General features: G+C 40.5%; 66 protein-coding genes (2 of these 66 only partly in view). 43 read left to right on the top strand and 23 right to left on the bottom strand.

What is annotated here, in order from left to right:
- The 4 genes in view from yaaA to F993_RS11125 are tightly spaced (at most 21 nt apart) and all read left to right on the top strand, a layout consistent with a single transcriptional unit that may run on beyond the window.
- Positions 1-514, top strand: partial view of a peroxide stress protein YaaA gene (yaaA, locus tag F993_RS11110; RefSeq protein ID WP_004653904.1) — the 3' portion only. Its footprint begins 269 nt before the window's first position; the window shows 514 of its 783 coding nt (coding positions 270-783); its start codon lies beyond the left edge, outside the window; its stop codon occupies positions 512-514.
- A gap of 21 nt (positions 515-535) precedes the next feature.
- Positions 536-799: a hypothetical protein gene (locus F993_RS11115; RefSeq protein WP_004653902.1), complete on the top strand. Its 264-nt coding sequence runs from the start codon at positions 536-538 to the stop codon at positions 797-799.
- Between the two features lie 9 nt (positions 800-808).
- Complete coding sequence (locus F993_RS11120; protein WP_004653901.1) at positions 809-1,429, top strand: HD domain-containing protein; 621 nt, start codon at positions 809-811, stop codon at positions 1,427-1,429.
- Positions 1,430-1,442: 13 nt separating this feature from the next.
- Positions 1,443-2,135 carry a hypothetical protein gene (locus F993_RS11125; RefSeq protein WP_004653900.1) on the top strand — a complete coding sequence of 231 codons (693 nt, stop codon included), beginning with the start codon at positions 1,443-1,445 and terminating at the stop codon, positions 2,133-2,135.
- A 63-nt stretch (positions 2,136-2,198) separates the two neighbouring features.
- Here the strand turns inward: F993_RS11125 and F993_RS11130 are convergent, their stop codons facing one another.
- The 5 genes from F993_RS11130 to F993_RS11150 all read right to left on the bottom strand — a co-directional run bounded on the left by F993_RS11130 (position 2,199) and on the right by F993_RS11150 (position 4,928).
- Entirely contained in the window at positions 2,199-2,984 is a 786-nt protein-coding gene (locus tag F993_RS11130; protein WP_004653899.1) for a thiazole synthase, read from the bottom strand.
- A gap of 23 nt (positions 2,985-3,007) precedes the next feature.
- Complete coding sequence (thiS, locus tag F993_RS11135) at positions 3,008-3,205, bottom strand: sulfur carrier protein ThiS (RefSeq protein ID WP_004653898.1); 198 nt, start codon at positions 3,203-3,205, stop codon at positions 3,008-3,010.
- 9 nt (positions 3,206-3,214) lie between these two features.
- Positions 3,215-3,580: a DUF423 domain-containing protein gene (locus F993_RS11140; protein ID WP_004653897.1), complete on the bottom strand. Its 366-nt coding sequence runs from the start codon at positions 3,578-3,580 to the stop codon at positions 3,215-3,217.
- Between the two features lie 107 nt (positions 3,581-3,687).
- The gene (gene rpoH, locus F993_RS11145; RefSeq protein WP_004653896.1) at positions 3,688-4,557 is read right to left on the bottom strand and encodes an RNA polymerase sigma factor RpoH; all 870 of its coding nucleotides are present in this window, start codon (positions 4,555-4,557) and stop codon (positions 3,688-3,690) included.
- A 131-nt stretch (positions 4,558-4,688) separates the two neighbouring features.
- Complete coding sequence (locus tag F993_RS11150) at positions 4,689-4,928, bottom strand: sulfurtransferase TusA family protein (RefSeq protein ID WP_004653895.1); 240 nt, start codon at positions 4,926-4,928, stop codon at positions 4,689-4,691.
- 357 nt (positions 4,929-5,285) lie between these two features.
- On the opposite strand from F993_RS11150, the gene F993_RS11155 reads away from it, so the two are divergent.
- From F993_RS11155 to fba, 3 genes are all read left to right on the top strand, one after another.
- Entirely contained in the window at positions 5,286-5,498 is a 213-nt protein-coding gene (locus tag F993_RS11155; protein ID WP_004653893.1) for a cold-shock protein, read from the top strand.
- A gap of 111 nt (positions 5,499-5,609) precedes the next feature.
- A complete protein-coding gene (gene rhlB, locus F993_RS11160; protein WP_004653892.1) occupies positions 5,610-6,761 on the top strand; it encodes an ATP-dependent RNA helicase RhlB in 1,152 nt (383 codons plus the stop codon).
- A gap of 210 nt (positions 6,762-6,971) precedes the next feature.
- Positions 6,972-8,009 (top strand): class II fructose-bisphosphate aldolase, encoded by a 1,038-nt coding sequence (gene fba, locus F993_RS11165; protein ID WP_004653891.1) that lies wholly within the window; start codon positions 6,972-6,974, stop codon positions 8,007-8,009.
- 105 nt (positions 8,010-8,114) lie between these two features.
- Here the strand turns inward: fba and F993_RS11170 are convergent, their stop codons facing one another.
- Positions 8,115-9,428, bottom strand: a complete 1,314-nt coding sequence (locus tag F993_RS11170) for a peptidylprolyl isomerase (protein WP_004653890.1) — start codon at positions 9,426-9,428, stop codon at positions 8,115-8,117.
- Complete coding sequence (locus tag F993_RS11175) at positions 9,428-11,902, bottom strand: LPS-assembly protein LptD (RefSeq protein WP_004653889.1); 2,475 nt, start codon at positions 11,900-11,902, stop codon at positions 9,428-9,430. The genes F993_RS11170 and F993_RS11175 overlap by 1 nt, the downstream gene beginning before the upstream one ends.
- 118 nt (positions 11,903-12,020) lie before the next feature.
- Between F993_RS11175 and F993_RS11180 the strand changes: the two genes are divergently transcribed.
- From F993_RS11180 to F993_RS11240, 13 genes are all read left to right on the top strand, one after another.
- Complete coding sequence (locus tag F993_RS11180) at positions 12,021-13,034, top strand: aminoglycoside phosphotransferase family protein (protein WP_004653887.1); 1,014 nt, start codon at positions 12,021-12,023, stop codon at positions 13,032-13,034.
- Entirely contained in the window at positions 13,034-13,723 is a 690-nt protein-coding gene (murU, locus tag F993_RS11185) for an N-acetylmuramate alpha-1-phosphate uridylyltransferase MurU (protein WP_004653886.1), read from the top strand. The genes F993_RS11180 and murU overlap by 1 nt, the downstream gene beginning before the upstream one ends.
- Before the next feature lie 174 nt (positions 13,724-13,897).
- A complete protein-coding gene (gene rsmG, locus F993_RS11190) occupies positions 13,898-14,533 on the top strand; it encodes a 16S rRNA (guanine(527)-N(7))-methyltransferase RsmG (protein WP_004653885.1) in 636 nt (211 codons plus the stop codon).
- Positions 14,534-14,551: 18 nt separating this feature from the next.
- Positions 14,552-15,334, top strand: coding sequence for a ParA family protein (locus tag F993_RS11195; protein ID WP_004653884.1), 783 nt, complete (start codon positions 14,552-14,554; stop codon positions 15,332-15,334).
- Positions 15,331-16,218 carry a ParB/RepB/Spo0J family partition protein gene (locus F993_RS11200; protein WP_004653883.1) on the top strand — a complete coding sequence of 296 codons (888 nt, stop codon included), beginning with the start codon at positions 15,331-15,333 and terminating at the stop codon, positions 16,216-16,218. The genes F993_RS11195 and F993_RS11200 overlap by 4 nt, the downstream gene beginning before the upstream one ends.
- A 99-nt stretch (positions 16,219-16,317) precedes the next feature.
- On the top strand, positions 16,318-16,947 hold the full coding sequence (locus F993_RS11205) for a MotA/TolQ/ExbB proton channel family protein (RefSeq protein WP_004653882.1): 630 nt from the start codon (positions 16,318-16,320) through the stop codon (positions 16,945-16,947).
- A gap of 14 nt (positions 16,948-16,961) precedes the next feature.
- The gene (locus tag F993_RS11210) at positions 16,962-17,390 is read left to right on the top strand and encodes an ExbD/TolR family protein (RefSeq protein WP_004653881.1); all 429 of its coding nucleotides are present in this window, start codon (positions 16,962-16,964) and stop codon (positions 17,388-17,390) included.
- Positions 17,387-19,114, top strand: coding sequence for a lipid A export permease/ATP-binding protein MsbA (gene msbA, locus F993_RS11215; protein ID WP_004653880.1), 1,728 nt, complete (start codon positions 17,387-17,389; stop codon positions 19,112-19,114). The genes F993_RS11210 and msbA overlap by 4 nt, the downstream gene beginning before the upstream one ends.
- Positions 19,115-19,116: 2 nt before the next feature.
- Complete coding sequence (gene lpxK / locus F993_RS11220; RefSeq protein ID WP_004653879.1) at positions 19,117-20,124, top strand: tetraacyldisaccharide 4'-kinase; 1,008 nt, start codon at positions 19,117-19,119, stop codon at positions 20,122-20,124.
- 9 nt (positions 20,125-20,133) lie between these two features.
- Positions 20,134-20,895: a 3-deoxy-manno-octulosonate cytidylyltransferase gene (gene kdsB / locus F993_RS11225; protein WP_004653878.1), complete on the top strand. Its 762-nt coding sequence runs from the start codon at positions 20,134-20,136 to the stop codon at positions 20,893-20,895.
- A gap of 2 nt (positions 20,896-20,897) precedes the next feature.
- Entirely contained in the window at positions 20,898-21,881 is a 984-nt protein-coding gene (locus F993_RS11230; protein ID WP_004653877.1) for a DNA polymerase III, delta' subunit, read from the top strand.
- A 184-nt stretch (positions 21,882-22,065) separates the two neighbouring features.
- Positions 22,066-22,371, top strand: coding sequence for a hypothetical protein (locus F993_RS11235; RefSeq protein WP_004653875.1), 306 nt, complete (start codon positions 22,066-22,068; stop codon positions 22,369-22,371).
- A 157-nt stretch (positions 22,372-22,528) separates the two neighbouring features.
- Positions 22,529-23,038: a lipoprotein gene (locus F993_RS11240; protein WP_032812706.1), complete on the top strand. Its 510-nt coding sequence runs from the start codon at positions 22,529-22,531 to the stop codon at positions 23,036-23,038.
- A 53-nt stretch (positions 23,039-23,091) separates the two neighbouring features.
- Here F993_RS11240 and F993_RS11245 read toward each other — a convergent pair whose 3' ends face one another.
- Positions 23,092-23,454, bottom strand: coding sequence for a hypothetical protein (locus F993_RS11245; RefSeq protein WP_228254114.1), 363 nt, complete (start codon positions 23,452-23,454; stop codon positions 23,092-23,094).
- A 478-nt stretch (positions 23,455-23,932) separates the two neighbouring features.
- On the opposite strand from F993_RS11245, the gene F993_RS11250 reads away from it, so the two are divergent.
- The 16 genes from F993_RS11250 (at position 23,933) to F993_RS11320 (ending at position 35,437) form a co-directional block, all read left to right on the top strand.
- Positions 23,933-24,277, top strand: a complete 345-nt coding sequence (locus F993_RS11250; protein WP_004653872.1) for a PilZ domain-containing protein — start codon at positions 23,933-23,935, stop codon at positions 24,275-24,277.
- 24 nt (positions 24,278-24,301) lie between these two features.
- Complete coding sequence (locus F993_RS11255) at positions 24,302-25,075, top strand: TatD family hydrolase (RefSeq protein WP_004653871.1); 774 nt, start codon at positions 24,302-24,304, stop codon at positions 25,073-25,075.
- Between the two features lie 41 nt (positions 25,076-25,116).
- Positions 25,117-25,725, top strand: a complete 609-nt coding sequence (locus F993_RS11260; RefSeq protein ID WP_004653870.1) for a TetR/AcrR family transcriptional regulator — start codon at positions 25,117-25,119, stop codon at positions 25,723-25,725.
- 11 nt (positions 25,726-25,736) lie between these two features.
- Positions 25,737-26,285 carry a pilus assembly FimT family protein gene (locus F993_RS11265; protein WP_004653869.1) on the top strand — a complete coding sequence of 183 codons (549 nt, stop codon included), beginning with the start codon at positions 25,737-25,739 and terminating at the stop codon, positions 26,283-26,285.
- 58 nt (positions 26,286-26,343) lie between these two features.
- Positions 26,344-26,772 (top strand): type II secretion system minor pseudopilin GspI, encoded by a 429-nt coding sequence (gspI, locus tag F993_RS0119695; RefSeq protein WP_228254125.1) that lies wholly within the window; start codon positions 26,344-26,346, stop codon positions 26,770-26,772.
- A complete protein-coding gene (gene gspJ, locus F993_RS11270; RefSeq protein WP_004653866.1) occupies positions 26,769-27,503 on the top strand; it encodes a type II secretion system minor pseudopilin GspJ in 735 nt (244 codons plus the stop codon). The genes gspI and gspJ overlap by 4 nt, the downstream gene beginning before the upstream one ends.
- A complete protein-coding gene (gspK, locus tag F993_RS11275; RefSeq protein ID WP_004653865.1) occupies positions 27,460-28,494 on the top strand; it encodes a type II secretion system minor pseudopilin GspK in 1,035 nt (344 codons plus the stop codon). Before gspJ ends, gspK begins: the two co-directional genes overlap by 44 nt.
- 108 nt (positions 28,495-28,602) lie before the next feature.
- A complete protein-coding gene (locus F993_RS11280; protein WP_004653863.1) occupies positions 28,603-29,199 on the top strand; it encodes a 6-pyruvoyl trahydropterin synthase family protein in 597 nt (198 codons plus the stop codon).
- 44 nt (positions 29,200-29,243) lie between these two features.
- Positions 29,244-29,957, top strand: a complete 714-nt coding sequence (gene ung / locus F993_RS11285) for a uracil-DNA glycosylase (protein WP_004653862.1) — start codon at positions 29,244-29,246, stop codon at positions 29,955-29,957.
- Entirely contained in the window at positions 29,954-31,078 is a 1,125-nt protein-coding gene (locus tag F993_RS11290) for an enoyl-CoA hydratase/isomerase family protein (RefSeq protein ID WP_171066041.1), read from the top strand. The genes ung and F993_RS11290 overlap by 4 nt, the downstream gene beginning before the upstream one ends.
- 5 nt (positions 31,079-31,083) lie before the next feature.
- A complete protein-coding gene (gene tadA, locus F993_RS11295; protein ID WP_004653859.1) occupies positions 31,084-31,593 on the top strand; it encodes a tRNA adenosine(34) deaminase TadA in 510 nt (169 codons plus the stop codon).
- Positions 31,594-31,659: 66 nt separating this feature from the next.
- Complete coding sequence (locus F993_RS11300) at positions 31,660-32,100, top strand: SRPBCC family protein (RefSeq protein WP_004653858.1); 441 nt, start codon at positions 31,660-31,662, stop codon at positions 32,098-32,100.
- A gap of 9 nt (positions 32,101-32,109) precedes the next feature.
- Positions 32,110-32,790 carry a (d)CMP kinase gene (gene cmk, locus F993_RS11305; RefSeq protein ID WP_004653856.1) on the top strand — a complete coding sequence of 227 codons (681 nt, stop codon included), beginning with the start codon at positions 32,110-32,112 and terminating at the stop codon, positions 32,788-32,790.
- Between the two features lie 115 nt (positions 32,791-32,905).
- Positions 32,906-34,597, top strand: a complete 1,692-nt coding sequence (gene rpsA, locus F993_RS11310; RefSeq protein ID WP_004653855.1) for a 30S ribosomal protein S1 — start codon at positions 32,906-32,908, stop codon at positions 34,595-34,597.
- A gap of 157 nt (positions 34,598-34,754) precedes the next feature.
- The gene (locus tag F993_RS11315; RefSeq protein WP_004653854.1) at positions 34,755-35,057 is read left to right on the top strand and encodes an integration host factor subunit beta; all 303 of its coding nucleotides are present in this window, start codon (positions 34,755-34,757) and stop codon (positions 35,055-35,057) included.
- 14 nt (positions 35,058-35,071) lie between these two features.
- Entirely contained in the window at positions 35,072-35,437 is a 366-nt protein-coding gene (locus F993_RS11320) for a lipopolysaccharide assembly protein LapA domain-containing protein (RefSeq protein WP_004653853.1), read from the top strand.
- An 87-nt stretch (positions 35,438-35,524) separates the two neighbouring features.
- Here the strand turns inward: F993_RS11320 and F993_RS11325 are convergent, their stop codons facing one another.
- Both F993_RS11325 and F993_RS11330 read right to left on the bottom strand, forming a co-directional pair.
- A complete protein-coding gene (locus F993_RS11325; protein WP_004653852.1) occupies positions 35,525-35,851 on the bottom strand; it encodes an AzlD domain-containing protein in 327 nt (108 codons plus the stop codon).
- Entirely contained in the window at positions 35,848-36,504 is a 657-nt protein-coding gene (locus F993_RS11330) for an AzlC family ABC transporter permease (protein WP_004653851.1), read from the bottom strand. Before F993_RS11330 ends, F993_RS11325 begins: the two co-directional genes overlap by 4 nt.
- 89 nt (positions 36,505-36,593) lie before the next feature.
- Here F993_RS11330 and F993_RS11335 point away from each other — a divergent pair, with 89 nt between their 5' ends.
- Together F993_RS11335 and pyrF are read left to right on the top strand one after the other, a co-directional pair.
- Positions 36,594-37,142, top strand: coding sequence for a helix-turn-helix domain-containing protein (locus F993_RS11335; RefSeq protein ID WP_004653850.1), 549 nt, complete (start codon positions 36,594-36,596; stop codon positions 37,140-37,142).
- Positions 37,143-37,254: 112 nt separating this feature from the next.
- Positions 37,255-37,935, top strand: coding sequence for an orotidine-5'-phosphate decarboxylase (gene pyrF / locus F993_RS11340; protein ID WP_004653849.1), 681 nt, complete (start codon positions 37,255-37,257; stop codon positions 37,933-37,935).
- A 13-nt stretch (positions 37,936-37,948) separates the two neighbouring features.
- Here the strand turns inward: pyrF and F993_RS11345 are convergent, their stop codons facing one another.
- The gene (locus F993_RS11345) at positions 37,949-38,866 is read right to left on the bottom strand and encodes a LysO family transporter (RefSeq protein ID WP_004653848.1); all 918 of its coding nucleotides are present in this window, start codon (positions 38,864-38,866) and stop codon (positions 37,949-37,951) included.
- Between the two features lie 214 nt (positions 38,867-39,080).
- On the opposite strand from F993_RS11345, the gene F993_RS11350 reads away from it, so the two are divergent.
- Positions 39,081-39,650 carry a TetR/AcrR family transcriptional regulator gene (locus F993_RS11350; RefSeq protein WP_004653847.1) on the top strand — a complete coding sequence of 190 codons (570 nt, stop codon included), beginning with the start codon at positions 39,081-39,083 and terminating at the stop codon, positions 39,648-39,650.
- A gap of 34 nt (positions 39,651-39,684) precedes the next feature.
- Here the strand turns inward: F993_RS11350 and F993_RS11355 are convergent, their stop codons facing one another.
- Positions 39,685-40,911, bottom strand: coding sequence for a multidrug effflux MFS transporter (locus F993_RS11355; protein ID WP_004653846.1), 1,227 nt, complete (start codon positions 40,909-40,911; stop codon positions 39,685-39,687).
- A 209-nt stretch (positions 40,912-41,120) separates the two neighbouring features.
- Positions 41,121-42,635 carry a flavin-containing monooxygenase gene (locus F993_RS11360; protein ID WP_004653845.1) on the bottom strand — a complete coding sequence of 505 codons (1,515 nt, stop codon included), beginning with the start codon at positions 42,633-42,635 and terminating at the stop codon, positions 41,121-41,123.
- Positions 42,636-42,790: 155 nt separating this feature from the next.
- Here F993_RS11360 and F993_RS11365 point away from each other — a divergent pair, with 155 nt between their 5' ends.
- The 4 genes from F993_RS11365 (at position 42,791) to F993_RS11380 (ending at position 48,653) form a co-directional block, all read left to right on the top strand.
- Positions 42,791-43,810, top strand: a complete 1,020-nt coding sequence (locus tag F993_RS11365) for an AraC family transcriptional regulator (RefSeq protein ID WP_004653844.1) — start codon at positions 42,791-42,793, stop codon at positions 43,808-43,810.
- Between the two features lie 118 nt (positions 43,811-43,928).
- Positions 43,929-45,074 (top strand): cell division protein ZapE, encoded by a 1,146-nt coding sequence (gene zapE, locus F993_RS11370; RefSeq protein ID WP_004653843.1) that lies wholly within the window; start codon positions 43,929-43,931, stop codon positions 45,072-45,074.
- 289 nt (positions 45,075-45,363) lie between these two features.
- On the top strand, positions 45,364-47,526 hold the full coding sequence (locus F993_RS11375) for a malate synthase G (protein ID WP_004653842.1): 2,163 nt from the start codon (positions 45,364-45,366) through the stop codon (positions 47,524-47,526).
- A 173-nt stretch (positions 47,527-47,699) separates the two neighbouring features.
- Complete coding sequence (locus tag F993_RS11380; protein ID WP_004653841.1) at positions 47,700-48,653, top strand: tyrosine-type recombinase/integrase; 954 nt, start codon at positions 47,700-47,702, stop codon at positions 48,651-48,653.
- Here the strand turns inward: F993_RS11380 and F993_RS11385 are convergent.
- The 10 genes from F993_RS11385 to F993_RS11425 form a co-directional block, all read right to left on the bottom strand.
- The gene (locus F993_RS11385; protein WP_004653840.1) at positions 48,628-48,879 is read right to left on the bottom strand and encodes a hypothetical protein; all 252 of its coding nucleotides are present in this window, start codon (positions 48,877-48,879) and stop codon (positions 48,628-48,630) included. The two genes, F993_RS11380 and F993_RS11385, sit on opposite strands and share 26 nt — an antisense overlap.
- Positions 48,880-48,883: 4 nt before the next feature.
- Positions 48,884-50,275, bottom strand: a complete 1,392-nt coding sequence (locus F993_RS11390) for a DEAD/DEAH box helicase (protein WP_004653839.1) — start codon at positions 50,273-50,275, stop codon at positions 48,884-48,886.
- Positions 50,272-50,550, bottom strand: a complete 279-nt coding sequence (locus F993_RS11395) for a hypothetical protein (protein WP_004653838.1) — start codon at positions 50,548-50,550, stop codon at positions 50,272-50,274. Before F993_RS11395 ends, F993_RS11390 begins: the two co-directional genes overlap by 4 nt.
- Positions 50,550-50,894 (bottom strand): hypothetical protein, encoded by a 345-nt coding sequence (locus F993_RS11400; protein ID WP_004653837.1) that lies wholly within the window; start codon positions 50,892-50,894, stop codon positions 50,550-50,552. The genes F993_RS11395 and F993_RS11400 overlap by 1 nt, the downstream gene beginning before the upstream one ends.
- The gene (locus F993_RS11405; RefSeq protein ID WP_004653836.1) at positions 50,891-51,154 is read right to left on the bottom strand and encodes a PDDEXK family nuclease; all 264 of its coding nucleotides are present in this window, start codon (positions 51,152-51,154) and stop codon (positions 50,891-50,893) included. Before F993_RS11405 ends, F993_RS11400 begins: the two co-directional genes overlap by 4 nt.
- 5 nt (positions 51,155-51,159) lie before the next feature.
- Positions 51,160-51,798, bottom strand: coding sequence for a SprT-like domain-containing protein (locus F993_RS0119690; protein ID WP_004653834.1), 639 nt, complete (start codon positions 51,796-51,798; stop codon positions 51,160-51,162).
- 11 nt (positions 51,799-51,809) lie between these two features.
- A complete protein-coding gene (locus tag F993_RS11410; protein ID WP_004653833.1) occupies positions 51,810-53,900 on the bottom strand; it encodes a DNA polymerase in 2,091 nt (696 codons plus the stop codon).
- Complete coding sequence (locus F993_RS11415; RefSeq protein WP_004653831.1) at positions 53,897-54,763, bottom strand: phosphoadenosine phosphosulfate reductase domain-containing protein; 867 nt, start codon at positions 54,761-54,763, stop codon at positions 53,897-53,899. The genes F993_RS11410 and F993_RS11415 overlap by 4 nt, the downstream gene beginning before the upstream one ends.
- 230 nt (positions 54,764-54,993) lie before the next feature.
- Complete coding sequence (locus F993_RS11420; RefSeq protein ID WP_004653830.1) at positions 54,994-55,548, bottom strand: DUF2815 family protein; 555 nt, start codon at positions 55,546-55,548, stop codon at positions 54,994-54,996.
- Between the two features lie 13 nt (positions 55,549-55,561).
- Positions 55,562-56,234 carry the 3' portion of a DUF2800 domain-containing protein gene (locus F993_RS11425; protein ID WP_004653829.1) on the bottom strand. The gene runs 620 nt beyond the window's last position, so only the last 673 of its 1,293 coding nucleotides appear in the window; its start codon lies off the right edge, out of view; the stop codon is at positions 55,562-55,564.

Raw genomic sequence — 56,234 nt, 5'->3', positions numbered from 1 at the left:
TTTAGATGCTTATCACTTAAAAGAACAAGATGTTGATTTTGCCCAGCAGCATTTGCGTATGCTGTCTGGTCTTTATGGTTTATTGCGTCCGTTGGATTTGATGATGCCGTACCGCTTAGAAATGGGCACTAAATTGAAAAATACACGTGGTCATAATCTATATGAATTCTGGGGCAGTATTATCACCGATCAAATTAACCAAGATTTAGCTGAAATTGATGCGAAAGTATTGGTAAATTTGGCTTCTGACGAATATTATAAATCTGTGAATGAAAAGAAAATTCAGGCAGAAATTATCAAGCCTGTATTCTTGGATCAGAAGAATGGAAAATATAAAGTCATCAGTTTCTATGCGAAAAAAGCGCGTGGATTGATGGCGAGATACTTGATTGAAAATAAATTAAGCCAAGTAGAACAATTAAAAGCATTTGATAGTGAAGGGTATTACTTTGATGCTGAAAGTTCATCGGATAAAGAATTGGTCTTTAAGCGAGATGAACAGCACGCAGCTTAGATTTGCCTTGGGCAGGGTGGGATGTTAACCAAAGAACTTTTATTAAAACACGCAATATCGTCTGATCAAGTTCGAATCAAAGGGCATTTGACAGAACCTCGTAGTTATGGGGTATATGCATTGCCTTTAGATCGAGATGGTACTCGACGATTCAGATTTGGTAATCATCCTATGCGCCAACAGGAACTAAAACATGAGTTTGGTTCCTGTACCTTGTATCAGCTCTTTCTTGAGCGTAAAGATGCTGAATCCTTGGCAAAATGGCTGAATAAAGAAATCCAATGAGGATGAGCAATGCAGCAGTATTTATCCACATTAGAAAAATCATGGTCTGAGCTGCATCAGCATTATCATTTTTCTGAGCCACAGAAAGTTTTTAATAAGTTGATTGCTGCCTACAGTGAAAAGCAGCGGGCTTATCATACGCTGCAACATTTGTATGAATGTCTAGTTCTAGTTGACTCGATTCGATCTGATTTAAATGATGTGTATGCGGTTGCTTTGGCACTCTGGTTTCATGATGCGGTTTATGACCCCCAAGCAAAAGATAATGAACTGAAAAGTGCTGAGCTGTTTGAACAGTATTTGGCTCAAGATTTATCAATCGATATCGTTCAAAAGATAAAACGTTGGATTATTGCGACGCAAAAGCATGAAGCAACGGATGAGCTAGACTTACAGTTTTTACTGGATATTGACTTAGCGATTCTAGCAGCTTCGCCAGAGCGTTTTGAAGAATATGAACAGCAGATTAAGCAGGAATATGCTTGGGTAGATCCAGATATTTATTTGGTTAAAAGAAAACAAGTTCTCGCACATTTTTATCAAGTGGAACCGTTGTATCAAACGGAATATTTTCAACAGAATTTTGAGCAAAGGGCGAAGCAAAATTTAAATCGAATATTAAACATTTAGAATTGAGAGAATCATGGACCAGCTAATTCAAACATTGAAAGAGCTAGCGAAACAGCATCCGTTAGAAAAATATTTTATATGGAAGTTGCCAGAAAGTAATCCATTACCAATCCCTGTGCATCTTGCCTCCATATTTGAGCAAAATATTTATTTAAAACATAATTTCAATTCTTTATTGAATTCAGGTGATTTAGCTGGTCGGTATTGGTTGATTCAAGAGTGGGGAGGTATACGTTCTTTTAAGCAAAATCCTAAAAATGACCTATTATTGCTTAAATTTGAAAGTGAACTTACAAAAGGTGCTTTAACAAGAACTACTTTTTCAGTGATCTCTTCTTTATCAAAAGTAGCATCATTTATGGATCATCAGGCTTATGCAGTTTATGATTCCAGAGTCATTTATTCTTTAAACTGGTTGTTGTTTAAATATTCAACATTAAAGGAATTTTATCCTCAGCCGATCGGAAGGAATGCTGATATAACTCAATATGAACTTAATACGATTTTTAATTTGTTTGATGGTCCTGTGAACTATAAAACTCATCGCATTGCTTATCATGATTATTGCCAATTAATGAAAAAATTATCGATGGAAGTGTATGCTAAGAGTGAGCCGTATTGGGCTGAAATGCTTTTGTTTATCCTTGCACCAAAATATATTGTGAATGATATAAAAATCTCATTACAGATAGCATTAAAATGCTAGAAAGAAATGAGTGTTTTGGCGATTAAAAAAGGGAGCAAAACGCTCCCTCTAATCTTTGTTTTCTTACTTAAAGAAATACCCTGTCTCTGGTGAGCTTGCATTCGCCATACGCTTACGCGGCATACGACCTGCTAAGAATGCTTCACGACCTGCTTCAACCGCTTTTTTCATGGCAGAAGCCATCAAAATTGGATTTTGTGCCGCTGCAATCGCCGTGTTCATAAGAACACCGTCACAGCCCAACTCCATTGCAATGGCAGCATCACTGGCTGTACCCACACCAGCATCCACCAACACAGGGACTTTGGCATTTTCTTTGATGATGGAAATGGTATGTGGATTTAAAATACCAAGGCCAGAACCAATCAAACTACCCAAAGGCATGATCGCAACACAACCCATGCTTTCAAGTTCTTGCGCAACGATTGGGTCATCCGAGGTATAGACCATGATTTCAAAGCCATCATCAATCAAGGTCTGTGCTGCTTTCAGTGTTGCAGTCACATTTGGGTATAAGGTTTTTTCATCACCGAGCACTTCTAACTTCACCAGATTGTGACCATCAAGTAGCTCACGTGCCAGCATACAGGTACGAATCGCGCTATCTGCATCGAAGCAACCTGCGGTATTCGGCAGAATCGTGTATTTCTCTGGTGGAATCACTGAAAGCAGATTCGGCTGATCAGCATGCTGTCCGATATTTACACGACGAATTGCCACGGTCACAATTTCGGCGCCACTGGCTTGAATGGCTAAATCAGTTTCATTGAGATCTTTATATTTACCAGTTCCGACCAATAAACGAGATTGGAAAGTACGTGAACCAACAATTAAAGGGGAATCTTGCATGGGCTTACTCCATTTTTAGCCGATTAGCCGCCACCAACAGCTTGAATAATTTCAATACGATCTTCAGGAGCAATTGTCGTTTGCTCAAGTTTGCTTTTCGGAATAATCTGTTGGTTCTTCTCTACAGCAAAGCGTTTGCCTTCTAAGGCTAAATTCTGAATCAATTGCTGTAGGTTTTCACAAGACGTGTCTGTTGACTCGCCATTTAAATAGATGTGCATGATCAATCCTTATTTCGCATGCTTGATTGCTTGCCATGCGAGTAACAGCCAACCCGCTATCATAAACGCACCGCCAATCGGTGTAATCGCACCTAAAATGCGAGGTAGGCCGAGCGCCATAATGTACAACGAACCGCAGAAAAAGATGATACCAATTTGGATCAAAATAAAAGGAATTTTTATTGGAAATGTTGCGGTGATTTTATGCAGGACACCTAGAATAAGTAAACCAATCGCATGATAAAAGAAGTATTGGGTTGCTGTACCCCACCAAGTCAGTTGTTCTGGGGTTGCAAATGATTTGAGTCCATGAGCACCGAAAGCACCCAACATAACTGCAAGCGCAAGGTTAAGCGCCGAGATAGCTATCCACATAATGGCAATGGAACTGGAAATTTGATGAACAAAGTTAACATATTCTAGGGCTTAAACAAAGCCAGATAAAACAAAAGGGCATTAAAGCCCTTGTGTTTGGTTTGATTTTAACTTGCAGACATCGCAGTTTTGATCTTTTCCATTGCATTTTTTTCAAGCTGGCGAATACGTTCTGCGGAAACATTATATTCTGCAGCCAGTTCATGCAAGGTTGATTTGTCATCATCTAACCAGCGACGTTGTAAAATATTCCGTGAACGATCATCAAGCTGATCCATTGCCTCATGTAAAGCAGTGGTACTTTGTTCTTCGTAGTCTTCTTCTTCAACTAATCGAGCAGGATCGTAACGATTGTCCTCAAGATACAGTGCAGGTGCGGTATGTGGTGTATCGTCGTCATCATCGCCTTGAGCTTCAAAAGCAGCATCATAAGCGGTTAAGCGACCTTCCATCTCGAGCACTTGCTCTGGTGTTACATTCAAATCATTGGCAATTGATTTCGCTTCTTCCAAAGTGAGTCGCTTGCTTGATTTTTTAAGACTGCGTAAGTTGAAGAATAATTTACGTTGTGCCTTGGTCGTTGCGATTTTAACAATACGCCAGTTACGAATCACATATTCATGTATTTCGGCTTTAATCCAGTGCACTGCGAAAGAAACTAAGCGAACACCCATATTTGGATCAAAGCGTTTGACAGCTTTCATTAATCCAAGGTTACCTTCTTGAATGAGATCACCTTGTGGCAATCCGTAACCTGCATAGCTACGTGCAATATGTACAACAAAGCGTAGGTGTGACATTACCAATAGTTTGGCAGCATCAAGATCTTGGTCATAATAATAACGCTCAGCAAGTTCTTTTTCTTGCTCGGCCGTTAGAATTGGAATTTGATTGACAGTACTGATATATGCACCAAGGTTTACGCCTGGCGCAGACAATGACAGGGGCATCAATTGATTGCTGCTGTCAGTAGTCATGGAGTCTCCTTATAGGATGGTATTTAAGTCAACAATTTCATCTTAATGCGAATGTTCTTCATCACTAAGGAAATTTGAGTATAGAAATGTAAAGTTAACTATTTTATCTTTACCAAGAGTTTAGCAAAGAATCACATAGATTCAATTAAATAGTGAAATTCATTGTCTGAAATTTTTTGTGTCTGGCATTGAAGTTGCTGAATTTGGCAATATCGTGTTACATCAATTTCACTATGTGGATCAGAGGACTTTAATAAATATTGCTGTGTACCATCAGCTTTCTTTAGTGCGCGCTTTAGCATGAGCAAAGGCATTGGGCAGGGTTGCCCTAAGGCATCAATAATGATGAGAGTATCGGGTGTGTCGGTCATATTCAGTTAAATCACTTTATTCAGAATTATCTTAACAAATTTTTGCGTAATTTTTGAGAGGAAAATTTCATTAAAAAATTAGCTAAATTATTGAAAAAAACAGATAGAAATATCCTTAATAACTAAAAAAACTTCTATTAATTGTGATAAACCCATGATAAGCTCGATGCGTTTTAGAAAGTTGTTTAATGCAATTTAATTGTTTTAAACTCTATAACAAATGGATGTAACCGGAAATTGTTGATAGTTTTACAGAATGATTACAAGCTTTAAAATTATAAATATTTTAAAACCTTGTTGGCTCTGCTGTTTGCAACACCGGAAGGTCCTTATCTTTCAATATCTGAGGATTGACTTATGACAGCTCGTGAACAAGGCGTAGTAAAGTGGTTTAACGACACTAAAGGCTTTGGTTTTATTCAGCGTAATGGTGGTGATGACGTATTTGTTCATTTCCGCGCAATTATGGGTGATGGCCACCGTTCTTTACGTGACGGCCAACGCGTAGAATTCAGTGTTGTTCAAGGACAAAAAGGTTTCCAAGCTGAAAACGTTCAGCCTTTAGACTAATTTGTTGCCTTAACGCAATATAAAAACGCTCCAATGTAATTTGGGGCGTTTTTGTTTTTTATGGTTTATAATAGCGACTTTCTTTTGGTCGTTGATGGTTCGAGAGCATATATGACATCTGGTTTTGAAACCTTAAATTTACATCCGCAGTTGAAGAAAGCGATTGATGCTTTGGGTTTTACAAAAATGACCCCAATTCAGCAAAAGGTTTTAAAATATACATTAGCAGGGCATGATGCCATTGGTCGAGCGCAAACAGGTACAGGGAAAACTGCTGCCTTTTTGATTAGCGTGATCAATGATCTACTCAATAATCCAGTTCAAGAGCAACGTTTCCGTGGTGAACCGCGCGCATTGATTTTAGCACCGACCCGTGAGTTGGCATTACAGATTGAGAGTGATGCACAAGCATTGACGAAGTTTTCAAATTTACACCTTGTGACCTTATTGGGTGGGGTGGATTTTGAAAAGCAAAAGAAAATGTTGGATCGTAACTTTGTTGATATTATTGTTGCGACGCCTGGGCGCTTGATTGATTTCGTTGAACAAAAAGAAGTGTGGTTGGACAAAATCGAATTCTTGGTGATCGATGAAGCAGACCGTTTACTTGATATGGGCTTCATTCCATCTGTTAAAAGAATTGTTCGTTATTCACCATTTAAAGAGCAACGTCAAACCTTAATGTTCTCAGCAACATTCAGCTATGATGTGCTTAATCTAGCGCGTCAATGGTTATTTGAGCCGGTTACTGTAGAAATTGAACCCGAGCAAAAAACCAACAATGACGTTGAGCAACGTGTGTATGTGGTTGCTAAACAAGATAAATATAAGTTGTTGCAAGAAATCTTGCGTGAAGAACCAATTGATAAAGTCATGATCTTTGCCAATCGCCGAGATCAGGTGCGTCGCTTGTATGATCATTTGAAACGCGATGGCTATAAAGTTGGCATGCTATCTGGTGAAATTGCACAAGATAAGCGTTTAAAAATGCTGGACCAATTTAAGCAAGGTAAGAACAATATTATGATTGCAACTGATGTTGCGGGTCGTGGTATTCATGTGGATGGTGTTTCGCATGTGATTAACTTTACCTTACCTGAACAGTCGGATGACTATGTGCATCGTATTGGGCGTACAGGGCGTGCTGGTGCGCAGGGTGTCAGTATCAGTTTCTTGTCGGAAGATGATGCATTCTATTTGCCAGAAATTGAAAAAGCGATTGGTAAGAAATTACCATTAACGCGTTTAGAGGGTTATTGCTAAATCTTGATCCATTTTATTGGGTGTATTGAAGCGCAATATCTTTTAAGAAAGAGGCCAAATCATGCTGTGATTTGGCCTTTTTGATTATTGGGTCAGAATAACTACTCAAATTACACAAAAGATTGAAGATTTTTTTATAATTACTGTGATTAGTTGCTGAATTGAAATAGATCAGCATGTAGAATATGGCGCATTACCTGGGAGGATATTATGGCTCTAATTTCAATGCGCCAGCTCTTGGATCACGCTGCAGAACATAACTACGGCGTACCAGCGTTTAACGTAAACAACTTAGAACAAATGCGTGCAATCATGCTCGCTGCGGATGCAACGAATTCACCTGTTATCGTACAAGCTTCGGCTGGTGCGCGTAAATATGCAGGTGCACCTTTCTTACGTCATCTTATTTTAGCTGCGATTGAAGAGTGGCCACATATTCCAGTGGTAATGCATCAAGATCATGGTACTAGCCCTGATGTTTGCCAACGTTCGATCCAATTGGGCTTTAGCTCAGTGATGATGGATGGTTCATTGGGTGCGGACGGTAAAACGCCTACGACCTATGATTACAATGTTGATGTAACTCGTCGTGTTGTCGCGATGGCACATGCATGTGGCGTTTCAGTTGAAGGTGAAATTGGTTGCTTAGGTAGCCTTGAAACTGGTATGGCGGGTGAAGAAGATGGTGTAGGCGCAGAAGGCGTACTTGACCACTCTCAACTGTTAACCTCTGTTGAAGAAGCGACTCAGTTTGTTGCAGATACCAATGTTGATGCTTTGGCGATTGCTGTCGGTACTTCACATGGTGCGTACAAGTTTACTCGTCCACCTACAGGCGATATCTTGGCCATTGACCGTATTAAAGAAATCCATGCTGCTTTACCAAATACGCATCTTGTGATGCATGGTTCAAGCTCTGTACCACAAGAGTGGTTGGCAGTGATTAACCAATACGGTGGTGACATTAAAGAAACTTATGGTGTGCCTGTAGATCAGCTAGTAGAAGCGATCAAACATGGTGTGCGTAAGATTAACATTGACACTGATTTACGTTTGGCTTCTACTGGCGCAATGCGTCGTATGATGGCTGAAAAACCAAGTGAATTTGACCCGCGTAAATTCTTTGGTGAAACCGTTGAAGCAATGAAGCAAATCTGTGTGGATCGTTATAATTCATTTGGTACATCAGGTAATGCAGATAAAATTCGTCCAATTTCTTTAGAGAAAATGGTTGATCGTTACAAATAATCAATTTGTGATGTAAAAAAATAGCGGCGATTGCCGCTATTTTTTTACCTTTAATTTTAGAAATAAAAAATGCCAGCGAATTGCTGGCATTTTTCTTAAGCTGGTTTATTTTTGTTGTGCTTTAGAGTCTAAGTTGGCATCTTTGATTTCAACATAGGCATTCGCACGCAGCTCACGCATCCAGCTATCTACTTCGGTGTCGAATTGACGCTCACCTAAGATTTGACGCGCCATACGTTCTTGTACTTCTTTGGTCATGTCTTGTTCACGTGTATCTGTGACTTGCAAGATATGCCAACCGAACTGGCTTTGGAATGGTTTGCTGATTTGTCCAACAGGTGTCTCTTTCATGACTTTTTCAAACTCAGGAACCATTACACCTGGGCTGACCCAACCTAAGCTACCGCCATCACGGGCAGAACCTGTATCATTGGAGTAGGTTGCAGCGAGTGTTGCAAAATCATCACCTGCTTTAGCGCGGTTGTATAAGCTATCGATCATTTGTTTTGCACGATCTAAGCTCACTACTTCAGAAGGTTGGATCAAGATATGGCGAGTCTGGTATTGAGGAACTAGTGCTTTTTGCTCATTTTGTTTACGTTCAAGCAATTTTAATACGTGGATACCATCACGAACATTGATGAGCTCAGTGGTTTGTCCTACTTGAAGTGGGGTAACACGCGCAGCGAGCTCAGTTGGAATTTCTGAGAGTGAGCGGAATCCCATATCTAGACCATCAACTTTTACAGCTGCAGTTGAGAGCTTGCTACTAATTCCTTTCGGATCATCACTTGTTGTGAGGGATTGTTTGACTTGTTGAGCAACTTGTTGCACTTCATTGGCATTGTCACCTGAAATGCGCATGTGAAGAACGTGCACTTGGGTACCAAGCGCAGCTTGACCTTCTGGTGATTTAAGGAAGTTGTCAACATCATGGTCACTGATTTTAATACGTGACATGACTTGTTGTTGGCGTAAACGACCAATGGCTAAATCTTCAGCGACACGGTTACGCAAATTTTCATATGTACCCGGTGCAATAGCATCTAACTTTTGCTGGAAAGCTTCAAGTGTATTGGCACCTGACTGGTTTGCTACTTTTAACACCGCAGCATTTAAACTCTTTTCGTCAGGTTTAATGCCATAACGCTTCACTTGCTCTAATTGAGCTTGGCGAATGATCAATTGATCAAGTACTTGCATTTGTAGATACTGTTGCGGTGGAACAGTCTTATTTTGTGCTTTTAACTGGTGTTCTGTCTCAGCAATCCCTTGTTCTAAATCACTTTTAAGAATGACACTATTATCTACAATAGCAACAACCTCATCCGTAGGTTGTGCAAAGCTTTGCATTGATGAAGAAATTAGGGCAGCGAGAACAGTCGCTTTAAAGATATGTTGAAAAGATTTTATCTTCATTAACGTTGTGTCCAAGATTGATTAATTTTGTTGAAACCTAAAACTCTATTTTCAAGGAGAGAAGCAAGCTTGTTGTTTAAAGCACCAAGACCTTTCAAGGTGAATTCAGCCATAACAGCATTCTTTTTACGAACGTCTGGAGAGTTTGGATCATCCAAATCGTTATAGTAAGAACGACCATACACTGAAACAGCCCAACAACATGACTCGTAATTTACACCAAGTAAATATTCACGCATCACATTATTGTCAATGTCGTATTGAGCATGACCCATAATACGCCAATTGTCTTTTACAGGTTGTATAAAGGATGCAACAACTTGGTCATAAGAATCTTGGCGATCTGGAATATCTTTGCGGTAAAAATAGCCTAAGTTATAAAGATTGCCTTTGTCACCTGTGTAGTAAGCTTGGAAATCTCGCTGTGCATTCTCACCATTTGACATCCAAGCAGAGTTAGATGTGATGGTGAAATTTTGATTAAGTTGACTTGATAAACTAACAATAGGTCCCGTACGTGTTTGAGTATCAAACTCATCGAGTTGTTCATTGAGACTAACACGACGGTCACTAAAGTAATAACTTTGACCAATGCTTGCTTTAATCCGTTCTAAGCCTTCAGTATCCAGCAAGCTATAGGTTACACCGAGCGACAAGAAGTTATTGTCATCTAGGCGGTCATGTCCATAGAAGCGATATGGGTTGAACAGTTGATCATAGTTGATCGATGCTGTAGTCGAGTCAAAGTTTGGATGATCGTCTTGGTTCTTATAAGGTGAGTAAGCATAAAAAGCACGAGGAGAAATACTCTGTAAGTATTTACCTTCTTTCTCAAATGTTAAGCCTGTAGCAAGCGTGAATTGAGGAACAACAACTGATTTTTCTAAATCATCAGAGGCAGAAAGTCCACGACCTTCTTTTGAGTCTTGATCGTAGAAGGTATTAATACTGCGTACAGAGACTTCTGGAACGACATAAAACCAAGAAGGGGTTAAATAGTTATAGCGAACTGCAAACTGGTTATAGATACGCGTACCACTCGACTCTAGCGCAGAACCATCATTCACAGACTTTTTGAAATAAGCGGTATCGTTATTAAACTCGTATTGTAGACCTTGTGGATCACCAGTCACGTAGTTTAATAAGAATTGTGGAAGTCGAGCGTAAGGCTTATCAACATCTTTAATAGTCTTGTCCAAAGTTTGGAAATCTTCAACCTTTAACTGAGCCCTAAGTCCCGGAATTCCATTTTGATAATTCAATTCCCAAGCACGGCGTAAATTTAGATCGGTTCGTGTGTTTGGATTATTGTTGAAATCCGCGAAGTAATCTTTATCTGATGCGTAATTGTATTCTAAATTGGTCGACCATTGATTATCGATCTTCCAATTGTGAACAAAGTGAAGATCATCACGTGCTTCATCACCATATTGATTGTCTTTGGCGATATAACCACCCCAAATACGACCTGAACCAAAGTTTTCAGTCATATAGCGGAAGTCAGCATCTAATTTCGGGCCACGTTTGCTCATGTAGCTTGGCGTGAGTGTGAGATCGTAGTTTGGCGCAAGATTGAGATAGACGGGGGTGATTAACTGGGCACCACCATCATTGCTATAGCCAAAATTTGGACTCAATAAACCGGTTGTGCGTCGATCATCAATCGGAAAGTTGAAGTAAGGAACTGCAAGTACAGGTACATCTTTGACATAGAGCTTGGTACCACGGGTTACCCCACGCCCTGTATCTTGGTTCAACTCAATTTCTTTGGCCTGAATTTTCCATGCAGGCTTTTGCTCAGGAGGACAGGCGGTATAACTTGCATCCTTTAATACCACTAAATTCTGACTGGCGCGTTTAATCTGGTTGGCATGGCCATGTGCGTGTTGTTGCTCTGAGATATAGAAACTATTATTTAAATCGCCAGTTTGGGTCTTTAAATTATAATTAATCGCATCACTTTGGGTGAGTAAACCTGATTGAGCCAGTTGGACGCGGCCTTCGGCATTAGCATGTGTTTGGGTTGAGTCAATAGTGACTTGATCAGCACGAATGGTTCGGCCTTCCTGATCAATCACTACATTACCTTCTAGTACAGAATCACCAGTCGGGTTGTAATGCCCATAATCTGCTGTAATCACTGAGGTTGTTGTGTTGGCATTACCAGGTTTTGTTTCAGGATTGATTGGAGTTACCCAAGTCCCTTGGCAAAAAGAAGAGCTCAGATAGCGATTATCACGTAGCTGTGCTTCAGGTGCAGACTTGTCTACATAATATTGCTGGAAAAAACTTTCCCCAGGATAACTTTCTTGATTTTGCTGTTCTTGATTCTGTCGAATGGCAGCTTTGAGCTGTTTATTGTCAAGCGTAGAGACAGCATCAGCTGGTGCCGCGAAACCTGATTGGATCGAGCCGCCACACAAGAGTGTCAAAATAGCTGTTGCTAAAGGATTAAATTTAAACTGATGTTTCATTGTCTCATTAACCAGTACGCTAATTCACAATTAATTATTGTCGCATCATAGAGAAAAAGTTGATAAGTGGCTACACTTAAGCTTTCAAAATCTCAGCTAGTTTTAGATTTTATTGCAAATGAATACACAACGTGAACAATTGATACAAACTTGGCTTCAAGCCACTCTACAATCTGATCAATTTGAGATCAGCTTTTTGGCAGGAGATGCAAGCTTTCGCCGTTATGCGCGAATTAAGTTACAAAACAAAACATACATGCTCATGGATGCGCCGCCTGAAAAAGAAGATTGTGCACCATTTGTTAGTATTGATGAGTTTTTTGACAAAAATGGTGTGCGTGTTCCGCATATTGTTGCTAAAGACCTAGCTTTGGGGCTGTTGCTACTGGAGGATTTTGGGGATGTAGTGCTATCAACATTACTCAATGATCAAACAGTCGACCAATATTATGCTCAAAGTTTTAAGCAGTTGATTGAATTGCAACAGATCGATGTGCATGGCCAATTACCAGCTTATTCTTATGAAAAGTTAATGACTGAAATGCGTTTGCTTACGGACTGGATGTTGCCTTCATTAAACATTCAACCAACAGAGCAGCAGTTGGAAACAATCGAACATGCATTCGACTTTCTTGCGATTGAAGCGACTCAACAGCCACAAGTGATTGTACATCGTGATTTTCACAGTCGTAATTTGATGAAAATCGAGAATGAGCAAGAATTAGGAGTGATTGATTTTCAGGATGCAGTGATTGGTGCAGATACTTATGACCTCATCTCGATTACGCGTGATGCTTATGTGCAGTGGAATGCTGAGCGCGTTTACGAATGGTTTGAAGTGTTCTATAACTTATTGCCGGCAGCAGCAAAAGAAAACCGTAGTTTTGAGCAGTTCAAGCGAGATGCAGATCTGATGGCGATCCAACGCCACCTGAAAATCTTGGGTATCTTTGTGCGTCTATTTGAACGTGATGGCAAATCAGGTTATTTAAAAGATTTACCGCGCGTGATGTGGTATTTGCTTGAAGAAAGTCAAGGTTATGATGAACTGAATGACTTTATGCAGTTTATGCGTGATGTGGTCATGCCGAAGTTTATTGTGAAATATGGTGATTATGAGGTTGCAGCATAATGAAAGCCATGATTCTTGCTGCAGGTCTAGGCAATCGCATGCGACCTTTGACCTTGCATACCCCTAAACCTTTACTTGAGGTTGGCGGGAAACCACTCATTGTTTGGCATATTGAAAAGCTGAAAGCAGTGGGGGTGACCGAGATCGTGATTAATACGGCTTGGTTGGGAGATAAGCTTGTTGCTGCTTTGGGTGATGGTTCACAATTTGGTGTGACCATCTTGTGGTCACATGAAGGTGAAGGCTTGGAAACGGCCGGTGGCATTATTAATGCTTTACCTTTGTTGGGTGATCAACCTTTTATCTTAGTGAATGGTGATGTTTGGACTACAATGGACTTTTCATCACTCTTAAATGTTCAGTTGGAAGATAAACAAGCTCATTTGGTGTTGGTAGAGAATCCACCTCAGCACTTAAAAGGTGACTTTATTCTCGCGAATGATTTGGCTTACACTTTTGAGCAAGAGCAATTGGGTGAGGCTTTAACTTATAGTGGTGTTGCGGTATTGGCACCACAGATGTTTGCTGGTTTAGAAAATGGCAAGCGACCTTTAGCGCCATTGCTGAAACAGGCAATGCAACAGCAGCAGGTTTCAGCTGAAAAAATGCAGGCAATTTGGGTGGATGTAGGCACGCCTGAGCGTTTGCAACAGCTGGATCAGCAAATTAAGCAGGGTGCCTTTGCATAATAAAAAATGCTTTGTCTATCTGTGATTTGCATAAGAACAGACAAAAACTTAGCGGATTGTGCAGTTTATCATGCTTGTAAATGTTTAACTGCATAATCGTTCAACAAGTCCTACTGTGCCTTGTATCAGAAATCGGTATACTGCACAGCAAATTTATCGAGATGTTGCACTGTTATGCATCCTTTTTTTCAAGAATTAAAGCAAGGTAGTCAAGCGCTAGGTCTGAACCTGAGTGAGGACGCCCTAACACTCTTATTGAAATATCAAGATGCTCTCGTGCTATGGAATAAGGCCTACAACTTGACGGCAATTCGTGAGCCGAAAGAAATGTTGGTTAAACATTTATTAGATAGTTTAAGTATCTTAAATGATTTGCCCGAAGGCCGTTTGTTAGATGTGGGTACGGGCGGTGGTATGCCGGGCATGATCATTGCATTATGCCAACCAGAACGTTCTTGTGTACTATTAGATTCGAATGGGAAAAAGATTCGTTTCTTGAAGCAATTTATTGCAGACTTAAAACTGAAAAATGTAATTGCAGTTCAAACACGTGTTGAAAATGAAGACAGCATTGGAGAGCTTGGTCAGTTTGATGTCATTACCAGTCGAGCATTTGCTTCTTTGACCGATTTTGTAGATGCAGCACAACCTTATATGCATGAACAAAGTATCATTGCTGCAATGAAAGGCTTAGTCCCAGAGGATGAAGTTGAGCAGATGAAAGATCAGTATTCATGTAAGATTATTGAACTGCGTGTGCCAAGATTGGATGAACAGCGTCATTTACTTTTACTTCAACGTATTCAATAAAAAATATTAAGGGTAGTCATGGCTCAAATTATTGCGATTGCAAACCAAAAAGGTGGTGTGGGAAAAACCACGACAGCAGTCAATCTTGCTGCCTCTTTGGCGATCTTGAAGAAACGTGTCTTGTTGGTCGATATGGACTCACAAGGGAATGCCACCATGGGGTCTGGTATTCAAAAGAATGATTTACTTTATTCAGTCACAGATGTGTTATTGGGTGAAGTGCCGATTGAAACGGCGATTCAAAAAGCTGAAGTAGGTTATAAGGTTTTAGGTGCAAACCGTGAACTTGCGGGTGTAGAACTTGCGATTGCTGAACAGGACGGGCGAGAGTTCATTCTTAAAAATGCACTGCAAGAAGTCGATTCTGCATTTGATTATATTATTGTCGATTGCGCGCCAAGCTTAAGCCTGATCACTGTGAATGCTTTGGCTGCCGTCAATGGTGTGATTATTCCAATGCAATGTGAATACTATGCTTTAGAAGGTCTGGCTGATCTTACACAAACCATTGACCGTATACAAAAAGCCCTTAATCCAAACTTGGAAATCGTTGGGGTATTACGTACCATGTATGATGCTCGTAATGCATTGACCCGTGATGTGTCAGCAGAGTTAGAGCAATATTTTGGTAAAAAACTATATGAAACGGTCATTCCACGAAATATTCGTTTGGCTGAAGCACCAGCGCATGGTTTGCCTGTGATTTATTTTGAGAAAAGTTCGAAGGGCGCTGTTTCATATTTGAATCTCGCTGCAGAAATGTTGAAGAAAAGTAAAGTGAAAAAAGGAAGTGCTGTATGAGCATCAAAAAACGCGGATTGGCTAAAGGTCGTGGTTTAGATGCGCTATTAGGTTCAATTCAAAAAGAGAAATTGCAACTTGAAGCACAAGCCTTGGATCATGGTCAACTCAAGCAAATTGATGTCAATTTATTGAAACGTGGTGAATACCAACCACGTCGCTTTATCCAAGAACAAGATTTACAAGAGCTGGCAGCATCAATTGAAAAACATGGTGTGATGCAGCCGATTGTGATTCGTCCTGTAGAGGATGAACAGCATCCTTATGAAATTATTGCAGGTGAGCGTCGTTGGCGTGCAGCTCAATTGGCAGGCTTGGCTGAAATTCCTGCGATTGTGCGTGACTTGAATGATCAAGTTGCAATTGCTTTGGCTTTAATTGAAAACATTCAACGTCAAGATTTAAACCCGATTGATCAGGCGGTTGCTTTACAACGGTTCCATGATGAGTTTGGTTTAAGTCATCAAGAAATTGCGGATACGGTCGGTAAGGCACGTACTACAGTGAGTAACTTGTTACGTTTGCTTAGCTTGGCCGATCCGATTAAAGACTTTATGCAGCAAGGTCAGATCGATATGGGGCATGCCCGTGCGATTTTGACGTTGAAGGCAAAAGATCAAATTGCGGTTGCACAAATCGTGATTGAAAAAGGTTTGTCTGTACGCCAGACTGAACAGTTAGTTCGTGAGTGGAGTGAACCAAAGCCTGAAAAGGAAAAGGCTCAGATTTCTCCAGATATTGAACAATTGACTCAAAAACTATCTGAACGTTTTGGGGCAAATGTGAAAATTGACCATAATCAAAAAGGTAAAGGGAAAATGGTCATTCATTACCACTCATTGGATGAGTTGGATGGAATCCTCAATATTTGTTTGCCTAACTAATATTAAGGATGAATTTGTTCATCGCTTTTGCAAATCTGTATGAGCGATCAATGAATCCTAATCCATCCTTTTATAGTTTAAATATTATTGGGGAATAATATGTGGGAACTTGTGAAAGCGGGTGGTTGGTTAATGCTGCCCCTCATTCTCTCATCAATTTTTACGGTTGCGATTACACTAGAACGATATATTCGTTTAAAACGGTCACAAGTTTTACCGCAAGCTTTGCTTGTTAATGGTTCAGATGTTGAGTCGGTCATTACGCAGTTACAACAAGATGAAGCATCAAAAAGTCCTTTGGGTCGTATTCTAAAAGCGGGTTACCTGCATCAAGACCAAGGTGAACAATTTGCACGTGCTCAAATGGAAGCCGCCGCTTCACAAGAAATTAGTCATCTTGAAAAAAATATCAACTTCTTAGGCACTTTGAGTGCAATTGCACCTTTATTGGGGTTACTTGGAACGGTACTCGGGATTATTGAATCATTTTTAGTGATAGATGTAGGTTCAGCTGGTAATGCCAGTATGATGATGCCGGGTATTTCTAAAGCATTAATTACCACGGCTGTCGGGATGTTGATTGCGATTCCGGCAATGATTGCCTATCGTTATTTCCAACGTGTAGTACATGAATATATTGCTGAATTAGAGCAGCAGTCGACCTTGTTTCATGCTGCGCTGTTTTATAAAAAAGCAGCACATGTACCAGAACACCGTCGTGCCAGTTAAGCTGAGGTGCTGCGATGAAGTTTAAACGCTCTCAAGTTGAAGATATTCATATCAATTTGACACCAATGATTGACTGCATGTTATTTATTTTGGTGTTTTTATTATTATCAACGACTTTTAGTCAACAAAGTCGTATCAACCTGACATTGCCTGATGCACAGGGTGTTCCACCTAAACAATACGATCATAAAATTGAAATCATGGTAGACTCCACAGGGCATTACTCAGTGAATGGTCAGGCTTTGTCGAGTAAAGATATCGCTGATTTAAGCACAGCGATTAAGCAAGTTGCACAAGATCGTCGTGATTTTATGTTTATTATTGCTGCGGATGCCAAAGCTACGCATCAAGATGTGATTCGTGTGATGGATGTGGCAGGCCAACTCGGTTTTGTTAACGTCAATATCAGCACTAAAGTTCCAACGAGAGGTTTTACTGAGTGAATCAGGATTTTAAGGTTTATGTCCGTTTAATATCGTATTTAAAATCTTATTGGGGCGTTGCCTTACTCGTCTTGCTTGGTTTTGGAATCAACGCTGCGACGGAGGTTTCTGTTGCAAAGTTGCTGAAATACATTATTGATGCCATTCAAGAAGGTAGTCGTACAAACTTGGACTGGTTTCCAGCACTGATTGTCTTGTTGATGTTCTTCCGCGGTGTCGGCCTATTTCTTGGTGGTTATTTTTCTGCGGTTATTTCACGTAGTTTGGTGTTTAGTATCCGTCAGGAAGTCTATGCAAAATTGTTAAGACTCCCAGCCCAATACTATCTTGATAACAGTGCGGGTCATATCAGTGCCAAGTTAATGTATAACGTGGAGCAGTTAACAGCTGCTTCTTCTGAGTCTTTGCAGACACTGATCAAAGATGGTTTGATTGTTATTGGCCTATTAAGTTATCTGCTTTACACCAACTGGCGTTTAACGCTATGTATCGTGGTTTTCATGCCATTTATTGGGATATTGGTCAGAATTGCATCGAAGAAAATGCGAAAACTGTCGATCCAAGTACAAAATACCATGGGTGATGTGAACCATGTGGTTCAAGAAACTATTACCGCTAACTCAGTTGTGAAGAGCTTTACGGGTGAGACGTTTGAGCAGAAGCGTTTTTATAAGTCTTCAGAAGAAAACTTACGCCGTGGTTTGAAAATGGTGGTGGTGCAAAATATTAATAGCCCAATCATTCAGCTGTTATTATCAATGGCGATGGCAATCATTCTTTGGTTGGCGTTGCGTCCACAAGTATTTGGAGATACTTCAGCGGGTGAGTTTATTTCATTCATTACTGCAGCGGGCTTGATTTCTAAGCCTGTGAAAAATCTGACGGATATCAATGAAAAGCTTCAACGTGGTCTGGCGGCAGCACATTCGGTCTTTGAATTATTGGATATGCCTGAAGAAGTCAATGATGGTCAGCTTAAGCCTGTATTGAAAGGAAATATTCAATTTGATCATGCCAACCTGCGTTATGATGATGGCACCCATGCGATTAAAGACTTCTCTTTGGATATTAAGGCGGGTCAAACAGTTGCCCTGGTCGGACGTTCGGGTGCAGGGAAAACCTCATTGGTCAACATGCTGCCACGCTTTCAAGAGTTAAGCGACGGGCAAATTTATTTTGATGGTATTCCTGTTCAAGAGATTGAGTTGGCTTATTTGCGTTCACAAATTGCAACCGTGAATCAGCAAGTGGTGTTATTTAACCGTTCAGTACGTGATAACATTGCTTATGGTCAGTTACAAGATTCAAGTGATGAGCAAGTGATTGCCGCTGCCAAAGCTGCTTATGCACATGACTTTATTATGAACTTGCCGCAAGGCTATGACACGATTCTAGGTGCCCAAGGCTTAAATCTATCAGGTGGCCAGCGACAACGTATTGCGATTGCAAGAGCAATTTTAAAAGACTCTCCGATCTTGATTTTAGACGAAGCAACCAGTGCTTTAGATAACGAATCTGAATACTTTATCCAACAAGCATTTGATGAAGCCATGCAAGGCCGTACCACTATTGTGATTGCGCACCGCTTATCTACAGTTGAAAATGCGGATGTCATTGTGGTGATGGATAAAGGTCAGATTATTGAACAAGGTACCCATGCTGAGCTACTGGCAAAACATGGCATGTACTATCAGCTACACCAACGCAATTTTGAGGAAAACTAAGTATGTCGATGGCGCAACGAATACAGGATGCTTGGAATGAACAAGCTTCGTGGTTGGTGGTGTTGCGCCCACTGTCTTGGTTATACCGATTTGGTTTTTGTGCCAATCAAGCCTTGTATAAACACGGAATTAAACCTGTTTATACAGCACCCGTACCTGTCATGGTGATTGGTAATATTACGGTTGGCGGCAGTGGTAAAACGCCATTGTTGATCCAACTGGTCAAATACTTACAGCATCAGCAGATCCGTGTGGGGGTCATTAGTCGGGGTTATGGTGGCGAAGGTCCATTCCCACTTTTGGTAACTCAACACTCTGAGCCAAATACTGTTGGTGATGAGCCATGTCTCATTGTTCAATCGACTCATGTCCCAATGGCGGTTGGGCCGAACCGACAAGCTTCGATCGAGTTGTTGCTCGAAAATCAGAAACTTGATCTCATTATTAGCGACGATGGCTTGCAACATTGGGCTTTGGCACGTCAGCTTGAATGGATTGTATTAGATCAAAATCGTGGTTTGGGCAATGAAAAATTATTACCTGAAGGTTATTTGCGAGAGCCGAAATCACGCCTAAATGATAGTACAGTAATTGAACATAGCAAAACTGCACAAGCACAAAGAAGCATGCATTTGTCGGTTGGACAGCCTTATCTTTTAAATGGCAATCTTGAAGCAAACTGGTTTGATGCTAATCAGTACTTTAATGCGGTTGTTGGTATTGGCTTTCCACAACGTTTTTATCACACCTTAAATACGATAGGTGTGCAGCAATATCAGGCACATGAGTTTCCAGATCACCATGATTATGAAATTGATGATTTGGTATTTGAAAATCATGATGCGATTATTACCACTGAAAAAGATGCCGTAAAGTTTAAAACTTTATTAAAGCAACATCCTGAATTTAACACGCCGATTTGGGTGGTTCCTGTTGAGGCTGTTTTATCATCCGATTGTTATGACTTGCTGAAACAGCAGTTACAACACGTTGGTATTCAATTTTCTTAGAGAGCGACCATGAAACATATTGTCATTCCAGCTCGTTTTGCTAGTTCTCGTTTACCAGCAAAACCTTTATTACTCATTCATGGCCGTCCAATGATTTTGCGTGTGGTCGACCAAGCCAAAAAAGTTGCTGGTTTTGATGATCTGTGTGTGGCTACAGATGACGAGCGCATCGCAGAGGTATGTCGAGCGGAAGGGATTGATGTGGTGATGACCCGTGCAGAACATCCTTCAGGCACTGACCGTTTAAGCGAAGTTGCACGTCTGAAAGGATGGTCACAAGATGATATTATTGTCAATGTACAAGGCGATGAGCCATTGTTGCCTGCACAATTGGTTCAGCAGGTGAGTCAGCTTTTAGTTGAAAATCCGCAATGTTCAATGTCTACGCTGTGTGAACCAATCCATCAGTTAGAAGAGTTTCAGCGAGATAGTATTGTTAAAGTAGTGATGAGTAAGCGTAATGAGGCGCTGTACTTTAGCCGAGCAACCATTCCGTATGACCGTGATGCTGCGAAACAGGCTGAACCAACATTCCATGACCAAGCTTTTCGTCATTTAGGTCTATATGCTTATCGGGTGAAATTGCTGCAAGACTATGTTACTTGGGAACAAGGTCATCTGGAAAAGTTGGAAAGTTTAGAGCAACTCCGTGTACTCGAAAACGGTCACCGTATTGCTATTGCGGTGGCAGAAGCCAATTTACCGCCAGGGGTTGATACTCAGGCTGATTTAGATCGCTTAAATACTCTGCCTTTGAGTGCATTTGAATAATTATGGTCGATACTCAATCTACAGTGATTTATCCTTGGCATGCTCAGACATGGGAATTATTAACAACTCGCTTTCCTGAACTTGGGCATGGTCTTTTATTTTACGGAAAGAAAGGTTGCGCCAAGAAAGAGTTTGCAGAACGATTTGTGGCTTGGGTGCTGTGTTTAAATAAACAGGCACAACAGGCCTGTGGTGAGTGTAGCAGTTGTCAATGGTTGAAGTCTGATACGCACCCAAACTATGTACATATCACCACGGATGAAGACAATAAGAAGCAAAATGCAAAGATTAAAATTGAAAAAATTCGGGATCTTCTTCCGTTTGTTCAACAAACAGGAGAAGGTTGGCGGGTGGTGGTTATTGAGCCTGCGGAAGCATTGAATACCGCCTCAGCCAATGCGCTGCTGAAGACCTTGGAAGAGCCTGGTGAGAAGGTTGTGTTGATCTTATTGGCTGACCATTACTTAAAGCTTCCTGCGACTATTCGAAGCCGTTTACAGCACTTCGCTTTAGATCGCTTGACGATTCAGGATGCAAAAACATTTGTACAGCAACAAATTCCAGAAATCTCAAATGAACAAATATCATTATTGCTGAGTCTAGCCAATGATATGCCATTGACGGCCATTGAGATTGAAAAGAGTGAGTGGTTGCAGAAACGTGCATTATTCTTGAATGATTGGTTTAAATTGGTTGCTGAAAAGAATATGCCTTTAAACTATTCAAATAAATGGTCTAAAGAATTAAATTTTTCTGAATTCATTACCATGTTTGAATATCTTTTAGGGGATTTGGTCAGTTTGAAGTTGCATCAATCCTTAAAAAATGATGATCTGGACTTTAAACCACTTGCCGAGTTCTACAGTTTAGAAGCACTTTTTACGATTTATTCTGACTTACAGCAGAAAAAGTTAATGATTGAGCAAAATGTGCAAACCCAATTAGTATTGGATGAGTTATTTATTCAATTAATGAATGTTGCTTAAGTAGATTTTAAAAATATTTTAATTAAATTTATAGGCTTAACCTTCTGAACTAATCAGGAGGGTAAGTTTTTATCATGCTTATGTAAAGTTTGTATATAAATTGTTCGGTGCTCTTTAAACCTTATTAAAAGTAGATAAAATGTGAGTTACTTCACAATAATATTAAAAAATAAGGATTATAGAGATGAAAATAACATTTATCGCGATTGTTTTATCATTTGCACTCATACCTAGTATTGCAATGGCTGAACCGAAATTTGTATCCAATATTAATGGCTCCTCGTTTGCGATTAATGCTTCAAATTCAGGTTCTCAAGCATACGAATGTGTGTATAGCTATTCTTTCAATCATGCTCAAGGCTCGATAGCGAGTCAGTTCAGTGGTAAGTTTTATATTGAAGCTGGGGTGAGTAATATTTCCGTGATTTCAAGAAATACAGATCGAATGATTAGCACATTGGATTTTGATTATAAATGTACTGAAAAATAGTCATGCATGAATTGAATGCCGACTAAAAAACCGCTTAGAAGAGCGGTTTTTTTATGGAAAAAATTTCCCTTACAGAGAATGTTAAAAATTCACATATATAAATAAATATGTTATTTTTTCACATGGCGTTTTGCTAGGTATGCTAGGGAATTTAGATATGCACATAAAAACATTTTTGGTCGCTTTAAGCTTTTTATCATTGAGTGCTTGTCAGACATTGGATTCAGCAATGTCTGCAACGGATGGAATTTTAAATAAAACTGGAGACATTTTGAGTGGAGACTTTCGCGGCTTAGGGCCTGCAAAGAAAGCAACACTTTCTGAAATCTGGAGAGATTGGCAACAAAACGAAATTACGGCAAAACGGAAATGGGATGCTCAGCGTCTTGAAGTACCGGGAATCATTACTCGCATTACTAAAACAGGTGAAGTGATTTCTCAAAACCAAATCGCAATTATTTTTAAAGATCCGACTAATAGCAAGTGTAAAGGGCAAGGCCTGACTCGCGATGATTTAAAAGTAAATACAGACAAAATTAGCAATCTAAAAGTTGGCGATCGAATTACCGTGACGGGTGTGCTTGGTACCACCGAATCGAAATGGGCGACACAAGGTGAATGTTGGTTCTCATTTGATAAAGCCGAGATCGTAAAAGCCACAAAGTAATATTTTGATCGAGATAGTAAGGCTTGCTTACTATCTTTATCGATCTGAAGTATTTATGGGTTTAACGTGTTGTTATCATCTTCACTTTTTGCAGAAATGGGCGTGTGATAAACCAGTTTTAATTGGTTGTTGTTGAGGAGGTAGAATTTTTTAGCATAGATATCTTTTCCATTCATTTGAACGGAACCATGTGTGACCAATAATAAGCTATTGGGTTGGATATCAATTAATTTTTCTCCAGTTTCACCACCGAATACTTCGAGAATTTTTCCTGTTCTCTTGCTAATTAAGGTCAGGCTGAAACACATTGCACCACAACCCCAACCAACTGCGACATATTCTCCAGCATAGTCAGGTTTTTGTTTTAGTCCTTCTGATAACCGTGTTCTAAACAAACGAGCATCAGCATCACTCATGTCTAATTTTGCAGTGGGCCCTTTATAGATTTGCACTGGATAGTCAGTGAATTTGGGTTGTTTGTCCAAAGTCTTTGCAAAGGGCACAGATGGGTTTAGTAAGTAAACACTACATAAGATGATTAGGCTTATTCTTTTCACTCTAAACTCCTTTTGATCTGCCTTTTTATGTTTTAATCGAGTAGGTTCAGTCAGCTTTGATGAATTGTCATCACGGTTTAAACAATTCTTTCTAGAATTTATGGCTTGTTTAAATAAAGCGTAGGTTGATTGTTTTGCTCGGGTTTTATTTAAACATTATTTGTTGTTTGTTCGATTGTTTTCTATAATCAAGCCATAAATCGAGTATAGATTTTTTATTAGACGGTCACCAATGAGAATTTTCTAAAATTATGTATGGTTAGTAATATTTTTAGATTTATCAATGGTATAAAATTATTAATATGTGAGTGAATTCAGTTTTTGACAGGGGAATGTTATGCAACCACAAATGATGGGCGGAATTATACAGGTCAATATTCCAGATAAAACCACATTGCAATCCAGCTATATGCCTTTTGTTGTGGGTGGTGGTTTGTTCGTACCGACGAAACAAGCCGTTAAAATGGGACAAGAGGTGTTTGTATTGGCAACCTTGCCCGAGCAATCACAAAAGATTCCTTTGACCGGAAAAGTGATCTGGATTTCGCATAAACAGACGCACTTTAAACCACAAGGCTTTGCAATCCAGCTTGTGGGTGAAAAAGGTGTGTATTATAAAAACGAAGCTGAAAAATTATTGGCGGGTATAAAAGGCTTGGATCGTCCAAGCTATACGATGTAGTTGTAAAGAAAATAGGAAGAAAGAGTGTTTGTTGATACGCATTGCCATCTAACCATGTTAGATCTAAGTCCTTATCAAGGGGATTTAGATCAAGCACTTGAACAAGCGCGACTTGCAGGTGTGTCCAAGTTCATGGGGATTTCAGTTGATCTTGATGATCATGTTAAATTAGCTGAAATTGCTGCTCGACATGAGGATGTCGGTTATTCAGTCGGTGTGCATCCTTGTGAGGATGAGCATATCATGGCGCGTGCAACAACGGATTATCTCGTCAACCTTGCTCAGTCAGACAAAGTGTGGGCCCTAGGAGAAACGGGTTTAGATTATTACCACAGCACCGATTTTGTTGCTGAGCAAAAACGTTGTTTTGCACGTCATATTGAAGCATCAAAAATTGTTAAAAAGCCAGTGGTGGTACATACCCGAGCAGCGAAGCACGACACTGTAGATATTATTCGGGCAGAACAATCTACACACGGCATTCTGCATTGCTTTACCGAGGACTGGGAAACGGCAAAAGCGGTTCTGGATTGTGGGTATTACATTTCCTTTTCTGGTATCGTCTCTTTCAAAAATGCACAAGACTTACGTGATGTTGCGAAGCAGGTACCCCTTGATCGTTTGTTGATTGAAACGGATAGCCCTTATTTAGCACCTGTGCCATATCGAGGTAAAACCAATGAACCAAAATACGTTCCTTTTGTAGCAAAAGCATTAAGTGATGTATATGATAAATCGGTTGAAGAGATTGGCATGATTACAACACAAAATTTTGAGAATCTCTTAAATTTGAAGTAAACGGTTTTTGATGTACTAGGAAAGAGAGTTATTACGTGAAAATGGATCGTCAGGCTCAGTTTAGAGCACGAGAAGTATTAATTTTTCAAATCGCGGAGCAACTCCTATTAGAAAATGGCGAAGCTGGTATGACGCTGGATGCCTTGGCAGCCGAGCTAGATCTTGCCAAAGGTACGCTATATAAGCATTTTCAAAGTAAAGATGAATTGTATATGCTGCTCATTATCCGTAATGAGCGTATGTTATTGGAAATGATTCAGGATACGGAAAAGGCTTTTCCTGAACATTTAGCATTCTTTATGCTGCATCATTTACATCACCCCGAACGCACTGCGTTATTTCATCAAATTGAAGAACGTCTTTCGACAACGGGTCAGGGCATTCAATTGCTTTTTAGTGAGTTGTATAAAGTACGCCGACAGCGCTTACGTATCATCATTCGGATGACCGAGAGTTATTTATTAGGGATCAATAGCACCATGACTACTCGTGATTATCTCGCCTCAATCTGGTCGTTGACCTATGGTGCTGCGGTTATTTTGAACTCAAGCTTCTATCAGCGCTATTTAGGTTCTCGGGATACTTTACGTGTCGCCTATATTGAGCAGGCTTTGGCCTTACCTAAGTTACTCGAATCGGCAATGCCATAGTTGAAAAGATAATGAAATCACCACCGCATTCGCAAAGAGCTTTTACCCTGATTGAAGTCATGGTGGTGATTGTTATTATGACCATCATGGCGTCTTTGGTAGTGTTAAATATTGGTGGAGTTGATCAACGCCGAGCAATGCAAGCTAGAGAAATGTTTATTCTTGATCTGAAAAAAATAAATAAAGAAGCAACAGATCAGGCCAAAGTTTTTGCTCTAAATACCCAGAATGCCACCGATGTTGCACCATTTAGCTATAACTTGTTTGAATACCATGATCAAAGCCGTGAACAGATCCAACAGGCAGACCGTACTTGGCAATTGTACAAAGAATTTAAAACGCGCCAATTACCTGATCGTGTGTCTTTTAGTATCCAAAGTCTAGATACCGCGACTTATAACAAAGCAAAAAACGAAGACTTGCTGGGCGGTAAAGCCCCACAACTGATTTGGTTTGGCAATGGTGAAGTGAAACCAGTTCGGATTCAGTTCTATTATGAGCAACAACCGATTGGTCATGAGTTAGAGCTAGATCATTTGGGTAAAATAGATGAAAATTAAATATTCAGATGAAAGCGCTCCATCGTGTGCTTGGGTGAATAATTCTAATAATCGAAGCATCGCTTCTCGCCTTGCGACACGATCGAGCCTTGCTCGATTTAATCGTGTCTCAGGATTTACCCTGCTCGAAGTGATGGTGGCCTTGGCGATCTTTGCCGTTGCAGCCATTGCCCTAACTAAAGTTGCGATGCAGTACACGCAGTCAACTTCAAATGCGATTTTAAGAACTAAAGCACAATTTGTCGCAATGAATGAAGTGGCGATGATGGAGATCAATCAGGAATGGCTGGATGGAACACAATCCAAGCAAATCACTTCCCAAGGTGAAACCTGGCAAATTGATAAAAAAGCACAATCGACCATTAGCCCAAAAATCCAACGAATCGAGTTGCAAGTCAGCTTATTTAATAATGAACAAGGTAAGGTCGAAGCGGGTGTTTCCAATCTTGTGTTCTTTAATTATCCTGCAAAGGCGAGAACACAATGAAATATCATGCGAATCATCGCTCTTCACCTCAGTCTGGTTTTACTTTGGTGGAATTGTTGGTTGCCATTGCAATTTTTGCGGTACTTTCGATGTTGGGATGGAAGGTTTTTGATTATCTATTAAAAGTAAAAGATCGAAATGCAGAACATGAAATGCATTTATTCGCCTTGCAAGATGCCTATCAACAGGTTTTAAGAGATAGCTTACAGATTATCCCCTTGACGGCAAATGATGGGCGGCAGTTGCAAGCGGCCTTTGCATTGAATGATCAACATTTTGCATTTAGCAAAGCTGGGGTTTCAGATCCATTGAAACAGGGACTCTCACCCTATGAGCGCATTGAATACCGCTATGATTCAGCACAAAAGAAAGTGTATCGCTTAAAGTATTCAAATTTGAATATTCCGAATCGCGTACAGCCGATTTCAAGTACGCTGCTGGATAATGTAGACCAATTTAAAGTGATGGCTCTGAATCCCCAGGAACTGACGCAATGGCCTGAAAATATCAGTGATCCGAACAATATCGCTGAGCTAAAAAAATTACCTTTAGGGTTAAAAATACAATTAACTGTTGCCGGCACAGATTATGAATGGGTTTATAGTCTGCTGAATACACAGATATATTTGCAGTCAATAGGAAATTCGGGTGGTACGGGTGAGGGTACAAATTCACCTAATAATAGAGATGGATCAAATTCATCTAATCCTACTCAGCTTCCAACACAATGAGCAAGAGGCATATCCGGTGATTAGAAAAGCTCGAAGTTATGGAGTTGCTCAGAGTGGCATTGCATTACTCACGATATTGGTTATGGTTGCCTTGGCAACGATTTTGGCAGCGACGATTGCCAAACGGCAAACCAATACCTCCGAAAATACAGGCTATTTGATGCGTCAAAATCAATCGCTGCTCTATGCGAAAAGTGCGGAAGCATTTTTCTCTGAATTATTGATCCAAGACAGCGACAATGGAGGGACGATTGACCATTTACAGGAAAACTGGGCCAAGCCGATGCCGCCGTTTCCTGTGGAAGATGGTTTGGTATCAGGACGTTTAATTGATGAGTCGGGAAAATTTAACCTCAATAATTTAGTCAAAGCAGATGGAAATCAAGTTGATGATTCGGCACGGCGCTGGTTTGAAAAATTGTTACAGCGGGTTGGTTTGCCTGCTGAGTTGAGTCAGGCAGTCATTGACTGGCAAGATAGCAATGAAGAGGTAACTGGCGCGATGGGCGCTGAGAGTAGTTATTACCAAGGTTTAGATCCTGCGTATTTAGTACCCAATACAAAATTCCATAGCGTTGAGGAACTTAAGTTGGTGAGGGGCTTTGAAGGTAAAAACTATGACTTGATTAAACCCTATGTCACGGCTTTACCTGAACAAACCAAAGTAAATATCAATACCGCCCCCGCATTATTGCTTGCCAGTATCGATCCGAAAGTGGATGTTAAAACAGTAGAGCAAGAACTAAAGCGTAAGCAAACAGAGCTCACTTATTTCAATAATGCAGAAGATTTATGGAAGTTAAGTGTTTTTTCTGGAATAGAACAACAAAATAAAACTGATGCGGCAGCTTTACTAGATAGCAAGTCTAATTATTTTACCGCACAAATTGAGGTTGTTTTAAGCGAACGCAAGCGTCAATTTAGCAGTTCTTTAGTGAGAAAAGATAAGCAAGTCTCTGTTTATTCAAGAAGTCTTGTACCATTTGAGTGATTTTAAGGATTGATTTATCAAATGGTGACAAGATTTAAAATCAATCCCAATGCACGTTTTTTTGCTTTATAATAAAATTCGTTTGCAGATAAAAGATTAGCTTGGTGCATGTTAATTCGTAAATTATTTAAGTTTGAAAATGCTCATATTGTACGTAACTGTACATCGGACCGCTGTAAGCGTTCGATTCATGGGCATAGCTATAAAGTTGAATTATTATTAAAAGCGTCAAAGTTGGATCATGGGCAAATGGTCTATGACTTCGGTCTGTTAAAAGGCGTAATTAAAGAACTGTATGATAGTTTTGATCATGCAATCTGTTTTTGGCAGAAAGATGATCCTGCCTATATTGATGCATGTAAAACATTTAGCGCGCGTTGGATTGCTTTACCTGTTTCGCCATCGGCTGAACAGTTTTCCCGTATTTTCTTTTATCTTGCCCAACAGGTATTGAACTCAACCACTACTCAAAACGGTGAGGGTGATGTGGAGGTTTATTCTGTTATTGTGCATGAAACGGATACAGGTTACGCACAAAGTTTTCAGGAAGATATTGATAATGCACAAATGGGTGCATTAAGTCTGGATCAAATTGTGTTTTCAGAACAAGTGCAGGCTGAATGGAGTGATGTTCAGATGTATGAAAATCTGAAAAAAGGTATCAAGTTCCAAAACCCAAACGTAGAATTACAAGTTAATATTTGAGTGCTTTTGCACGTATTTGAGTGAATTTATTTCAAGGAATGTGGATGCAATTTACTGAACAGCAGCAGGACAAATTAAGTAAAGTTCAGTTGGACGAGTCTTGGAAAATCTCATTATCAGAGTTTTTGCTTAGTCAAAAAATGGATAACTTGCGTGAGTTTTTACAGCAAGAAAAACTTGCTGAAAAGACCATTTATCCACCGAGTAAACAGATTTTTAATGCACTGAATACCACGCCGCTTGCTGACGTTAAAGTCGTGATTTTAGGCCAAGATCCATATCATGGTCCAAATCAGGCCAATGGTCTAAGTTTTTCGGTACAAAGGGGGGTTGCATTACCGCCATCTTTGCGTAATATTTTTCACGAATTACATACCGATTTGGCTGTACCGATTTCACGTCATGGCGATTTGAGTAAATGGGCAGCACAAGGGGTACTGTTACTCAACAGTGTACTCACGGTAGAAGCAGGACAGCCCACTTCACATCAAAAACAAGGATGGGAAGATTTTACCGATACAGTGATTGATGTATTGAATGAGCAGCGTGAACATGTGGTGTTTATTTTATGGGGTGCGTATGCACAACGTAAAGGTCAACGTATTGATCGTAATAGACATCTTGTTTTAAGTGCAGCACACCCATCCCCACTTGCTGCGAATCGTGGTGGCTTTTTTGGCTGTAAAGTATTTTCTAAAACCAATCATTATTTGAAACAACATGGCATTGAGCCTATAGACTGGCAATTGGACGCATAATGACTTCTCCTGATTTAAATAGCTATCATCCAGATTTAGTTATTGAACACGCAAAAAATGGTTGGCGAATCATTCGTCTTAATCGCCCTAAATCTTTGCATGCCTTAGATGAATCGATTGTCACTGCACTGCTTCAAGTTTTTGAAGATTTTCATGTCGACGAGACAGTGAAAGCAATTTGGTTTGATTCAACCACACCTAAAGCATTTTGTGCGGGTGGTGATGTTCGCAAATTACGCCAGTTGGTGATTAATCAGGAAGTTGATGCGGCAAATCAATTCTTCCAGCAAGAATATGCACTTGATTTACTGTTACATAATTATGCTAAACCGATTGTAGTGTGGGGCGAAGGTTATGTGATGGGTGGTGGGCTCGGTCTATTTATGGCTGCACCATTTCGCCTGGTCACGCCTTATTCACGTCTGGCCATGCCAGAAATCAATATCGGCTTATATCCAGATGTGGGTGCGAGCCGCTTCTTGGCAGATCGTGGTCAAATTGGCCTATTTACAGGATTAACAGGTTCAATCATGACCGCCGCTGGGGCGTTCAGTATAGGTTGGGCGACCCATATCTGTGAAGCGCAACGCGATAATGTCTTGCAGAAAGTTTTGAATGTAGACTGGAACCATTATCCAGCAGGCGCATTTAGAGCAATTGACGATACCTTGAATAGTTTGCATCGTCCTGTTGCATCTGGGCCATTACAAAATTCAATCGATGTGATTCATAGCGTATGTCGTGGACAAAGCTTTGAATATGACTACCAATCAATTATTGGTTTGAGCGATGCAAGTAGCGATTGGTTACGTCAAGCCAGTGAAAACTTACAAAAAGGTTCACCAAGCACGGCTGCAATTACATGGTTGTTGTGGCAATGGGGCAAGCAAGGGCATGCTTGGGATGAGGTTTTTGCACTTGAGGCTCAAATTTCAGATTGGAAGATCCGTCATCCAGACTTTGTCGAAGGTGTACGTGCACGTTTAGTGGATAAAGACTTGTCTCCAGAATGGCAAGCAACTGAGCAACTGAGCTTGAAGGGTATTTTAGGGGATTGTCCTCCAATCACTAATATCGAAAGCTGGAATGTATTGTTGAAGCAATATAGTGTTATTGCCTGAGCCGTATGAATTCTGAAAATCGTAATGATGAATATTGGATGCAGCTTGCCTATGAGCAGGCTGCATTGGCCGCAGCACAAGGTGAAATCCCTGTGGGAGCAATTTTAGTGAGTCATGGGCAGGTGATTGGTGCTGGATATAATGCACCGATTACGCTTTCCGATCCAACCGCGCATGCTGAGATACAAGCCTTACGTGTTGCGTGCCAGTCATTAAATAACTATCGATTGCCAGAAGATACCACGCTCTATGTCACCCTTGAGCCTTGCACCATGTGTGTAGGTGCTTTAGTGCATGCACGTGTTCAACGTGTCGTATTTGCCACAACCGAACCGAAAGCGGGTTCTTTAATCAGTGCAAGACAATTACTTGATAGTGGTTATTACAATCACAAATTTGTTTTTGAGCAAGGTTGTTTACAAGCACAATGCTCACAGCAACTGAGTGATTTTTTTAAACAGAGACGGGAAGAAAAGAAGAAAATCCGTGTGTCAAAAACGTCCTTAAATGATTAAAAATGTCTTTAAGATTATGGCAAACTAAGCCTCCAATGATTTTGGGTCACATAAAAAGGCAATGTTATGCGTAATGCAATTACTGTAAAAAAAGAATTCAATGCACCGATCTCTGAAGTTTTCGACTTATTGTCAAAACATGCCACCTACAACAAGGCATTTGCACCTTTACAAGTGGTTCGCGTAAAAGACTCGGCTGACCCAAAACGCCCTGATGGCATTGGTTCAATTCGTCGTATGGGGTTTGGTCCGATCAAACCCTTACAAGAAGAAATTACCTTGTTGGAAGAAAATAAACGGATCGAATATAAACTGATTAATAATCCATTGGTGAAGCATCATTTAGGTCAAATCGATTTTAAAGAAATCACGCCTTATATTACTTTGGTAACGTATAAGATTGAATTTACAGCAAAAGCACCTTTAGTCAGTAAATTAGTTCTTGCACAACTCAAAGCAGCGATTACACTAGGCTTTTCAAAATTAGCCAAATCAGTTGCTTCATAAGAGATGGGAATGACAATTCATATTATTACGATCGATGGTCCTAGTGGTTCGGGTAAGGGTACACTAGCCGCTAAAATTGCAGCACATTATCACTTTAATTTATTAGATTCTGGTGCGTTGTATCGTTTACTTGGATTGTCATTGTTTCAGCATGGTTTGCTTGATCGCATTGATGCAAATTTAGATCAATGTGTTGAGTATGCGACACATTTGGATATCGAATTTAAAACGACTGAAGCAGCGACATTGATTTTTCTTGAGGGTGTAGATGTCACTAATACTATTCGGACTGAACAGGTCGGAGAGTATGCCTCTAAAGTTGCCACTGTGCCTGCATTAAGAAAAGCATTATTTGCACGTCAGCGTGCATTTATTCAAGCGCCTGGACTGGTAGCTGATGGCAGAGACATGGCAACATCGATCTTTCCAGAAGCTCAAGCTAAAATTTACCTAACGGCTTCGGCTGAGTCTCGTGCAGAGCGACGCGTAAAACAGTTGCAGGGTATGGGGCTTGATGCTAAAATAAGCGACATTTTATCTAACATACAGGCTAGAGATAAAAGAGATATGGAGCGTACAGTTGCTCCGCTCAAGCCCGCTGATGATGCGTATGTCATTGATAGTTCTACAATAGGCATCAATGAGGTATTTCAGTTGATGGTTGACTATATCAATAGCCGTATAAAATAGATACACAATTTTTTTATCAGTTGAAGCATTGCTTGATCAGATTTTTTGGACAATGTAACAACTTAACTAAACCGGCCTTGTCTGATCCAAGACCGCGGACTTTATCAGGTATATCATGACCGAATCTTTTGCAGCCCTCTTTGAAGAAAGTGAATTAAACCTCAATGTTGAAAAGGGTGCAGTCATCCAAGGTACTGTTGTTAGTATCGATTCTGACTGGGTTACTGTTGACACTGGCCTTAAATCTGAAGGCGTTGTTGACCGTGCTGAATTTTTAAATGAACAACGTGAACTTGAAGTTCAAGTTGGCGATACTGTTGACGTAGTTGTTGAAGCGCTTGACAACGGTATGGGTCAAACCGTTTTATCACGTGAAAAAGCGAAACGTGCTGAAACTTGGACTAAACTTGAGAAAATCTTTGAAGACGGCGAAATCGTTACTGGTGTTATCTCTGGTAAGGTTAAAGGCGGTTTCACTGTTGACATCGGTCCTGTACGTGCATTCTTACCAGGTTCTTTAGTTGACACTCGTCCTATCCGTGACACAACTCACCTTGAAGGTAAAGAGTTAGAGTTCAAAGTAATCAAACTTGATGCTAAACGTAACAACGTTGTTGTATCTCGTCGTGCAGTTATGGAAGCTGAATCTTCAGCTGACCGTGAAGCATTACTTGCTCAACTTGAAGAAGGTCAAACTGTTACAGGTACAATCAAGAACCTTACTGATTACGGCGCGTTCGTTGATCTTGGCGGTATTGATGGTCTTCTACATATCACAGATATGGCTTGGAAGCGTATCAAGCACCCTTCAGAAGTTGTTGAAGTTGGTCAAGAAGTTACTGTTAAAGTACTTAAGTTTGACCGCGAGCGTAACCGCGTATCTTTAGGCCTTAAGCAATTAGGCGAAGATCCATGGTTAGCGATCATGAGCCGTTACCCTAAAGGTTCTATCGTTAAAGCACGTGTAACTAACTTAACTGACTACGGTTGCTTCGCTGAAATCGCTGAAATCGCTGAAGGCGTTGAAGGTTTAGTACACGTTTCAGAAATGGACCACACAAACAAAAACATCCACCCATCTAAAGTTGTTCAGATCGGTGATGAAGTTGATGTTATGGTTCTTGAAGTTGACGAAGAACGTCGTCGTATTTCATTGGGTATCAAACAAACTCGTGCTAACCCATGGGAAGAGTTTGCTAAAGCAAATGAAAAAGGCGAAAAAGTTTCTGGTACGATCAAGTCAATCACTGACTTCGGTATCTTCATCGGTTTATCTGGTGGTATCGACGGTTTAGTACACTTGTCTGACATTTCTTGGAACGAACAAGGCGAAGAAGCGATTCGTCGTTACAAGAAAGGTGACACAGTTGAAGCAGTTATCTTATCTGTTGACGCTGAAGGTAACCGTATCAGCCTTGGTATCAAGCAATTAAACAGCGATCCATTCAATGATTTCTTAGCTGCTAACGAGCGCGGTGCTTTAGTTAAAGGTACTGTAACTGCTGTTGATGCTAAAGGTGCTACAGTTAAATTAGCTGATGACATCGAAGCAACGCTTAAAGCATCTGAAATCAACCGTGACCGCGTTGAAGATGCGACTAAATTCTTAGAAGTTGGTCAAGAAGTTGAAGCGAAGATCATTAACGTTGATCGCAAATCTCGCTCTATCAACTTGTCTATCAAAGCGAAAGACGAAGCTGAAGAGAAAGAAGCTGTGAACAATGCTCGCCAAGCTGCAGCGGCTCAAACTTCTGAAAGCAATGGTCCTAAGACTATTGGTGACTTAATTAAAGCTCAAATGAAGTAATTTGTTAAAAAGTACGTTTCTTGTAACAGAGACGTACTTTTTTATACAAAAATACTGTAAACGGTAGCGTAGTAATCATGTACTGCGCTACCGTTTTGTATTTAAACAGGTTATTATTAAAAACATTGGAAAGTAGCAATAATTAAAGAGGTCATCAATGACTACTGAAGCACTTAATAAATCTGATTTAATTGAACGGATTGCACTTAAAAACCCACACTTAGCTGAGCCTTTAGTTGAAGATGCAGTTAAGATTATGATTGATCAAATGATTGAAGCACTTTCAAGCGGCGATCGTATTGAGATCCGTGGTTTTGGTAGTTTTGCATTACATCACCGTGAGCCACGTTTAGGGCGTAATCCTAAAACAGGTAAATCTGTTGATGTTGCTGCAAAAGCAGTTCCACATTTTAAACCTGGTAAGGCACTTCGTGACGCAGTAAACGAATCTGCTGAATAAGAATTGAGGTGTTTATGCGTTATGTATTAATTGCATTACTCGTTGCCATTTTTGGTTATTCACTCGCTTTAGTGCTTCAAAATCCGGCTGAGCTACAAGTAGATTTACTATTTACTCAAGTTCCAGCAATGCGCTTGGGCTTGCTACTTTTACTGACCTTGGTCTTAGGTGTTGTGGTTGGTTTGCTTCTTGGTGTGCAAGTTTTCCGAGTATTCCAGACCAGTTGGGAAATCAAGCGTCTTCGTAAAGATATTGATCATCTGCGTAAAGAGCAGATCCAACTTGCACAACAGGCTGCCGCAGAAGCTGCTGCAAGTGTAAGACATGAGAAAACTGTGTTGGATATCAATCCTGAGAGTCAAACACGTACACCGTTGTAATTGAGAATATCTTTTGAGCTATAAATTCTTTAAGATTTTATAGTAAATAAAAAATAGCCCTTTTTATGAAGGGCTATTTTTTTTACATTAAGGAATGCCGAGGTATCTCAAGCTTGCAGTCACCAACATCGCAACTAGGATGACCACGATCAGCGAATATTTCTTCCATGCAAACACAACTGCAACAGCGACACCCACGATTTTACTGATTCCACTGAAATGAGTTTCAGAAAAAAGTGTATTGAATATGGCTAAGGTAAATAGCAGAACGCAAGCAGAATCGGCAAGAAGTTGTTTGTGATGCTCTTTAAACGTTATACGATCAGCCAAATAGAATCCCGAATAGCGAATGAGATAAGTGCCTAGTGCGAGTACGGCCATCCCAATAAAGATATAACTTTCACTATATTTCATTTTGATTTACCTTTCAGCAGAAGACCAAACATTGAAACGAGAACAGGCAAACCTGTTGGTAGTAGCGGGATAGAAGCTAAAGATAATGTGGTACCAAGAAATACCCGATTTCGTGTGGTTTTGTTTCTGAGCATCGGCAGAATCAAAGCAAAAAGAATAGCGGGAAATGCAGCATCAATACCAAACACATAAATATCAGGAATATTTTTACTCAAAACATAGCCAATAAACACGCCAATTGGCCAAAGAATGCAAATGCCTAATCCACACATCCAATACGCCCATTTCTTGGCTTGATCATTGTGCTGGCTTAGTCCAAACATCACACTTTCATCATTCATGATGTGACAAGCGATAAAACGAGATGCATTTTTCTCAATAAATGTTGCAACGGATAAACCAAATGGCAGATGGCGTAGGTTGATTAATATGCCCGTCAATGCTGCAAAAATAGGGTTCGCACCTGTCGCAATCATACCAATGAACGTAAATTCGGCTGCTCCAGCCAGAACAGTTAAAGAAAGTAATAGGGGAATCCACATGGGCACATCAAAGCTTGCTGCAACTGAACCTAATGAAATTCCAACAATTCCAGTGGCAATAGAAATGAGGCTAATGGCTTTGATGAGATTATACCGCTCTTTATCTGGCATCTTTCTTTTCTATATCAAACGAACGTACGATATAATAGATTAGATTTATACTGTTCGTCAAAACGAACGTTCGTTTTTTATGGTGAAATATGGCATTGCCAATTGAAATTGTTGCGAAAGGCTTACAAAGAGAAAGACAAAAGGCGGGACTGTCCTTAGCTGAAGTGGCCCGTCGAGCAGGCATTGCGAAATCGACTTTATCGCAACTGGAAGCGGCACAAGGTAACCCAAGTCTGGAAACCTTATGGGCCTTGTGTGTGGCTTTGGATATTCCTTTCGCAAAGTTGATGGAAAGTAATATCACACAAACGCAAGTGATTCGCTTTGGCGAAGGGCCTTCGGTTTCATCCGAGATTGCCCACTATCAAGCGATTTTATTGGCCAATTGCCCAACAGGTGCTAGACGGGATGTTTATATCTTGGTCACCCAACCCGGCGAGCCCCGTTGCAGTCAGCCACATTCAATTGGCAGTATTGAACATATTATTATTATGCAAGGCAAGGCTAAGGTTGGCCTGATTTCGGAGCCAGTGCTGCTGAGTGAGGGGGATTATATTTGTTATCCTGCTGATCAAGCGCATATCTTTGAAGCACTGGAAACAGATACCCGAGCGATTTTGATCTCAGAGCAAAGATAGGGATGTTTTAGGCGATTGGAAAAGCTTTTTTTCAATATGCTGGCTTTCTTGCTTTGTTCATGCCCTGAATCACTTTATAATTACTCGATTTTTATGTGATGGAACTAGATTTGTGAGTATTATTGTTGCCCTAGACGCAAAAAGCCAATATGACGCCCTAACAATTGTCGATCAGCTAGATCCGTCACTGTGTCGTGTCAAAGTGGGTAAAGAGCTGTTTACTCATGAAGGTCCATCCATTGTTAAAAATTTACAAGACAAAGGTTTTGACGTTTTTCTAGACTTAAAATTCCATGATATTCCAAATACCACGGCTCAGGCCGTGTGTGCAGCAGCAGACCTTGGTGTATGGATGGTGAATGTGCATGCGTCAGGTGGTCGTAAAATGATGGAAACCTGTGTAGAACGCCTCAAGGCTGGAAATTATCAAACTCAGCTGATTGCAGTGACGGTTTTGACTTCGATGGGTCGTGAAGATTTACGTGATCTAGGCCTAGATATCGAACCTGTTGAGCAAGTAAAGCGTTTGGCGAAACTCACTCAAGAAAGTGGTTTGGATGGGGTGGTTTGTTCAGCACAAGAAGCTAAAATTCTTCGTGAGCTATTAGGACAAGATTTTGCTTTGGTTACACCAGGGATTCGCCCAGAAGGTACAAATGCGGATGACCAAAAGCGTATTGTGACCCCTAAGCAAGCCATGCAGGATGGATCAACGCATTTAGTCATTGGTCGCCCAATTACTAAGGCTGAGAATCCAACTGAGATGTTAAAGTCAATCTTGGCTTCAATCTGATAAAGTATGATTTTTAAAACTTCATACTTAGAAATAAGCTGATGAGCAATGGTGCGAGAAGAGATAAAATCAATCCACTCATCATTGCATGTGGTACGTAATGCGTGCCACATGACTGTTTAACCATGGCCAGTGTGACATCCATAGAGGTTGCACCAGCACTCGAAATCGCAGAGCGTGGAAAGCGCCAGCCTAGACAATACATCAATAAAATCGCAAAAATCTCTCTAAATAAGTCAGTTAACAGTGCTATGCCACCCAGTTTAGCTGAGTGTAATTCAGTGAATAGAATTCCTGACATTGAATACCAGCCATAGCCTTGGGCTAAGGCCATCACTTCGTTTAGACTGTAATGATTGGATAAAATAAAATAGTTAAAGACGGCAGCTAAGCAGGAACCGACAAAGGCTGCGACTGGCACAAGCAGAATTCGCCAACTCAGCCAGCTACGATCAAATTGGGTAAAAGCCAATTCAACACCGATCAGAAAAATAAAGATCAGCAATAAATACCAACTATTAAAGTTGAGCGCTAAACCTGCGCTATTGACCACGATACCCAATAGAATACCAACGCCCAAAGCCAAAAACGCTTTTGCAATATTCTTAAGTGCGTTGAGAAACAGGTGTAAGGAAATCTTTCCTTGTACGCTTTGTCGATCAATTAGTTTGTAGGTGATTAAGCAAATAAAAAATGAACCAATCGAAGTGGTAAATGCAATCAGTAACGCTGGCGGTAGAATAGCAGCAGGATTTTGAACGTGATTTAAGGCTTGAGTCAGCTCAAATGCCACACTAATCAGTAAAATATAAGAAAAATAGGGCAGTATATTAAATACGAATTGTTTAATTGTTTGTGATAAATGTGGTCCGACAAAATAGCCTAAGCTAATACAGACAAAAATCTGGAAGATTAAAACAAAAGAGGTCATACAATCAGAGCGTTTATAATGCTGATTTATTATGAAGGGAAATCTGATACTTGGATAGATTTATATATCACTTGATATAGAATGTTTGCAATAAAAGTGTATTTAAACCCATCACAAGCAGCTAAGGTGATTGATTCACTTCATTGTTGTCAAGCAGCTATGAATATCATGTTGACTGAAATATACTTTTGTAAGACATAGAGGTAAATGATTTGTGACAGCAACGAAGATTCAAAAATTTGCCTTGGAGCGTTTTGCAAAACAAGGCTTTGCCGCAACATCCTTAAATGAAATTGCGACTGATGTTGGAATTAAAAAGCCTTCAATTTATGCACATTTTAAAAATAAAGATGAACTGTATCTGAGCTTGATTCCCATCATGATTGATGAAGAGTTGGGACATGCTAAAACCGTTCTGCAAGGTGGTGCGGGAATTCAGCAGCAATTACATGCTTACTTCATGAGTATCGAACAGCGCTTTGATGCCTCTTATGGGGTTCAGTTCTGGATGAATGCGTTAATTAGCCCACCTGTACATTTATATGATCAGGTGATTGAACCGATGCATGTTTTTATGGCTGAATTGGAACAGGTATTTTTACAGGCAATACGACAGTCAGTATTGAAAGAAAATAAGCACCAACTGGAGAGTATGGTTTTGGCTCGAGTCTGTATGAGTTTTGTCGATGCCTTACAAAGTGAATTAATCTATGGTGGTCGAGATAAGTTCAGGCTTCGACTGGATGCCATTCTTAAAACATTAGATGTTCTGATCAGCCCTTAATAGTCGTCAATTGCTGATCAGAGCAAGATATTTATTATTCTGTTTCCATCGTCGAAAAAGCATCTCTTGGTTTAAGTGCGGCATAAACACATAAGCCGAGTGCAATCATTCCGCAAAGAAATAGGCTGGCTGGCAGCAGGCTGATGTTAATTTCAAACAAGCTCACGATAAAGCCAATTAACGAAGCAAAAGCATATTGCAGCAAACCCATCAATGATGAGGCTGCACCGGTTAAATGTTGCGGGCTTTGTTGCATAGTCAGTGCAGTCAAATTACCAAAAATAAAACCTGTAGACCAGATACTCAGTCCCAGAAAAACAATGTATTGCCATAAACTTAAGTGATAAAAACTGACACTCAGCATTAGAATGAAACTGGCGCCACTAAATATGCATAGGCCCAGTAGCAATAATTGGTGCGCTGTCCATCGTTTTAATAACAGGATTGAAACTTGTCCAAGGATAATCAGTCCCACGGCATTAGCCGCAAATAGGCTACTAAAACTTTCATTATGAATATGATAATGCTGGATAAAAATAAATGGCGATTGGCTCAAATAAACAAAAAAACCACCCAAGATAAAACCACCTGCCAAGGTATAAGCCATAAAGCGTTTATTTAGGGCAAGTGTTTGATAGCTTGTTCGAATCGTTGCAAATTGAAGTGGCTGACGATATTGAGGCTTTAGGGTTTCTGGGATGGCGTGATTACCCCATAACCAGAGAATGGCTCCCAATGCAGCCAAAGTATAGAAAATCAAAGGCCAAGAGCCGATCCGCAAGATCAGACTTCCAAACAAGGGCGCAATGATGGGTACAATCATCATCACCTGCATCAAAATAGAAAAGTTTTTGGCACTGGTTTTGGCATCACAAACATCAGAAATAATTGCTCTTGGAACGACTAAGCCCGCTGAGGCACCGATTGCTTGCATGAAGCGTGCTGCCAGCAGCCATTCAATACTTGGTGCAATTGCGGCTAAGAATGAACCCAGAATGAAGATTGCAATGCCAATCAGTAAGGGCTGACGTCGGCCAAAACGGTCAAGCAATGGACCATACAATCCTTGACCGATTGCGAGTCCAATCAGAAACACCGAGAGCGTGAGTTGTATATGACCTGGTGAGGTTGTAAAGCTGTCTGCTAAAAGAGGAAATGCGGGTAAATAAATATCAATCGCTAGTGCATCTAAGGCTGTAAATAGGGACAGTAACAGCAGTAAAGACCAACTGATCTTAGAAATAGGCAGGGCGGATTTCATCTTTTATATGCTCTTGCGAGGAAACGAATATGGATTGTTTGTCTACCTAACGTTAGGTAGTTGAAATATTAACATGAAGATTTCTCTGTTGTACAGAGAATAAACGAAGCTATTTCATGAAATAGGGCAATGAAGAGTTCGGCTTTAATTCACCAGAAATAAAAAACACCTTTGCTTGAAAGGTGTTTTTTATAGGCTAAAGCTATAGTTTAAGCAGCATTATTTTTTGTATGAGTTGCTGAGTTGATAAAATTATAATCAGCAACATTTACTTTACGGGTCTCTAACCAATATCGCCATGTGTAGGTTGGCCATAGCGAGAAGTTTTTACCGTCAGCGGCTTGATACCAACTGCTACAGCCACCTGCTTGCCATACGGTTCCTTTCAACTGCCCTTGAACACGCTCATTGAATTGATCTTGAACTTCATGTTTGATCTCAACCGCTTGAGTACCTGTTTTATCAACGGTTTGGATTAACTGTAGAATGTAGTTTACCTGAGACTCAATCATGAAGATCACTGAGTTATGACCGAGAATGGTGTTTGGGCCCAATAACTGGAATAAATTCGGGAAATTCTTGGTACTGATACCATAATAACTTTCAGCACCATCTTTCCATGCCTGTTTCAGTTCTATGCCATGACGGCCAACACAATCGAAATGCTTGAGATAAATACGAGGGTCGGTAATAAAGCCAGTCCCGTAAATCAGGCAATCGATTTGACGTTCTTTGCCATCTTTGGTGATGATGCTATTGGCTGTGATTTCTTGAATAGCATCTGTCACCAATTCAACGTTTTTACGATTGAAAGTGGGGAAGTATTTATTTGAAATCAAAATGCGTTTACAGCCCATGACAAAATCGGGCGTCAGTTTTTTTGCGAGTTCTTTATCTTTGACTTGGAAACGGATAAAGGCTTCAGCCAGTTTTTGACCGTACTTCATGATTTGAGGTTGTACGATAGGTACAACACGAGATTCATTGGTCCAGTACAAACGGGTACGGTGAATCTGACGGTAAATATTTGACGCTTTGAATAAAGATTTACTCAGTTGCGAATATTTACGTTCATCTCGCGGAATCACCCAGGCTGCAGTACGTTGTAATACATATAACTGCTTCACCTCGGGTGCAATTTCAGGAATATATTGAATCGCACTGCCGCCAGTTCCAATCGATGCAACAGATTTACCTCTTAAGTCGTAGTCATGGTCCCACTGTGATGAATGGAATACTTTGCCCTGGAACTTTTCAATGCCTTTTACATGCGGAACTTGCGGCACATGCAGTGGGCCTGAAGCAAAAATAACAAATTGTGCTTCTAGTGTAGGTTGATCTTTGAAAGTCAAAGTCCAGACATTGCGGCTTTCATCAAATTCTGCATGGGTAACTTCATGATTGAACTGGCAATAATCTTTTAATTTATACTGTTCGGTAATATCTTGAATATAGGTAAAGATTTCATCTGCCTCGGCATAACGCTTTGACCAGTCTGTCTTCGGTGCAAATGAAAGCGAATACATATGTGATTGAACATCACAGGCTGCGCCAGGATATTGGTTTTCGCGCCATGTACCGCCAACATCATTGGTTTTTTCTAAAATTACAAAATCATTGATTTGACTTTGCAAGAGTCGAATGGCCATTGCTAAACCGCCAAAGCCTGCACCAATAATTGCAACTTTTGTTTTTTGAATCGCATTTTTGGTTTCATCACGCATAGTCTACGTCCTACACAGCTAAATTTTGTGCAAGTTTAACGGTTTTAGCGAGATTAAATATGATTGTATAGACGCAAAACTTGATCATTTCGGCAATTCATTTGTGCATGCTTTTATAGTAAAACATTAAAGTTTTGAGAACTGCATTCGGACTTATGAAAAGATCTATCCTCGGATTGATGTATTTAATTCAAGGCATGCGGCATGTCGGCATTGATGTGGACGCGCGTTTAGCGAATATGGGAATACAGGCCGATGCATTAGATCCAAGCTCGATTATCCCTGATGAAATTGAATGGGATATTTTGCAGCAGATTAGTCAGGATATCTCACCTGAACAAGGTTTATTCATTGGACAACATTATGCATTGGCTGGTTATGGTCCCTTTCTGATGTTATTGGTGACCAGTGATACTTTACATCGTGCTTTACTCAATGGTGTTCAATTTCAGCAGTTAACCCATCTATTTGGGTCTTTGCAGTTAAAGATTGAAACTGATTTGATCTATTTGTTCTATCAACCCATTGATTTAAGTATGCATCTCGGCCAACTAAGGGCACAGTGTGAGATTTCAGGTACCTATAAATTCTTACAAGATATTTTTAAAATGATGGGCTTGGATGTGCCTAAGATTCAGATTGAATTACCATTTCAGCGACCTAAAGATCTAAGCTTGCTTGCTGCTTATCAGGACTATTATGGGCAAGATGTCAAATTTGGATGTGTGCAAGCGGCGTTCATTTTAGAAAATACGCAAATTTTAAATACAAAAATACCCTCTGCCGATATTTTGACGTATCGTATTTATGAAGAAAAATGCCTACATGATATTCAGCATTTAGAGAAAAGTGCAGCAGTCAAATTAACCATTGTTGAGTATGTGCAGGATTATCTGGAAATGCAAAATGGGGTGATACCAACCATGGCAGAAACAGCTTATGCGTTAAGTATTCCTGAGCGAACGTTAAGACACCAATTGCAGCAAATGCAGACCAGCTATAAAGAAATCCGTGAAAAGCTGATCAAACAGAAGGCAATTAAATTTATTGAAAACAGTTCTTATTCCATTGAACAGGTGGCCGAAATGTTGGGTTATTCTGAGCCAGCTGCGTTTAATCATGCCTTTAAAAGATGGTTTGGATTGAGCCCAAGGCAATATCATCGAAATCATTAAATGATTAAAAATGGTACATTTTGATGTTTAAACTCTATGATAATTAAGCCTAAAATCTAATGCCATTGAACAGAATGTTCGATATAATTTTCATCAATTAAAATTGCAATAACACCTTATGTCAAATTCTAAACCAGACTCACATAGCACTGCATATATCCCAACCTCACCTGCTGAGCGTTATGCTCAAGCACTTGAGTCAGGACAATTCATGCCAGATGAGGCTCAAGCACAAGCCGTGCAAGAGTTGGATCGAGTATGGAAAGAGTTACTCACTCGCTACAAAGCGTCTAAGAAAGCGTTTCGACGTTTCCGTCGTCAAACCTATCCAAAAGGCGTTTATATGTGGGGGGGTGTCGGTCGTGGGAAAACATGGCTAATGGATCAATTCTATGAATCTGTGCCATTCCGCCGTAAAACACGCATGCATTTCCATCACTTTATGCAACACGTCCATAAAGAGTTGAATAAACTTTCTGGTCAACGTAACCCTTTGGATTTGGTTGCGGATCAAATTTATAAAGATGCTGTTGTGATTTGCTTTGACGAATTTTTCGTATCGAACGTAACTGATGCGATGATCTTGAGTGATCTATTCCAAAAGCTATTCGAGCGTGGCATTACTTTGATTGCGACCTCAAATATTGCGCCAGATGGTCTATATAAAAACGGAATTCACCGTGATCGTTTTATCCCAACAATTGAGTTGGTCAAAAAGAACTGTACCATTTTGAATGTGGATGCAGGTGTGGATTATCGTTTGCGTGTATTGAAGCAAGCACAATTATTTAAATATCCATTAACCGATGATGCGCAAGCGTGGTTATCTAGTCGTTTTAAAGCATTAACCCAAACACAGACTCAATCTAATTCACCGATTATGATCAATAATCGCGTGGTGGAAACCTTAGGTCATACTGAAGACGTATTGTGGTGTGAGTTTTCAGAATTATGCTTTAAGCCTCGGAGCCCCGCAGACTTTATTGAAATCGCCAACATTTACAATACCGTTTTGGTGAGCAATGTTCCGCATTTGACTGATTTCCTGTCGGAAGGGACACGCCGCTTTATTTATTTGGTCGATGAGTTTTATGACCGAGGTGTAAAATTAATCCTCACTTCAGAAGATTCAATTATTGATCTTTATGAAGGCGAGAAATTGGCATTTGAAATTGAACGTACGCGTTCACGATTATTAGAAATGCAATCGGATGATTACCTACATTCGGAACACCGACAAATTCAGGTCGCACAAACTTCATAAATGAAAAGGCATTCTTCGGAATGCCTTTTTTTATAAACTTATAGAGATAAGGCTTTATTCTTGGTCGAATTTTGTTATAACTAGATGAGTTTGAAAAGGGAGTATGTTGCATAACTATAAAAGAAGCACACATCATTTGATATTTTGATAGGTATAAAAAAATATGTTTGTCAATACTTCTAATGGGGAAAATGCTTACTATTTAGGAATGTGATATTACTATTCAGGCTAGTATAAATCAGTATACTAGAATTCTTGTTATAAAAAGTTAGCACCATCAGGAAAGACAATGACTGTACGTATTCAAAAAGGCAAGCTAGCGATTGCTAAAGAACTTTACGATTTCATCGAAAATGAAGCTTTACCAGGAACTGGTTTAGAAAGCGAAACTTACTGGAAAAACTTCGAGCAAGTCGTTGTCGACCTTAGCCCAAAGAACAAAGCACTATTGGCTAAGCGTGATGAACTTCAAGCGAAGATTGATGAATGGCATCGCAATAATAAATTTGAATTAAATGCTTACAAGGCATTCTTAACTGAAATTGGTTACCTAGTTCCAGAAGTTGCGGACTTCGAAGTGACGACTGAAAATGTTGATGAAGAAATCGCATTGTTGGCTGGTCCACAACTGGTTGTGCCAGTACGTAACGCACGTTATAGCTTAAATGCAGCCAATGCACGTTGGGGCTCTTTATATGACGCGTTGTATGGTACAGACGTTATTTCTGAAGAAGGTGGTGCAGAGAAAGGTAAAGGTTATAACCCAGTTCGTGGCGATAAAGTTATTGCTTTCGCAAAAGATTTCTTAAACCAAACTTTCCCATTGGCTCAAGGTTCGCATGCAGATGTAACTCAATATGCAGTGGTGAATAACGGTTTAGCTGTAACCTTAAAAGATGGTTCAACAACTTCTTTGGCACATGAATCACAATTTGTTGGTTTTAACGGCGAAGCTGCCAGCCCTACTGAGATTGTTTTATTAAATAATGGTTTGCATGTGATCATCGAAATCGATGAAAACAGTCCAGTTGGTAAAACAGATGCGGCGGGCGTTAAAGATTTAACTCTTGAAGCTGCGGTAACTACAATCCAAGATTTGGAAGACTCGGTTGCAGCGGTTGATGCTGAAGAGAAAGTGGAAGGCTACCGTAACTGGTTAGGTCTTATGAAAGGTGACTTGCAAGAATCAATCGAGAAAAACGGTAAAACTGTTACTCGTACCTTGAACAAAGACCGTACTGTACAGAATCTGATTGGTGGTACAACCACATTACATGGTCGTTCATTAATGTTGCTTCGTAACGTAGGCCACTTAATGACCAACCCTGCGATCTTAGTTGACGGTGAAGAAGTGTTCGAAGGCATTATGGATGCTTTAGTGACACCTTTACTGACAGTTGCTGATATTCGTGGTCAAAACGAGAACAAAAACTCTCGTAAAGGTTCAATGTATATCGTTAAGCCAAAAATGCATGGTCCAGAAGAAGTTGCGTTTGCAGTTGAATTGTTCGAGCGTGCTGAACAAGCGATTGGCTTGCCGGCTAAATCACTCAAAATCGGGATCATGGATGAAGAACGCCGTACTTCTGTGAACTTGAAAAACTGTATCGCTGCTGCGAAAGACCGTACCATTTTCATTAACACAGGCTTTATGGATCGTACGGGTGATGAAATCCATACCTCTATGGAAGCTGCGCCAGTTGTACGTAAAGAAGCAGTTAAAACACAGAAATGGATTGCTGCTTACGAAAACCGTAACGTTGCGATTGGTTTAGCGTGTGGTTTACAGGGTAAAGCGCAAATTGGTAAAGGCATGTGGCCGAAACCAGACAGCATGAAAGATATGTTGGCAACCAAGACTGCACATCCAAATGCAGGTGCAACTTGTGCATGGGTTCCATCACCAACAGGTGCAGTACTACATGCATTGCACTACCATCAAATCAATGTAAAAGCACGTCAAGATGTGTTGGCTGCTGAAGATATGTTGACTTTAGATGACTTGTTAACGCCGCCATTTGCACCAGAAACAAACTGGACTGCAGAAGAGTTAAATAACGAACTTGAAAATAACTGTCAAGGGATCTTGGGTTATGTGGTTCGTTGGGTAGACTTGGGTGTTGGTTGTTCTAAAGTGCCAGACATTAACAACGTTGGCTTAATGGAAGACCGTGCAACTTTACGTATCTCTTCTCAACACGTTGCAAACTGGTTACGTCACGGTATCGTAACGCGTGCACAAGTTGAAGAAGTGCTTAAGCGTATGGCTGTGATTGTTGATCAGCAAAATGCCAATGATCCATTATATACACCAATGGCACCAAACTTTGATGGTATTGCATTCCAAGCTGCGTCTGACTTGATTTTCAAAGGTGCAGAGCAGCCATCTGGTTATACAGAGCCATTGTTGCATGCTGCGCGTTTAAAGTTAAAAGGTTATACGGGTGATTAATTTCATCTAAACAAAAAAAGCCTCTACGGAGGCTTTTTTATTGCATAAGTATTGCTTCACAATTATAATATTTTTATTAAGTTGTTATTTTACAACGATATTTTAAAAGTATTGCAACTGCTTTTAAAAGGATTTAAAAAGCTGATGTAACAAGAGTGCAACAGGTTTTTTATATGGCTACTTATCAAAAAAGAAATGGCAGAATCACGGCAATGGTGCGTATCAAACCGCATCCAGTTAAATCCAAAACATTTGATACCATGCGAGATGCTAAAGCATGGGCGCAAGAATTAGAAGTTAAATTGAAGAATGAAAAGGCTCAAATTTATGAGCATATCCTATTAAAGGATGCTCTAACCGAATATCGAGATACAGTTTCAATTAAGAAAAAAAGTTCTATTCAAGAGATTCAAAAAATCAACTTTGTTCTAAAACATATGAAGTGTGATATTCCTCTATACAGCGTGGATAAAATGTTTTTAGTTGGATGGCGTGAAAAGCGACTTGAGGATGTGAAGGGCTCAACAGTGCAACGCGAGTTCATTATGTTAATGGGTTTTTTTACGTGGTGTGTAGAAACTAAGCTTTGGCTTTCAACCAATCCAGTTAAAGAAATTCAGATGCCAAAATCAGGTAACCATCGTGAGCGTGTTATATCCCCTGAAGAAGTTGAAGCACTATCGCCATTTTTAAATGATAATCTACGGGATATTTTTCACTTGGCGCTTGAGACAGGGATGCGTCAGGCTGAAATCTGCAACCTTACTTGGAATCGAATATATTTAGACAAAAGTTATCTGAGGCTTGAGATAACAAAGAACGGAAAACCCCGTGAAGTGCCCCTTAGTAAAAGGGCGAAAGAGATTTTATCTGCTAGAAAGGCCAAAGGTGCGGGATTGGTATTTGGTGAATATTCTACATATAGGGCAGGTCAAGATTTTTACAAAGCAAGAATAAAAGCTGAGTTATTTGGGTTTACATTTCACGATGCGCGTCACACTGCCGCCACACGCATCGCTTTAAAAATTCAAGTATTAGACTTATGTAAGATGTTTGGTTGGTCGAACCCAAAGAGAGCAATGACATATTACAACCCGACCGCTAGTGAGATTGCATCGCGGCTTTAACCGCATTTAGAGAATATTTGCCTCTAATATTTTTTAAGTTGGCTTTCTTTTGTAATTGTGAAAATAGATATCTGGACATGCCGGGTATCCTTTCACAAATCTGGCCAATGTTTAATATCTCATCATCTTTCTGTGCAAAGGCATCTAGTATCGCTTTACGACAAACACGATCTAAAAGATTTTCTAATTCAGTTTCAGTGATTGTGATTACTTTGACTTCTGACATTTTATTAAACCTCTCTGCGTTTCATAGCTTCCATCAATAAATCCTGCACTTCGCGCTTAGAGTCTCGGCGCTCCATTACAACAGAATCAATCGTGTTTTTAGCAATGATGTGATAAATGTAAACTGGACGATCATGGCCCGCTTGCGCTTGGCGCGTTGGCCCAATACGTTCTATGATTTGTTGGTATTGTTCTAGGTCCCACCAATGGGAAAAGAAAACTAAAATATTCCCGCCATCCTGAAGATTCAGCCCGTGTCCTGCGCTCGCTGGATGAGCAAACAGCACAGGGATTTCGCCTGCGTTCCAGTCGTGAATCGTCTTCGGATCTTTGTCCAAATGTCTGCCACTTGGAAAAGCCTTCTGTAATCGCTCAAGGTCACTTTTAAAGTGATACGCAACAAGTACCGGCATTCCGCAGGCTTCTTCGATAATCGATTCAAGCGTCTGTAGCTTTAAGTCATGGATGGCTTGCCAATTGCCTTGCTCATCGGTGTAGATAGACCCACTTGCAAGTTGTAGGCACTTCATTGTCTTTGATGCGGCGTTAAATGCTTCAACTTCTGTGGTTTCAGAAAGCTCAATGAACATTTCTTTTTCCATCTCGTCATAAAGTTTTCGCGCTTTGCCTTTGAGCTCAATTTCAACTGTTCGGAAAATTGGGTCTTTGATATCAAAATAATCTTTAGCCTCAATGCTCAAACAAATATCTTTGAGCTTGGTTTGGATTTCATTTTGACTATGTGGAAAGGGTACAAGCTGAACTGCATTTCGGTCTGCACCGACTTGGATCTGCTGGAACCATCGTTGAGTAAAAGCGCCAAAACTCGTGCCTAATCTTTGACCGCGATCAATGAACCATACTTGCCCCCAAAGGTCCTTCAATCCGTTGGGGCTTGGTGTTCCAGTCAAAGCAATGAATCTTTTTACTCGAGTATGGGCAACCTTACCTAAGGCGCGTGCGCGTACTGAACCTTGACTCACACGGAACCCTTTGAGCTTTGTGCTCTCATCAGCAACGACTTTGGTAAAGAACCAATTCTCTTTCAAGTAACCAACAAGCCAAGGCAAATTTTCATAATTAATCGCGTATGCGTTGGCTTTCTGTTTTAAAGCGCGTACGCGTTCTTCTGGCGAACCTACAACCGCAACGACTTTATAATTCTCTAAATGCTTCCACTTTTTAGCCTCATCGGGCCATGTGGTAGCGGCAACGCGCAAAGGAGCAACAACAAGCGTTGCACCTGGCTCGAATAAATCGAGGATATCAAGGGCAGTGAGGGTAGAAGATGTTTTACCAGTACCCATGCCAGCAAACACTGCGCAACGCTCATTATCCAGAATGTGATTGATAATGGCATGCTGGTAGTCGTGGGGTTTGTAGTCGAGTGCGGTCACTTTTTTACCCCTCTGATTTTTTCAAGTTGAGAACCTATTTCACGTAAATAACTCATTGTTGTGCTTTCTAAATGGTTTTCAGAAATGCAAAATCGATTCAAAACAACCTTGAAAAACTCGTATGCTTCCTGAGCATGTTTGAGAGTTTCTTCTAATTCAGCCTTGGTAGCTGTAACATCTTCTGATTGGCCTAATTCAAACGCCTGTTGTACCGCTACGTCGGCTTGCCAATAAATATCGCTTTTAATTTTTAGAAGTTTGGTTTCTGTACTCATTACCCACCTGCCTTTATTTGGATGGATACGCTTTGGGAAACAACCTCTTTGACTTGTCTCTCAATCTCTGCTCTGACCATTCGTTCGATTTCAGGGGCGGGATGATTAAATGCTTCGTGTCTAAAAACGCCTCTTAGTTGAGTGTTGACATAATCCTTGAGGATTAGTTTGACAGTCGTTTCGATTGTTTTGTGAATGCTGTAACTATCAAAAAGTTTATTAACTTTTTTCTCAATAAATTCCTTTAAAACTTCATTATATAAACTACGCATTTCGCCTTTAGAAATGTTGTGACCGTTAATTAAGTTTTTAATATGGTTTTTTACTTGGTTAATATCGCTCATCCCAATAACTCCTTAATTTGATCTATGCTGTCTATAACTTCAATTCGCTGACCCATGTCACGCATACGCTTATGTTCTCTGACCTGTGCCGCTGTTGGTTTTTCGCCTGTTGCTTTTAGCTCTGCCCAAAATGTATTGTCAGGTAGCATGACGATACGGTCAGGTGCAGAGTTGCGACCGATCCATTTAACTTTCCGAACCTCGCCGCCCAGTGCTTTAACTCGTTGCACTAGGTAGGCTTCAATTTTCGATTCGCGCATTAGGCTTATTCTTCTCTTATTAATTCAATGTTGCATCTTCCACAAAGGATGTTGGAAGATTTACCCCCATACACCTTTTGATCGCATTGGCTACATTTGTACTTGTAACGTGTAGTGTTTCGAACAGTTTTGATAAATGGCTTTTCGATAATTTCGCGTTTATATCCAGCTTCCATAATCAGATTGAATACTTCAAAAGCCTTTCCGTCTTTTATTGGCTCATGGCTCATTTTCTGACCTGTTTCACTCCCTTTGCCATCACAAGATATCGGCTGTAAACCGACAATTTTCATTTTTTCAGCCCACTCTCGGTTGTGGTATCCATTACGACTTGGCTTGCCAAATATTTGTTGCCATAAGTGAACCATTTCATGCAATAAAGTGAATGCTGTATCTTGAGGGGTGTTTTCAATGAAATACCGAGGGTTAAGTGCAATCTCGTGTTTGCTTTCCTCATTCAATGAAAATCTATCAGCCCAAAAGTACCCAAGTGTGTTTTTCTTACGAGTTAAAGTAAAAAGCACTTCTGGTAATTCGTTAGAAAACATTTCTTTATTAAAAATATCGAATGCAATTTTTAAATCGTTATAAATTTGATTCGTACTTTTTGTATTGCACATTACAATTTCAACAGATGCATTCATAACTATTTACCTCAATCCTTTTTGTATCTGTAAGATTCAAAGCCTGCCGCAGCTAAAGGCAAATCAATTGCCCATTCAGGATTGCGTGCAAGCAGACTTGATAAATGGTCAGGGTTAAAGTCAGGTTGATCATCCGTTTCGGTAATCACTTCGTCATGCACCGATAGGCAAATGTCGTAACCTGATTCTTCGATTAGAGGCATGTTGTAACCCAGTACATCACGTGAAAAAGCCTGTGTGATGTTCTCGGCAAACTTGCCGCCATAGGTGTAAAGGCGTTCCCATTTACGTGTGTACTGGTTATTGCCCATGTAAGAAATTTTGCCGTCTTCAGCTTTCGCACCCGGGTAGCAGAGATAACGCCCACTTGGTAATTTGATTAATAACCAAGAGCCTTTTTTGATAAAGGTAACTTTGCGGCATGGCACCGCACGGTCGGGTTTGTTGATGGCTTCAATGGCAGCTTGTCTTAGCTCATTCCACCATGCACTGATATTCGGATGTGCATAGCGCCATGAGCGCTTAAAAGAATCACAAACTAACCATGTTTTTTTCTTAAGGCCAAAAGTGGTGCGGCGTTCTTTCTTGTGCCATTCCCAAGCGCGGATTGCTTCATTCAAAATACTTGGATCTAAACTGTCATATGCTTGGTCTGCCATGGCATCAAGGTCTAAACTGTATGCGGCTGCAAATGTTAAAAATGCACCTACACCGCCTTCATACCCCAATGCTAATTCTTGAACCTTACCCACTTGGCGTTGTTCTTTATCTACTGACTCAGGCGAAACGCTGAATGACTTTGCATAGGCCAACTTGTAAAGGTCGTGCCCAATGCCTGCATCAAAGTCATAAAACGCTTTGATCTTCCACGTTTCACCTGCCAGCCAAGCGAGTGCGCGGCCTTCGATATTTGATAAGTCAGTAACAACAAGCTTTTTGCCTTCCGGTGCGCAAATACAACCACGGATTGCAGAACTGGTTAGCTCCATGACGTTTTCATAGAACATATCTGCACAGCCAATTTTTAAAGTCTCGATGCCTGCATCAATTACAGATTGCTTTAAAGCAGGGCGCGGCAAGTTTTGCGGTTGGAATAATCGACCTGCCCAACGTCCAGTACGCGATGCGCCATTAAATTGAAGCGTCCCACGTAATCGGCCATCTTTGCTTGTTCCTTTGGCTAAAGCGTTGTATTTGGCTGTACTGGTGGTTGATGCCTGCAAACGGATTGCAAGCAATTCACGAACAGCTAGAGGTAAGGACTCATCATTTAATCGACGCTCTAAAGTTGATTTCTGCATGTCTGGCAGCGAAACGCCATGTGCTTCAAGAATATGTTTAAGCATTGCGTCGCGTTGGGTTGCTGCTTGCACTTCACCATCGGTTAATGCGACTGTGCGTTTTGCTAATCCTTTTTGCGCTTTCTCAACAGCTTCAATTGCCGTGTGTACAAGATCAAGGTCGATGCATACACCACGATCATTAATTTTTTGGTCCAGATGCCACAGTGCTAATTCAGCATTGCGGTAATTCCACTTTGGAATTTTTTTGTGCAATTCGCGCATCGCCAAAATATCGCTTTTGGCGTACTCAAGGAATCGCGCCCATTCAACTGGATGCGTTTCACTAGTAGCACGTCTGATTTTCTGGTTCGCTGGACGTGGTTTGCAGAATAGTTGAATAAGTTGCTTACCAGCTTTGTCTTTGGCCTTGTCTTGATCGATCTTGAAAATCTCACATAGGATATCAAGTCCACCAGGTAACGAATGGCTCAATGCCTGAACCATCGTATCTTCCCAACGGTGGATATCTCGTGCGGCTTGGTTGGCCAAGTTGCTTTTTAGATTACTGTGACGCAAAACGGTTCTATCAAAACCTGAATTGTGCGCGACAATCTTTATGTTTTTATCGCTATCAAGTAGCGCCTTCATTAAAAGCACTGGCATGGTTGAACCGTCTTTTACGTCCCATACCTGAACAGGGCCATCATCTAAAGCCCATGCGAAAACCATGATTTCCGCATTTTCTGCATAAATATGCGTGCCGTTTTTAATTGGGGTTTCGCTGTATGTTTCTAAATCGAGATAGAGGGTAGAGGTCATATAATTGCCTCACATGACTCAGAACAAGAGCCTGATTCATAACGTTTGCTGCTGCGTAATGCTTTGTACATTTCATCTCGATCATGGTCTTTGAAAGCTTCAATCACATCGCTCATATGTAATCGCTCTCTATACATCCGATGATGGTTGTATTTTCTACCTTCAGATCTGACGCTTGAGCCTTCAGTTACTTCCATCCATTTCACTGCTTGTTCAGGCTCATCTTTAGCGGCCAAAGCAATCTTGTTTAAATGTTTTTTGATGCAGAAAACGCAATTACCTAGATGCTCTGTTATCGCTAAATCAAAGGGCTGTTCTTCCCACCAATCAAGAATTTGGTCTTTCTCTAACTCACAGATTTCAGCTAAATATCGAAAACCATTCTTTTGATGGGCTGCTTTTGCATGAATTGGTAGACCCAGATTTTCAAGTACCTCAATTGGCAGCCGTTTTGGTTCGTCATATCTGATACCAATCCAGCGCTCATAATTGTTTTTCCCAAATACGTCATTGCAATACTTTTCAAATGGTTCTGTCTTCATGCGGGCAGTACAGAACGGGGTATCGTAATAAGGGCTGCCATACTTTTTGAGTATTTCTTTCCATGGTTCTAAATCCTGTTTTAGCTCATCAAGTCGGATAATTTTGTAATTAACTCCCTTATTCATTTCTGGATTCACGACTGTACGCAAGCAAACAAGATTAATGCCCCAATTCGACACAATGTCTTTGATAAATTGATAGGTAGCTGGATGCTCAGCACCTGTATCCATAAAAACGAAACGGGCTTCTGGATCGTTTTTGAAAATGTGAACTAAATAAGCTGAAGTGCGTCCACCGCTAAAACTGATAACTTTGACCATTTCTTTATTTTCCTTATTTATGCTTTGGTAAAGTGAACGCAGAGGGTCAGCAATACATTCACTTTCCAAAGCAATGGTTATTAATAAATGAGTGATGCCACACTGACGCAGTGGCGGCGGCTATTGCCTAAAGGGGAGATAGAGGACCCTTATCAATAGCTGCTATGGTTATTTCCAGTTTCAACACTCATAGCTTGTCGAATTTGGTGACACACTGGTCTTGGCGGTCGTTATGCGAGGAGTGGATCTTCGCCCATGTCATCGGCCGCAAGGTCGTCAAATTCGTCTGCATTGGCAACGCCACCGCCTGCGAAGGCTTCACCATCTTTCAGGAACTGAACGCCACGAAGTGATGCGTTAATACGCTTACCGTAGTTGTTGTCTTGGCACCAAAGTTCGATAGATGCATTCACATAGCAACCTGCATATGGCTTACCGTCTGCTTGAACAAGTGGAGTGCGGTCACGGTCGACTACAGTCACACGGGTTTTGTTGCGTGAAGAAATAAAGTAGTGGCCCGCAAATCCTTCATAGTCAGATTTAGTGTCGCCATCGTGCAAAGCCGTACGGTCTTTGGTTTCGATTTCTTTTTTAACTTGAGGCCATTTAGCACCCCATTTTTCTGAACCCGCTTTTTCCATAGCGTCTTTGATTTCTTTAATCTGCGGATGATTAGCAGGAAGTAAGAAAGATGCAGAGAAAGCCGGTTCACCTTCGCCATTAACCGTTTTTGCTTCGAACAAGTTAGGGAATGCAAGGCGTACATTTTTAAGATTTAATTTCATTGTTATTGCTCCATTAAGCAGTTAGGTCTTCAAAATCGTTTTGTGGGTTTACATCCAGTGCAGGACGTTTGTCGCTAATTGGTGCGACAGTAGCTTTACCGTCCGCACGTGTGATGAGGGCTTCAACTTTGGTCCATTGACGTGGGCCAATAACTTCAGCTTTTTTGAGTTTTTCAGCTGTAGTTGGACTAATTAATTTCAGGTCGTACATTTCCTCAGTTTTGAGGCGCATGCTTTTAAGCATTGCTTCTGCATCTTCAGGATTTGCCCAAGTGCGTGCGCCTTGGCGACCTGCTACAAGCTTGAAGCCTTCAACCGATTCACCTGCATGTAGTTTTTGGTGAACTGCTGAATCAATGGCTTTTATCCATGATTCAAGAAGGGGAATCGCTGCGTACAATTGACCAAGCTTGTCGTTTTCATGATTCACAACTTGCTCTGTGGCCTGTGCAATCTCTGTAGGCAAATCGAATTGTGTTAGGTCGTCAAAGTCGCCTAAAACATTTTGCAAGTTGTGCTTTGCAAGTGCTTCACAGTTTACTTTGGCTTTACACCACTGGCATTGCTTCTCGCCCGGATTAAATGACGCTTCAAAATCGGCAATGGCACCCATGTCGCCTTCACCCAGCCCGACTTCCAAGCAGCGGATGTACTCGGCGGATGATTTAGCTTCTTGAGCAAAGGCT

It is taken from the genome of Acinetobacter proteolyticus (assembly GCF_000367945.1).
GTDB lineage: Bacteria > Pseudomonadota > Gammaproteobacteria > Pseudomonadales > Moraxellaceae > Acinetobacter > Acinetobacter proteolyticus.
This window is presented reverse-complemented; position numbering and strand designations above follow the sequence as displayed.

Excerpts from the sequence above, each read along its gene's own strand:
- F993_RS11115 (WP_004653902.1), top strand. The coding sequence starts at position 536 with ATGTTAACCAAAGAACTTTTATTAAAACACGCAATATCGTCTGATCAA.
- F993_RS11120 (WP_004653901.1), top strand. The coding sequence starts at position 809 with ATGCAGCAGTATTTATCCACATTAGAAAAATCATGGTCTGAGCTGCAT.
- F993_RS11125 (WP_004653900.1), top strand. The coding sequence starts at position 1,443 with ATGGACCAGCTAATTCAAACATTGAAAGAGCTAGCGAAACAGCATCCG.
- F993_RS11130 (WP_004653899.1), bottom strand. The coding sequence starts at position 2,984 with ATGCAAGATTCCCCTTTAATTGTTGGTTCACGTACTTTCCAATCTCGT.
- thiS (WP_004653898.1), bottom strand. The coding sequence starts at position 3,205 with ATGCACATCTATTTAAATGGCGAGTCAACAGACACGTCTTGTGAAAAC.
- F993_RS11140 (WP_004653897.1), bottom strand. The coding sequence starts at position 3,580 with ATGTGGATAGCTATCTCGGCGCTTAACCTTGCGCTTGCAGTTATGTTG.
- rpoH (WP_004653896.1), bottom strand. The coding sequence starts at position 4,557 with ATGACTACTGACAGCAGCAATCAATTGATGCCCCTGTCATTGTCTGCG.
- F993_RS11150 (WP_004653895.1), bottom strand. The coding sequence starts at position 4,928 with ATGACCGACACACCCGATACTCTCATCATTATTGATGCCTTAGGGCAA.
- F993_RS11155 (WP_004653893.1), top strand. The coding sequence starts at position 5,286 with ATGACAGCTCGTGAACAAGGCGTAGTAAAGTGGTTTAACGACACTAAA.
- rhlB (WP_004653892.1), top strand. The coding sequence starts at position 5,610 with ATGACATCTGGTTTTGAAACCTTAAATTTACATCCGCAGTTGAAGAAA.
- fba (WP_004653891.1), top strand. The coding sequence starts at position 6,972 with ATGGCTCTAATTTCAATGCGCCAGCTCTTGGATCACGCTGCAGAACAT.
- F993_RS11170 (WP_004653890.1), bottom strand. The coding sequence starts at position 9,428 with ATGAAGATAAAATCTTTTCAACATATCTTTAAAGCGACTGTTCTCGCT.
- F993_RS11175 (WP_004653889.1), bottom strand. The coding sequence starts at position 11,902 with ATGAAACATCAGTTTAAATTTAATCCTTTAGCAACAGCTATTTTGACA.
- F993_RS11180 (WP_004653887.1), top strand. The coding sequence starts at position 12,021 with ATGAATACACAACGTGAACAATTGATACAAACTTGGCTTCAAGCCACT.
- murU (WP_004653886.1), top strand. The coding sequence starts at position 13,034 with ATGAAAGCCATGATTCTTGCTGCAGGTCTAGGCAATCGCATGCGACCT.
- rsmG (WP_004653885.1), top strand. The coding sequence starts at position 13,898 with ATGCATCCTTTTTTTCAAGAATTAAAGCAAGGTAGTCAAGCGCTAGGT.
- F993_RS11195 (WP_004653884.1), top strand. The coding sequence starts at position 14,552 with ATGGCTCAAATTATTGCGATTGCAAACCAAAAAGGTGGTGTGGGAAAA.
- F993_RS11200 (WP_004653883.1), top strand. The coding sequence starts at position 15,331 with ATGAGCATCAAAAAACGCGGATTGGCTAAAGGTCGTGGTTTAGATGCG.
- F993_RS11205 (WP_004653882.1), top strand. The coding sequence starts at position 16,318 with ATGTGGGAACTTGTGAAAGCGGGTGGTTGGTTAATGCTGCCCCTCATT.
- F993_RS11210 (WP_004653881.1), top strand. The coding sequence starts at position 16,962 with ATGAAGTTTAAACGCTCTCAAGTTGAAGATATTCATATCAATTTGACA.
- lpxK (WP_004653879.1), top strand. The coding sequence starts at position 19,117 with ATGTCGATGGCGCAACGAATACAGGATGCTTGGAATGAACAAGCTTCG.
- kdsB (WP_004653878.1), top strand. The coding sequence starts at position 20,134 with ATGAAACATATTGTCATTCCAGCTCGTTTTGCTAGTTCTCGTTTACCA.
- F993_RS11230 (WP_004653877.1), top strand. The coding sequence starts at position 20,898 with ATGGTCGATACTCAATCTACAGTGATTTATCCTTGGCATGCTCAGACA.
- F993_RS11235 (WP_004653875.1), top strand. The coding sequence starts at position 22,066 with ATGAAAATAACATTTATCGCGATTGTTTTATCATTTGCACTCATACCT.
- F993_RS11240 (WP_032812706.1), top strand. The coding sequence starts at position 22,529 with ATGCACATAAAAACATTTTTGGTCGCTTTAAGCTTTTTATCATTGAGT.
- F993_RS11245 (WP_228254114.1), bottom strand. The coding sequence starts at position 23,454 with ATGAGTGATGCTGATGCTCGTTTGTTTAGAACACGGTTATCAGAAGGA.
- F993_RS11250 (WP_004653872.1), top strand. The coding sequence starts at position 23,933 with ATGCAACCACAAATGATGGGCGGAATTATACAGGTCAATATTCCAGAT.
- F993_RS11260 (WP_004653870.1), top strand. The coding sequence starts at position 25,117 with ATGGATCGTCAGGCTCAGTTTAGAGCACGAGAAGTATTAATTTTTCAA.
- F993_RS11265 (WP_004653869.1), top strand. The coding sequence starts at position 25,737 with ATGAAATCACCACCGCATTCGCAAAGAGCTTTTACCCTGATTGAAGTC.
- gspJ (WP_004653866.1), top strand. The coding sequence starts at position 26,769 with ATGAAATATCATGCGAATCATCGCTCTTCACCTCAGTCTGGTTTTACT.
- gspK (WP_004653865.1), top strand. The coding sequence starts at position 27,460 with ATGGATCAAATTCATCTAATCCTACTCAGCTTCCAACACAATGAGCAA.
- F993_RS11280 (WP_004653863.1), top strand. The coding sequence starts at position 28,603 with ATGTTAATTCGTAAATTATTTAAGTTTGAAAATGCTCATATTGTACGT.
- ung (WP_004653862.1), top strand. The coding sequence starts at position 29,244 with ATGCAATTTACTGAACAGCAGCAGGACAAATTAAGTAAAGTTCAGTTG.
- tadA (WP_004653859.1), top strand. The coding sequence starts at position 31,084 with ATGAATTCTGAAAATCGTAATGATGAATATTGGATGCAGCTTGCCTAT.
- F993_RS11300 (WP_004653858.1), top strand. The coding sequence starts at position 31,660 with ATGCGTAATGCAATTACTGTAAAAAAAGAATTCAATGCACCGATCTCT.
- cmk (WP_004653856.1), top strand. The coding sequence starts at position 32,110 with ATGACAATTCATATTATTACGATCGATGGTCCTAGTGGTTCGGGTAAG.
- rpsA (WP_004653855.1), top strand. The coding sequence starts at position 32,906 with ATGACCGAATCTTTTGCAGCCCTCTTTGAAGAAAGTGAATTAAACCTC.
- F993_RS11315 (WP_004653854.1), top strand. The coding sequence starts at position 34,755 with ATGACTACTGAAGCACTTAATAAATCTGATTTAATTGAACGGATTGCA.
- F993_RS11320 (WP_004653853.1), top strand. The coding sequence starts at position 35,072 with ATGCGTTATGTATTAATTGCATTACTCGTTGCCATTTTTGGTTATTCA.
- F993_RS11325 (WP_004653852.1), bottom strand. The coding sequence starts at position 35,851 with ATGAAATATAGTGAAAGTTATATCTTTATTGGGATGGCCGTACTCGCA.
- F993_RS11330 (WP_004653851.1), bottom strand. The coding sequence starts at position 36,504 with ATGCCAGATAAAGAGCGGTATAATCTCATCAAAGCCATTAGCCTCATT.
- F993_RS11335 (WP_004653850.1), top strand. The coding sequence starts at position 36,594 with ATGGCATTGCCAATTGAAATTGTTGCGAAAGGCTTACAAAGAGAAAGA.
- F993_RS11345 (WP_004653848.1), bottom strand. The coding sequence starts at position 38,866 with ATGACCTCTTTTGTTTTAATCTTCCAGATTTTTGTCTGTATTAGCTTA.
- F993_RS11355 (WP_004653846.1), bottom strand. The coding sequence starts at position 40,911 with ATGAAATCCGCCCTGCCTATTTCTAAGATCAGTTGGTCTTTACTGCTG.
- F993_RS11360 (WP_004653845.1), bottom strand. The coding sequence starts at position 42,635 with ATGCGTGATGAAACCAAAAATGCGATTCAAAAAACAAAAGTTGCAATT.
- F993_RS11365 (WP_004653844.1), top strand. The coding sequence starts at position 42,791 with ATGAAAAGATCTATCCTCGGATTGATGTATTTAATTCAAGGCATGCGG.
- zapE (WP_004653843.1), top strand. The coding sequence starts at position 43,929 with ATGTCAAATTCTAAACCAGACTCACATAGCACTGCATATATCCCAACC.
- F993_RS11375 (WP_004653842.1), top strand. The coding sequence starts at position 45,364 with ATGACTGTACGTATTCAAAAAGGCAAGCTAGCGATTGCTAAAGAACTT.
- F993_RS11380 (WP_004653841.1), top strand. The coding sequence starts at position 47,700 with ATGGCTACTTATCAAAAAAGAAATGGCAGAATCACGGCAATGGTGCGT.
- F993_RS11385 (WP_004653840.1), bottom strand. The coding sequence starts at position 48,879 with ATGTCAGAAGTCAAAGTAATCACAATCACTGAAACTGAATTAGAAAAT.
- F993_RS11395 (WP_004653838.1), bottom strand. The coding sequence starts at position 50,550 with ATGAGTACAGAAACCAAACTTCTAAAAATTAAAAGCGATATTTATTGG.
- F993_RS11400 (WP_004653837.1), bottom strand. The coding sequence starts at position 50,894 with ATGAGCGATATTAACCAAGTAAAAAACCATATTAAAAACTTAATTAAC.
- F993_RS11405 (WP_004653836.1), bottom strand. The coding sequence starts at position 51,154 with ATGCGCGAATCGAAAATTGAAGCCTACCTAGTGCAACGAGTTAAAGCA.
- F993_RS0119690 (WP_004653834.1), bottom strand. The coding sequence starts at position 51,798 with ATGAATGCATCTGTTGAAATTGTAATGTGCAATACAAAAAGTACGAAT.
- F993_RS11410 (WP_004653833.1), bottom strand. The coding sequence starts at position 53,900 with ATGACCTCTACCCTCTATCTCGATTTAGAAACATACAGCGAAACCCCA.
- F993_RS11415 (WP_004653831.1), bottom strand. The coding sequence starts at position 54,763 with ATGGTCAAAGTTATCAGTTTTAGCGGTGGACGCACTTCAGCTTATTTA.
- F993_RS11420 (WP_004653830.1), bottom strand. The coding sequence starts at position 55,548 with ATGAAATTAAATCTTAAAAATGTACGCCTTGCATTCCCTAACTTGTTC.